The organism is Sphingomonas sp. SORGH_AS_0950 (genome assembly GCF_030818415.1).
In the GTDB taxonomy this organism is placed as follows: domain Bacteria; phylum Pseudomonadota; class Alphaproteobacteria; order Sphingomonadales; family Sphingomonadaceae; genus Sphingomonas.
This window is the reverse complement of record NZ_JAUTAE010000001.1, coordinates 2,141,348-2,197,606: the sequence shown is the minus strand read 5'-3', so window position 1 is coordinate 2,197,606 and position 56,259 is coordinate 2,141,348. Positions and strand designations below refer to the sequence as shown.

54 protein-coding genes, 2 tRNA genes, 1 pseudogene and 1 riboswitch (2 of these 58 only partly in view) are annotated in these 56,259 nt (G+C 67.4%); of the genes and pseudogenes, 27 read left to right on the top strand and 30 right to left on the bottom strand.

Translation table 11 applies throughout. The features are described 5' to 3' along the window. The 3 genes from QE385_RS09595 to QE385_RS09585 all read right to left on the bottom strand — a co-directional run. Positions 1–783, bottom strand: the start of a protein-coding gene (locus QE385_RS09595) for a transglycosylase domain-containing protein (protein WP_307101264.1). 1,329 nt of this gene lie to the left of the window's left edge; only the first 783 of its 2,112 coding nucleotides appear in the window; its start codon is at positions 781–783; its stop codon lies beyond the left edge, outside the window. Between the two features lie 73 nt (positions 784–856). Beyond that, positions 857–2,149 carry a dicarboxylate/amino acid:cation symporter gene (locus tag QE385_RS09590; RefSeq protein ID WP_307101262.1) on the bottom strand — a complete coding sequence of 431 codons (1,293 nt, stop codon included), beginning with the start codon at positions 2,147–2,149 and terminating at the stop codon, positions 857–859. Positions 2,150–2,250: 101 nt separating this feature from the next. Beyond that, a tRNA-Thr gene (locus QE385_RS09585) sits at positions 2,251–2,325 on the bottom strand. Positions 2,326–2,410: 85 nt separating this feature from the next. Here QE385_RS09585 and QE385_RS09580 point away from each other — a divergent pair. Beyond that, entirely contained in the window at positions 2,411–2,569 is a 159-nt protein-coding gene (locus tag QE385_RS09580; RefSeq protein WP_307101260.1) for a hypothetical protein, read from the top strand. Between the two features lie 82 nt (positions 2,570–2,651). Here QE385_RS09580 and QE385_RS09575 read toward each other — a convergent pair whose 3' ends face one another. The 9 genes from QE385_RS09575 to QE385_RS09535 form a co-directional block, all read right to left on the bottom strand. After that, on the bottom strand, positions 2,652–3,419 hold the full coding sequence (locus QE385_RS09575) for an outer membrane protein (RefSeq protein WP_307101258.1): 768 nt from the start codon (positions 3,417–3,419) through the stop codon (positions 2,652–2,654). 245 nt (positions 3,420–3,664) lie between these two features. After that, positions 3,665–4,255: a DUF333 domain-containing protein gene (locus QE385_RS09570; protein WP_307101256.1), complete on the bottom strand. Its 591-nt coding sequence runs from the start codon at positions 4,253–4,255 to the stop codon at positions 3,665–3,667. Between the two features lie 186 nt (positions 4,256–4,441). Then, complete coding sequence (locus QE385_RS09565; RefSeq protein ID WP_307101255.1) at positions 4,442–6,892, bottom strand: TonB-dependent receptor; 2,451 nt, start codon at positions 6,890–6,892, stop codon at positions 4,442–4,444. After that, on the bottom strand, positions 6,889–7,845 hold the full coding sequence (locus tag QE385_RS09560; RefSeq protein WP_307101253.1) for a FecR family protein: 957 nt from the start codon (positions 7,843–7,845) through the stop codon (positions 6,889–6,891). The genes QE385_RS09565 and QE385_RS09560 overlap by 4 nt, the downstream gene beginning before the upstream one ends. A 37-nt stretch (positions 7,846–7,882) precedes the next feature. Beyond that, complete coding sequence (locus QE385_RS09555; RefSeq protein WP_307101251.1) at positions 7,883–8,533, bottom strand: RNA polymerase sigma factor; 651 nt, start codon at positions 8,531–8,533, stop codon at positions 7,883–7,885. 16 nt (positions 8,534–8,549) lie between these two features. Beyond that, positions 8,550–8,945, bottom strand: coding sequence for a DUF333 domain-containing protein (locus QE385_RS09550; RefSeq protein ID WP_307101249.1), 396 nt, complete (start codon positions 8,943–8,945; stop codon positions 8,550–8,552). Between the two features lie 303 nt (positions 8,946–9,248). Next, positions 9,249–10,175: a VacJ family lipoprotein gene (locus QE385_RS09545; RefSeq protein WP_307101247.1), complete on the bottom strand. Its 927-nt coding sequence runs from the start codon at positions 10,173–10,175 to the stop codon at positions 9,249–9,251. Beyond that, positions 10,172–10,294, bottom strand: coding sequence for a hypothetical protein (locus tag QE385_RS09540; protein WP_307101245.1), 123 nt, complete (start codon positions 10,292–10,294; stop codon positions 10,172–10,174). The genes QE385_RS09545 and QE385_RS09540 overlap by 4 nt, the downstream gene beginning before the upstream one ends. A 437-nt stretch (positions 10,295–10,731) precedes the next feature. Next, positions 10,732–10,807: transfer RNA gene (locus QE385_RS09535), tRNA-Thr, on the bottom strand. A gap of 144 nt (positions 10,808–10,951) precedes the next feature. Between QE385_RS09535 and QE385_RS09530 the strand changes: the two genes are divergently transcribed. Further along, positions 10,952–11,758, top strand: a complete 807-nt coding sequence (locus tag QE385_RS09530; protein ID WP_307101242.1) for a hypothetical protein — start codon at positions 10,952–10,954, stop codon at positions 11,756–11,758. A 92-nt stretch (positions 11,759–11,850) separates the two neighbouring features. Further along, the gene (locus QE385_RS09525; RefSeq protein ID WP_307101240.1) at positions 11,851–16,452 is read left to right on the top strand and encodes an NAD-glutamate dehydrogenase domain-containing protein; all 4,602 of its coding nucleotides are present in this window, start codon (positions 11,851–11,853) and stop codon (positions 16,450–16,452) included. A gap of 353 nt (positions 16,453–16,805) precedes the next feature. Here the strand turns inward: QE385_RS09525 and QE385_RS09520 are convergent, their stop codons facing one another. Next, positions 16,806–18,596, bottom strand: coding sequence for an aminopeptidase P family protein (locus tag QE385_RS09520; protein WP_307101239.1), 1,791 nt, complete (start codon positions 18,594–18,596; stop codon positions 16,806–16,808). 136 nt (positions 18,597–18,732) lie between these two features. Between QE385_RS09520 and QE385_RS09515 the strand changes: the two genes are divergently transcribed. From QE385_RS09515 to QE385_RS09490, 6 genes are all read left to right on the top strand, one after another. Continuing rightward, positions 18,733–19,833, top strand: a complete 1,101-nt coding sequence (locus QE385_RS09515) for a glycoside hydrolase family 43 protein (RefSeq protein ID WP_307101237.1) — start codon at positions 18,733–18,735, stop codon at positions 19,831–19,833. A 211-nt stretch (positions 19,834–20,044) separates the two neighbouring features. Continuing rightward, positions 20,045–22,114 carry a S9 family peptidase gene (locus QE385_RS09510; protein ID WP_307101236.1) on the top strand — a complete coding sequence of 690 codons (2,070 nt, stop codon included), beginning with the start codon at positions 20,045–20,047 and terminating at the stop codon, positions 22,112–22,114. After that, entirely contained in the window at positions 22,090–22,695 is a 606-nt protein-coding gene (locus QE385_RS09505; RefSeq protein WP_307101233.1) for a DedA family protein, read from the top strand. Before QE385_RS09510 ends, QE385_RS09505 begins: the two co-directional genes overlap by 25 nt. Then, positions 22,692–23,084 (top strand): thioesterase family protein, encoded by a 393-nt coding sequence (locus QE385_RS09500; protein WP_307101231.1) that lies wholly within the window; start codon positions 22,692–22,694, stop codon positions 23,082–23,084. The genes QE385_RS09505 and QE385_RS09500 overlap by 4 nt, the downstream gene beginning before the upstream one ends. Positions 23,085–23,134: 50 nt before the next feature. Next, positions 23,135–23,632 carry a methylated-DNA--[protein]-cysteine S-methyltransferase gene (locus tag QE385_RS09495; RefSeq protein ID WP_307101229.1) on the top strand — a complete coding sequence of 166 codons (498 nt, stop codon included), beginning with the start codon at positions 23,135–23,137 and terminating at the stop codon, positions 23,630–23,632. Between the two features lie 120 nt (positions 23,633–23,752). Continuing rightward, complete coding sequence (locus tag QE385_RS09490) at positions 23,753–24,085, top strand: chorismate mutase (protein WP_307101227.1); 333 nt, start codon at positions 23,753–23,755, stop codon at positions 24,083–24,085. Between the two features lie 249 nt (positions 24,086–24,334). On the opposite strand, the gene QE385_RS09485 is transcribed toward QE385_RS09490, so the two are convergent. Further along, the gene (locus QE385_RS09485) at positions 24,335–24,739 is read right to left on the bottom strand and encodes an OsmC family protein (RefSeq protein WP_307101225.1); all 405 of its coding nucleotides are present in this window, start codon (positions 24,737–24,739) and stop codon (positions 24,335–24,337) included. A 4-nt stretch (positions 24,740–24,743) separates the two neighbouring features. Continuing rightward, complete coding sequence (gene ppc / locus QE385_RS09480; protein ID WP_307101223.1) at positions 24,744–27,419, bottom strand: phosphoenolpyruvate carboxylase; 2,676 nt, start codon at positions 27,417–27,419, stop codon at positions 24,744–24,746. Between the two features lie 272 nt (positions 27,420–27,691). On the opposite strand from ppc, the gene QE385_RS09475 reads away from it, so the two are divergent. Both QE385_RS09475 and QE385_RS09470 read left to right on the top strand, forming a co-directional pair. Further along, on the top strand, positions 27,692–28,156 hold the full coding sequence (locus QE385_RS09475) for a hypothetical protein (protein ID WP_307101222.1): 465 nt from the start codon (positions 27,692–27,694) through the stop codon (positions 28,154–28,156). A gap of 10 nt (positions 28,157–28,166) precedes the next feature. Next, the gene (locus QE385_RS09470; protein ID WP_307101219.1) at positions 28,167–28,784 is read left to right on the top strand and encodes a DUF1826 domain-containing protein; all 618 of its coding nucleotides are present in this window, start codon (positions 28,167–28,169) and stop codon (positions 28,782–28,784) included. Positions 28,785–28,829: 45 nt separating this feature from the next. Here the strand turns inward: QE385_RS09470 and QE385_RS09465 are convergent, their stop codons facing one another. Continuing rightward, positions 28,830–29,240, bottom strand: a complete 411-nt coding sequence (locus QE385_RS09465; RefSeq protein WP_307101217.1) for a hypothetical protein — start codon at positions 29,238–29,240, stop codon at positions 28,830–28,832. Between QE385_RS09465 and QE385_RS19850 the strand changes: the two genes are divergently transcribed. Further along, complete coding sequence (locus tag QE385_RS19850) at positions 29,133–29,384, top strand: GlyGly-CTERM sorting domain-containing protein (RefSeq protein WP_373424715.1); 252 nt, start codon at positions 29,133–29,135, stop codon at positions 29,382–29,384. The two genes, QE385_RS09465 and QE385_RS19850, sit on opposite strands and share 108 nt — an antisense overlap. Here QE385_RS19850 and QE385_RS09460 read toward each other — a convergent pair. Beyond that, the gene (locus QE385_RS09460; RefSeq protein ID WP_261270221.1) at positions 29,295–29,861 is read right to left on the bottom strand and encodes an HNH endonuclease; all 567 of its coding nucleotides are present in this window, start codon (positions 29,859–29,861) and stop codon (positions 29,295–29,297) included. The two genes, QE385_RS19850 and QE385_RS09460, sit on opposite strands and share 90 nt — an antisense overlap. Before the next feature lie 110 nt (positions 29,862–29,971). Here QE385_RS09460 and gluQRS point away from each other — a divergent pair. From gluQRS to thiC, 8 genes and pseudogenes are all read left to right on the top strand, one after another. Continuing rightward, positions 29,972–30,839: pseudogene (gene gluQRS / locus QE385_RS09455) on the top strand (tRNA glutamyl-Q(34) synthetase GluQRS). Between the two features lie 10 nt (positions 30,840–30,849). After that, complete coding sequence (locus QE385_RS09450; protein ID WP_307101213.1) at positions 30,850–31,077, top strand: twin transmembrane helix small protein; 228 nt, start codon at positions 30,850–30,852, stop codon at positions 31,075–31,077. 4 nt (positions 31,078–31,081) lie between these two features. After that, positions 31,082–31,645: a cob(I)yrinic acid a,c-diamide adenosyltransferase gene (locus tag QE385_RS09445; RefSeq protein WP_307101211.1), complete on the top strand. Its 564-nt coding sequence runs from the start codon at positions 31,082–31,084 to the stop codon at positions 31,643–31,645. Positions 31,646–31,685: 40 nt separating this feature from the next. Continuing rightward, positions 31,686–32,957 carry an ergothioneine biosynthesis protein EgtB gene (gene egtB, locus QE385_RS09440; protein WP_307101209.1) on the top strand — a complete coding sequence of 424 codons (1,272 nt, stop codon included), beginning with the start codon at positions 31,686–31,688 and terminating at the stop codon, positions 32,955–32,957. 2 nt (positions 32,958–32,959) lie between these two features. After that, the gene (egtD, locus tag QE385_RS09435; protein ID WP_307101207.1) at positions 32,960–33,937 is read left to right on the top strand and encodes an L-histidine N(alpha)-methyltransferase; all 978 of its coding nucleotides are present in this window, start codon (positions 32,960–32,962) and stop codon (positions 33,935–33,937) included. Positions 33,938–34,137: 200 nt separating this feature from the next. Further along, on the top strand, positions 34,138–35,094 hold the full coding sequence (locus QE385_RS09430) for a ferritin-like domain-containing protein (RefSeq protein WP_307104659.1): 957 nt from the start codon (positions 34,138–34,140) through the stop codon (positions 35,092–35,094). 38 nt (positions 35,095–35,132) lie between these two features. Beyond that, entirely contained in the window at positions 35,133–36,149 is a 1,017-nt protein-coding gene (locus tag QE385_RS09425) for a ferritin-like domain-containing protein (RefSeq protein WP_307101205.1), read from the top strand. 146 nt (positions 36,150–36,295) lie between these two features. After that, a riboswitch (TPP riboswitch) is annotated at positions 36,296–36,386 on the top strand. 45 nt (positions 36,387–36,431) lie between these two features. Continuing rightward, entirely contained in the window at positions 36,432–38,279 is a 1,848-nt protein-coding gene (gene thiC, locus QE385_RS09420) for a phosphomethylpyrimidine synthase ThiC (RefSeq protein ID WP_307101203.1), read from the top strand. Between the two features lie 131 nt (positions 38,280–38,410). Here thiC and QE385_RS09415 read toward each other — a convergent pair whose 3' ends face one another. The 3 genes from QE385_RS09415 to ung form a co-directional block, all read right to left on the bottom strand. Continuing rightward, a complete protein-coding gene (locus QE385_RS09415) occupies positions 38,411–39,463 on the bottom strand; it encodes a restriction endonuclease (protein WP_307101202.1) in 1,053 nt (350 codons plus the stop codon). 96 nt (positions 39,464–39,559) lie between these two features. Further along, positions 39,560–39,868: an alkylphosphonate utilization protein gene (locus tag QE385_RS09410; RefSeq protein WP_307101200.1), complete on the bottom strand. Its 309-nt coding sequence runs from the start codon at positions 39,866–39,868 to the stop codon at positions 39,560–39,562. A 78-nt stretch (positions 39,869–39,946) separates the two neighbouring features. Beyond that, complete coding sequence (gene ung / locus QE385_RS09405; RefSeq protein ID WP_307101198.1) at positions 39,947–40,642, bottom strand: uracil-DNA glycosylase; 696 nt, start codon at positions 40,640–40,642, stop codon at positions 39,947–39,949. A gap of 115 nt (positions 40,643–40,757) precedes the next feature. Here ung and QE385_RS09400 point away from each other — a divergent pair, with 115 nt between their 5' ends. Next, positions 40,758–41,138, top strand: coding sequence for a hypothetical protein (locus tag QE385_RS09400; RefSeq protein ID WP_307101196.1), 381 nt, complete (start codon positions 40,758–40,760; stop codon positions 41,136–41,138). A gap of 24 nt (positions 41,139–41,162) precedes the next feature. Here the strand turns inward: QE385_RS09400 and QE385_RS09395 are convergent, their stop codons facing one another. Next, positions 41,163–41,606: a DUF1810 domain-containing protein gene (locus QE385_RS09395; protein WP_307101194.1), complete on the bottom strand. Its 444-nt coding sequence runs from the start codon at positions 41,604–41,606 to the stop codon at positions 41,163–41,165. A gap of 71 nt (positions 41,607–41,677) precedes the next feature. Between QE385_RS09395 and QE385_RS09390 the strand changes: the two genes are divergently transcribed. Continuing rightward, positions 41,678–42,190 (top strand): hypothetical protein, encoded by a 513-nt coding sequence (locus QE385_RS09390; RefSeq protein ID WP_307101193.1) that lies wholly within the window; start codon positions 41,678–41,680, stop codon positions 42,188–42,190. 41 nt (positions 42,191–42,231) lie between these two features. Here QE385_RS09390 and QE385_RS09385 read toward each other — a convergent pair whose 3' ends face one another. From QE385_RS09385 to recQ, 5 genes are all read right to left on the bottom strand, one after another. Then, positions 42,232–43,128: a MipA/OmpV family protein gene (locus tag QE385_RS09385; RefSeq protein WP_307101191.1), complete on the bottom strand. Its 897-nt coding sequence runs from the start codon at positions 43,126–43,128 to the stop codon at positions 42,232–42,234. 71 nt (positions 43,129–43,199) lie between these two features. Beyond that, a complete protein-coding gene (locus tag QE385_RS09380; RefSeq protein WP_373424652.1) occupies positions 43,200–43,619 on the bottom strand; it encodes a DUF2141 domain-containing protein in 420 nt (139 codons plus the stop codon). Beyond that, the gene (locus tag QE385_RS09375; RefSeq protein WP_373424714.1) at positions 43,543–44,325 is read right to left on the bottom strand and encodes a sterol desaturase family protein; all 783 of its coding nucleotides are present in this window, start codon (positions 44,323–44,325) and stop codon (positions 43,543–43,545) included. The genes QE385_RS09380 and QE385_RS09375 overlap by 77 nt, the downstream gene beginning before the upstream one ends. A 697-nt stretch (positions 44,326–45,022) precedes the next feature. Then, a complete protein-coding gene (locus QE385_RS09370; RefSeq protein ID WP_307101185.1) occupies positions 45,023–45,547 on the bottom strand; it encodes a GNAT family N-acetyltransferase in 525 nt (174 codons plus the stop codon). Positions 45,548–45,560: 13 nt separating this feature from the next. Further along, positions 45,561–47,330 (bottom strand): DNA helicase RecQ, encoded by a 1,770-nt coding sequence (gene recQ, locus QE385_RS09365; RefSeq protein ID WP_307104657.1) that lies wholly within the window; start codon positions 47,328–47,330, stop codon positions 45,561–45,563. A 154-nt stretch (positions 47,331–47,484) separates the two neighbouring features. On the opposite strand from recQ, the gene QE385_RS09360 reads away from it, so the two are divergent. From QE385_RS09360 to QE385_RS09350, 3 genes are all read left to right on the top strand, one after another. Continuing rightward, positions 47,485–47,769, top strand: coding sequence for a CsbD family protein (locus tag QE385_RS09360; protein WP_307101183.1), 285 nt, complete (start codon positions 47,485–47,487; stop codon positions 47,767–47,769). 427 nt (positions 47,770–48,196) lie between these two features. Then, on the top strand, positions 48,197–48,778 hold the full coding sequence (locus QE385_RS09355; protein ID WP_307101180.1) for a TIGR00730 family Rossman fold protein: 582 nt from the start codon (positions 48,197–48,199) through the stop codon (positions 48,776–48,778). Then, positions 48,775–49,725 carry a phytoene/squalene synthase family protein gene (locus QE385_RS09350; RefSeq protein WP_307101178.1) on the top strand — a complete coding sequence of 317 codons (951 nt, stop codon included), beginning with the start codon at positions 48,775–48,777 and terminating at the stop codon, positions 49,723–49,725. The genes QE385_RS09355 and QE385_RS09350 overlap by 4 nt, the downstream gene beginning before the upstream one ends. Positions 49,726–49,779: 54 nt before the next feature. Here the strand turns inward: QE385_RS09350 and QE385_RS09345 are convergent, their stop codons facing one another. Beyond that, positions 49,780–50,010: a hypothetical protein gene (locus tag QE385_RS09345; RefSeq protein ID WP_307101176.1), complete on the bottom strand. Its 231-nt coding sequence runs from the start codon at positions 50,008–50,010 to the stop codon at positions 49,780–49,782. A gap of 122 nt (positions 50,011–50,132) precedes the next feature. Between QE385_RS09345 and QE385_RS09340 the strand changes: the two genes are divergently transcribed. Continuing rightward, complete coding sequence (locus QE385_RS09340; RefSeq protein ID WP_307101174.1) at positions 50,133–52,100, top strand: S9 family peptidase; 1,968 nt, start codon at positions 50,133–50,135, stop codon at positions 52,098–52,100. Positions 52,101–52,350: 250 nt separating this feature from the next. After that, on the top strand, positions 52,351–54,180 hold the full coding sequence (locus tag QE385_RS09335; RefSeq protein ID WP_307101172.1) for an ABC transporter ATP-binding protein/permease: 1,830 nt from the start codon (positions 52,351–52,353) through the stop codon (positions 54,178–54,180). Positions 54,181–54,208: 28 nt separating this feature from the next. Here the strand turns inward: QE385_RS09335 and QE385_RS09330 are convergent, their stop codons facing one another. The 3 genes from QE385_RS09330 to QE385_RS09320 all read right to left on the bottom strand — a co-directional run. Further along, complete coding sequence (locus tag QE385_RS09330; RefSeq protein ID WP_307101170.1) at positions 54,209–54,484, bottom strand: hypothetical protein; 276 nt, start codon at positions 54,482–54,484, stop codon at positions 54,209–54,211. Continuing rightward, positions 54,481–55,107, bottom strand: coding sequence for a hypothetical protein (locus QE385_RS09325; protein ID WP_307101169.1), 627 nt, complete (start codon positions 55,105–55,107; stop codon positions 54,481–54,483). Before QE385_RS09325 ends, QE385_RS09330 begins: the two co-directional genes overlap by 4 nt. 161 nt (positions 55,108–55,268) lie before the next feature. After that, on the bottom strand, positions 55,269–56,259 hold the 3' portion of the coding sequence (locus QE385_RS09320; protein ID WP_307101167.1) for a phytoene desaturase. The gene runs 485 nt beyond the window's last position; the window shows 991 of its 1,476 coding nt (coding positions 486–1,476); its start codon lies beyond the right edge, outside the window; its stop codon occupies positions 55,269–55,271.

Sequence of the window (56,259 nt, the reverse complement as noted above, 5' to 3'; positions counted from 1 at the left end):
CAGATTGGTGGTGGGGGCCAGGCGCGAGGGCGCCTTGACCAGCCCGGCCAGCATCGCCGCCTGGCCGATGTTCAGCCGGTCCGGCGTTCGCCCGAAATAATGTTTCGAGGCGGCGGTGATGCCGTACACATTGTCGCCGAAATAGACGTTGGACAGATAGCGCGACAGGATCTCGTCCTTGGTCAGCCACGCCTCCAGCCAGAAGGCGATCATCGCCTCGCGGATCTTGCGGCCCGCCGTCCGGTCGGAATCGAGAAAGGCGTTCTTGGCCAACTGCTGCGTGATGGTCGATCCGCCCTCGCGCACGCCGCCCGATCCGACATTGTGCCACATCGCGCGCAGGATGCCGCGCGGGTCGATGCCCCAGTGCGAGTAGAAGCGCCGGTCCTCGATCGCCATGAACGCCTCGCGCACATGGGCGGGCAGCTTGGCCGCGTCGACGGGCGCGCCGATGATCGCGCCGCGCCGTGCGATCGGGGTGCCGTCATCGGCGGTCAGCGTGATCGACGGCGGCGTCGGCGGCTGGAGCGAGCGCGACAGCGGCGCGGTGACCGCCAGCCAGATGATCGCCAGCACCAGCAGGATGATGCCCACCCCCGTACCGCGCACGATCCACCGGCCCCAGTGGATGCGGCGGCGCTGGCGTTCGGCGGGCGCCTCGTCCTCGTCGGTGCCGAAGGACCAGCTCTGGGTCTCGGCATCGTAGAGCGGATAGTTGGGCCCCACCGGCTCATAGGGGCGATTGATGGGCGTACGGTCGGGATTGAAAGGGTCGGGGCGCATCACAGGGTTCCGGCGGTCTGCCACTCGCGTGTATTACTTTGCCAGAACACCGCGCGCAAGCTCATGGCGCAGTTTACCCCGTTTGCGGCACCTCCGGCAAGCGGTCTGCGGGGGGCGTCTGTTCGATCAGCCCGGCACGATGCGCGACGATCGTCGGGACCAGCGCCTGGCCCGCCACGTTGATCGCGGTCCGCCCCATGTCGAGGATCGGGTCGATCGCCAGCAGCAGCCCCGCGCCCTCCAGCGGCAGGCCCAGAGTCGACAGGGTCAGGGTCAGCATCACGACCGCGCCGGTCAGCCCGGCGGTCGCCGCCGAACCCAGCACCGAGACGAGCACGATCAGCACATAATCGCCGACATGCAGCGGCAGGCCGTAATATTGCGCGACGAACAGTGCCGATATGGCGGGATAGATGGCCGCACAGCCGTCCATCTTGGTCGTCGCGGCAAAGGGCACCGCAAAGGCCGAATAGGCGCGCGGCACGCCCAGCCGCCGCTCCACCGCATCCTCGGTCACGGGCAGGGTGGCGATCGACGAGCGCGAGACGAAGCCCAGCTGGATCGCGGGCCAGGCGGCGGCGAAGAATCGCTTCGGCGACAGCCCGTTGGCCAGCAGCAGCAGCGGATAGACGACGAACAGGACAAGGCCGAGCCCGATATAGACCGCCAGCGCGAAGCTGCCGAGCGCCGAGAGCGACTGCCAGCCATAGCGGACGATGGCATTGCCCAGCAGCGCGCCCGACCCGATCGGGGTCAGCCGGATTACCCAGGACAGGATGCGCCGGAAGATGGCGAGCGCCGAGGCGTTGAACGACAGCAAGCTCTCGCCCTTGTCGCCGACCCGCACCGCCGCGACGCCGATCGCGACCGCCATGACGATGATCTGGAGGATGTTGAACGACAGCCCGGTCTTGAGCGCGCCGCCATCGCCCGCGCTGGTCGAGGCGGACAGGCCCAGGATGTTGGACGGGATCAGCCCGCGCAGGAAGTCGAGCCACGAGCCCGCCGTGTCGGGCCGCACCGCGCTGCCCGCCGCGACTCCGGCGTGCAGGCCGGGTTGCAGGACGGTGCCCAGCGTCAGCCCGATGGTGACCGCGATCAGCGCGGTGATCGCGAACCAGATGAAGGTGGCGGCGACCAGCCGCGCGGCATTGTTCAGGTCACGTAGCGCCGCGATCGAGGCGACGATGGCGGTGAACACCAGCGGGACGACCAGCACCTTGAGCAGCTGGACGAAGCTCTCGCCGATGATCCGCAACGCCTCGGCCAGTCCGGCGACATTCTGCGCGCGCGCGAACAGCCCGAGCAGCAGCCCGACGGCCATGCCGACGAAGACCTGAGCCCCAAAGGAAAAACGAAATTTCATTGGGCCATAGCTAGCGAAGCCGCGAAACGATCCCAACCAAGTTTTGTGATGGGTCCGGAAAGCTGGGGGATCGCCCCGGCCCGGTCACGGGCGGGGGAAAATGGTGCTGCCGGTGAGGATTGAACTCACGACCTCAGCCTTACCAAGGATGCGCTCTACCACTGAGCTACGGCAGCACTCGCGTTTCACCGCGGGAAGCGCGCCTAGAGACGATCCGGCGGGCGTTGTCAAGCGGCCGTTTGCCGGAATATGCATTTTGTCATGACAAAAGACGAACGCGCGGAACGGCTGGCGGCGCAGCTGCGGGAAAATCTGAAACGTCGCAAGGCCCAGGCCAGGGGGCTGGACACCCCCGCCCCCGCCCCCGCCCCCGCCGCCCCGCCGCGCGACACGCCGCCGGAGGAGCGGGGCACCGACTGACGGGGCGCGGATCCGCCATGCAAAAAAAGGCGCCGTCCCGGCCGGAGCAGGGACGGCGCCTTCGCATCGGGTCGGCGTGCGATCAGAACTTCTGGCGCAGGCCGATCATGAGCGAGGTCGACGAGCTCTTCAGCTTATAGTCGGTGGTCGAGCGGCTGAGATCCTGATCGAGCGTCACGCCCTTCATCCGCAGGCCCGACGTCTTCGCATAGCGGCCGAGCACTTCGATCGACGTCATCGGCGCCACGTCATAGCTGACGCCCGCGTCCAGATGCCAGCGGAAGCCCCAGTCGGTGCCGACGATGTCCGCGCTGGGCTTCAGCGTGCCGGGATTGGCGCTGCGCGCTTCGCGATAGGCCGAATATTTGACGCGCGAGGCGCCGATGCCGCCGCCGACGAACGGCTTGAGGGGGCCGTCCTGGATCAGGTCGACATAAGCCGAGACGCCCAGGTCGAACGACTTGGCACGGCCGCCTGCGACATAATTCTTGTCGCCCAGGGCCTTGGGATTGACGCTGGCGGTGTCGTAACCCGCCGTGCCTTCCAGGCGGAACCCGCCAAAGTCGTAACCCAGGCCCAGTTCGCCGGTGAAGCCGGAATTGTTGTCGATATTCTTGGGCAGCGTCGGCGCCGTCTTCGACACGGTCTGGCCCTTGGCCAGCACCCGGTTGGTCTTGACGTCCGAGTCGACCTGCACGCCGGCGCGGGCGACGGCATAGGGGCCGGGTTCGGACTGCTGCGCGGCCGCGGGGGCAACGGCTGCGATGGTGGCAATCATGCTGACGGCCAGGGCCGTCGAATACCGGTACGCACCGAGACGAGCGGCCGCGAACGTGCTAACCAGGGTCATGGAAAATCGTCCTTCGAAATGAATCTTGTTTCGAGTGGGCTGCACCAGTCTGCGTCCCCCTACACTCGCAAGACGACACCATTTCCAATATGCCTTGGGTCCCCGGAAAATTTTTTTGAAAAACTTGGCGGGAGAATTTTCTGCTTGGTCGTTGCTGTCTCGGAACGGCCCATGACGCAACGAAAACGGCCGCGCGTCGAAACGCGCGGCCGCTATTCACAAAGGCTCCTGGCGAGCCTGACCGATTACTGCTCGCGATACAGGCGCCATTCTTCCACGACGCGTCCGTTCGGCAGATGGCAATAGCCCGTCGTGCCGCCCGGTCCCTCGCGCATTTCCAGGCGTCCCTTCTGCTTCAGGCAGTAACCCGATGCCGGATTGGCGAGACCGATGCGATCGCGGCGGGCCGGGGCGGGCTTGCCCTCGTCGCGGCGGTACAGCGCCCAGGCATCGACCGTCTTGCCATTGGGCAGGCGGCACAGCCCCACATCGCCCTGCGGCGTGTGGCGGTCGATGTTGGTGCCGCCGATCTTGTCGCAATAGACCGATGCGGGATTGGCCATGGACGCGTCGTTACGCGGCTTCGGGGCCGGGGGACGCTTCTGGCTTTCGCGGAACAGCTTCCACTCTTCCACAGTCCGGCCGTTGGGCAACCGGCAATAGCCGATCTCGCCCGATGGCGTCTTGCGCGAGAATGAGGTTCCCTTGATCGAGACGCAATATTCCGAGGCGGGATTGGCGATGCCTTGCCTATTGGCCTGCGCCTGGGCGGGAGTCGCAAGCATGGCCGCGCCCGCGGACACCAGGCTGGTCATCAGAAATACTTTGAGCTTCATATATTTGTCCTTCCCAACGAGGCCAGGAATTTTCCCGTCATGGAGATTGTCATTCCGAAGACGGGTTATTCCTTCCTTCGTATTGCCGGTAGCTGAATGAACCGCTCGCCGGTATTCGACGGTCGGCGTTCGAGGCCGGGCAATGGGGATGACGGAGCGGTACGGCCGATACCGTAAAAACAATCGTCAGAAAGCGGCGTCCAGCCCGATGCGGAAGGTCCGGGGGCGCAGCGGTGTGACCTGTCCCTTGCCTGTGAAGAAGGGGGTTCCCAGCGCGAAGCGGTTGCCGCGCGTATCGGTCAGGTTCGTCACGCCCGCCGTCAGGCCGAAGCGATCCCATCCCAGCCGGGCGGTGAGGCCGCTGTCGAGGAAATTGCCCTGCTCCTCACCCAGTTCCGGTCCGACCCCGAGCCGCGAGGTGCCCACATAGCGGGCCCAGCCATCGACCTTCAGCCGCGTGCGATCGGATAGCGCGGCATCATAGGACAGCCCGATGCGCGCGGTGACGTTGGCGATGTTCGGGATGGGCCCCAGCCGCGCCGTCACGCCCCCGCCAGCGCCCCCGCCAGCGCCCCCGCCAGCGCCCCCGCCAGCGCCCGCGCCTGCGCTCACCACGTCGTCGGTCGTGGACGATTTCGGGGTGCGTTCGTTGATGCTGCTGTCGTTGAGCGAGAGCGCGGCGTCGACCCGCAGCCCCTTCGCCACCCGCGCGGAGGCGGTCGTCTCCACCGTCCAGATGTCGCCATTGCCCACATTGGCGGTGGACAAAAGGCCGCCCGCATCGACGAAGTCGGCCTGGATATTGCGCCAGTCGGTATGCGCGACCGTGAGGGAGAAGGCGAATGGACTTCGCCCGGCGTGACCCAGGCGATAGCCCGCCTCGATCGTCGCGACATGATCGCTGTTGAAGCGGCGGACATAGCCGTCGAAGATCGTCAACCCGCCGGGCCGAAACCCCTGCTGATAGCGCAGGAACATCGCGGCATCGGCCCCCACGTCCAGCAGGGCCGAGGCGGAGGGCAGCAGGGACAGCTTCCGTCGCGAGGCCAGCGTCGCCCCTACCTCGGGCCCGCTCTGCACCAGCGTGTCCTCGGCCGCCCCCGTCAGCACCGATCGGTTCACGCGCAAGCCGCCCGTCACCAAAAGGCTCTTCGTCCATCGCGCGCTCGCCTCGCCATAGGCGGTGGCGTCCTGCGCCGCGTTCGACACGCCGGGAAGCTGCTGGCGGTCGCCGAGCGACAGGAAGGCGCGCGACAGCCGCGAGCGATTGTCGGTATAGCTCAGGCCCAGCAGCCAGCCCGATCCGTCGGCATGCGTGACCCAGCCGCGCGTCTCGTTGGCGAACATGCGCGTCCGGTTGGTCTGGAGGAAGACCGTCGGATCGTCGCCCGCCACCGTCGCGTCGTAACGTTCGGTCAGGTCATGTGCGGTGATGCCGGTCGAGGAGCTGAACCGCACCTCTCCGATCCGGCCGTTCAGCACGAACTGGCCCTGACGGAAGTCGCTTCCGAACCCCTCGACGACCCTGGTGTTGCGCGTCAGGGGCACGCCGTTCCAATCCGCATATTGGCTGTCGGCCCCGCGGATACGCTGGCCGATCCCGATCAGTTCGGCGCTCCAATGGTCGGCGATCTTCAGGTGCACGGTGCCGCGCCCGCCCGCGATGCGCGTGGTGTTGACATTGTGGCGACGGAGCAGCGGCTTGTCGATGTAACCGCCTTCCTCGACCGCCGTGGCGACCAGCCTGATGCCCAGCCGATCCGTCACGACCGGCAGGTTGAGCACCCCCTGCGCGTCATATCCCGGCGCGCCATGCTTGGTGGCGGAGGCCCCCACCGCGACCGATCCGCCGGTGCGGTCCAGCTCGACGGGATTGGGAACCAGCCGGATCAGGCCGCCGAGCGAACCGGCACCGTACAGCGTGCCCTGCGGCCCCGCCAGCACCTCGACCGCCGCCAGATCGGCCAGCCGAAGATCGGGGTCGGGGGAATTATAGCCCAGGCGCAGGTCGCCGAAATACTGGCCGACGGTCGCCTGGGTCGGGCCGGTGAAGCTGGAATCGGCGATGCCGCGTATGAACAGCTTGTTGCGCCCGGCCCCCAGATAGGTCGACGCCAGGGTCGACAGGCGAGAGGTCAGCCGCTCCGTCCCTCCGGCGCCGCCGAATTCCAGATCCCGCCCGGAGATCCGCATGATCTGTCCCGCGACATGATCGAGGGGCAGGTCGCGCTTGCTGGCCACCACGACGATATCGGGCGTGGGCGGGGCGGGAGGCGCGGGTGCCGGGGCGGGCGGCCGGGGTCTGGGCGGGGGCGTGCGGCGCGCCGCTGCGCGGCCCGGCACCAGCCGGAAGATCGCGGCATCGATCGGCTCGACCGCGCCGCCGCAGCGCGCGGCGATCAGGCGCAGCGCGGCGAGCACGGTCATCCGTCCGCGCAGCGCGGGCACCGGCTTTCCCCATAGCCGCGCGTCGGTCACCACGACGCTGACGCCGCCCAGCCGCCCCAGCGCCAGCACCTGGCTGCTGACGCTGCCGGCGGGCAGATCGATCGCCAGCGTCGGCGCGGCGGCGGCGGCAGACGTCGCGGTCGCGGTCGTCAACAGCCCGACCGCGACCCACCCGGCGGCCGGCCTCACCGATCGCCGCCCAGCACCCAGGTCTGGCCGTCCGTCCGGACATTCACCGCCAGCAGGCGACCCAGCAGCGCCGGATCGTCGTTCAGCGAGCGGAGATCGACCGTGCCGCTGAACAGCCGATCGGCGACGGAGGCGTCGGCGCGCACGGCATGGCCCATCTGACGGCTGAGATCGCGGGCGACGTCGGACAGGGATGCGCCGTCGAAGGTCACCCGCCCTTCGCGCCAGCCCCCGACATCCTCGGCGCGCTCGCGACGGAAGGAGCGGCCGCCCGTCACCACCACCGCCTGACCGGGATCGAGCCGAAGCCCCGCGCCCTTCGGATCGATCATCACCGCGCCCTCCGCCACCGCGACGCGCGTCCGCTGCGGATCGCGCTTCACGTCGAAGACGGTGCCCAGATCGACCATCGTCGTCTCCCCGGCGGTCACCCGGAAGGGATGCGCCGCGTCATGCCGGACCCGGAACAGCATCTCGCCACGATCCGCGACCGCCACCCGTGCGTTTGCGCGGTCCAGCGTCACGCGCGAGCCGCCCGCCATGATGATCTGGCTGCCATCGGCCAGCGCGATCGCGCGCTGCTCGCCGGGGCGGGTTTCCACCGCATAGGGTTGCGACCGGCCGTTCCAGACCGAGGTGCCGACGACCACGGCCAGCATCGCGGCGACGGCCCCGCCGCCCCAGCGCCAATAGCCACGCCGCGCCGCGCCGGCATCATTGGCGGCGACCGGCACGGGCTGGACGGGCGTGGCTGGGGCGGGGGCCGTGTGGACGGGCAGGGCCGCGACGCGGTCTCGTGCCTCGGCGATGGCCACCGTCGCATCGTCATACCGGTCCGGGTTCCGCGGATCGGCTTCCAGCCATGCGGTCAGCCCGTCCCAATCGTCGAAATCGGGATCGGCGACACGGATGGCCCAATCCAGTGCATGGTCCTCGACCTTCCTGCCGGTCATCGTGCCTTGTCCTCGATCGCGATGGCGTGGGAGATGCTCATCGCAGGTCTTCCTTCAATTCGATCAATGCGCGCGTGGCGATCCGCAGATCCGCCTCCACCGTGCTGAGGCTGACGCCGAGTTCGGTCGCGATCTGTCGTTGCGACACGCCGTCTATCCGGGCGCGGCGGAAGATCGTTTCCCGACGCGCGCCCAGCTTTGCGAGCACCGCCGCCACCCTGGTCACTTCCTGCTGCGCGCCGATCACCCGCTCGCCCGCCGGTTCGCCCGAGGTTTCGCCGTCGCTGCTCAGGTCGTACCAGTCCTGGTCGCGGCGCTCCGCCTGGCGGCGCGCCCGATAGCGGTCGATCATCAACGTATCGGCGGCGCGAAACAGATAGGACATGGGATTGGCGATCGGTCCCGGCGAAAGTGTTGAAATCTTTAGCCAAAGATCATTCACCAGGTCTTCGGCGGAATCGCCCGCACCGCGCGCGACCAGGAACCGGACAAGTTTGTCGCGGTTGGCCAGATAGACTGCTTCGAGCCCGCTTGATGACATCGACACCGACATGATGGGAGTGAATCGTATCGAACTCCTTAGTGACGGATCGTTGAAAAAGGAATTCGCGGCCGTCACCCGCCGCGGAGGCATGCGGGCGGGCGGCGGGGCGTGATCCCCTGCATGGCAAAAGTCCTGCCGCAGCATCGCGGCCCCATGGCGGTTACCGGCCACGGTACAGCGCCCATTCCTCGACCACCGCGCCGCTCGGCAAATGGCAATAACCCGTCTGGCCGTCCGGCGCGTCCACCGTCTCCAGCGTGCCGCCCAGCTCCTCGCAATAGGCGCTGGCGGGGTTGGACATGACCGCGATGCCTGGCCGTGGCCGGGGGAAATGCTGCTCGTCGATGGCGGGGCGATTTGGCTGGCGGCAATAGGGCGTGCCGTCGACAAGGATGCTGACCCCGCCGGTGCGGAGGCACGCCCCGGTCTCGGGCGCCTGTACGCTCACCTGCGGAAAGGCTTCCGCGCTGGTCAGGATCAGCGCCGGTACGCCCGCGCATATCAGCAATCCCGTCGCGACATAGGCCAGTCGATCCATCACATACCCGTCCTTCATCCGCCTGCCCCTGATCCGCGCGCGGGCTTTTCACGCTGCCTTCACTCAGCAGACGGAGCGAAAGGGGCATTGCCTTTGAATCGCGACGGCGAGGTCCGTCACCCGTTCCAGGTCCAACCCTGTCCATGCGCGGTGTTCGGGATCAGCGTGGCCGAGAGGAGGAGAGAGGTCAGGCAAAGAGCGATCAGTCGCATCGGTCGTCCTATGATCCAGCCGCCCGGAACGGGGCGGCATGCCGGGTGGGACAGGAGCGGGGCGGGGGCTCCGCGATCCTGCGCTTCGAAGGCAGCGGGGCAGGGGCGATCATCCCGCATGGCTGGCCTTCCGGCGCGGGCAGGCAGGGAGGGGCGCGGACGGATCGACCTGGCCATAGGGCGTTTCCTCCACCACGGCGTCCGGGTCGCCCAGCCCCTTCAATCGCCGCACCCGCGCCTCGCGCTGGTCGAGATAGCGATCCCGTCTGGCAGCATAGGGATCGGGCTGTTCGCTGATCTCGCGCAACTCTTCATCCATCTCGACGCGGCGATCGAGCGTCCGCACGACGTTGCTGATGACGATATAGGCGCGGTTGCGGAACGGCCCCCCGATCGCGACCGGCGAAGCGATGCCGTCGACCGCACCGCCGACGAGATCGCGCAAGGTGGTCGGCCCGAGCAGGGGCAGGAACAGGAAGGGTCCCTGTTTGACGCCATAAAAGCCCAGCGTGTCCGAAAAGCCGTTGGGGCGGCGCGGAAGACGGAAGGGGCACCGGCGCGCCATGTCGACGACCCCCGCCAGCCCGATCGTCGAGTTGATCGCGAAGCGGCCCACCGTCTCCGCCGCCTTGCCGAACTTGAACTGAAGGAGGAAGTTCACGAAGGCGACCGGCTCGCGCAGATTGGCGAAGAAGTTGCGCAGCCCGGTGCGGACTGGCCGTGGCGCGGCCTGCTCATAGACATGGGCGGCGGGCTCCAGGATGGCGTCGTCCACCTTCTCGGACAGTGCGAAGGCGGCGGCGTTCACCGCGCGCAGCGGATCGCTCGCGCGGTGCCGGCTCGCGGTCACCACGATCTCCTCCGCCTCGCCGGCGTCGCTGTCGGTTGCGGGAGCGGCGGCGGCTTCGGGCGGGGTGAAGGCATGGACATCCTCGATCGCGATCGAGGCCGCCTCGAAATCCGGCGGCAGGGACACCGATCGCTGCACGGGCAGCGACGGGGTCGCCAGTATCGCGACCAGCGACAATGCGATCAACGGCCCTCTCCCTGGCTATGGACACCCGGACCGGCATGGGCGCCGCCCACCGGGATGGCGCTCGCGGAGCCCGACACGCAAAGGGCGCCGGTCGCCAGCGTCAGGGCAGGAAGCGTCATGGGTCAGGTCCTTCGCATCGACGAAGCGCACGATCACCTCCGTCATCACAGGGACGGAGTCGGCACCGGACCACCTTATATCCGAACGATCGTATACGGCTGGTTTCGGTCAGTGGGCGAAAGGGGCATGGTCGCTTCGCGTTACGGGACGACGTGGCGCGAGTGGGCGGCCGTGATGACGGCGATGCTCCGCAACTTCCCTATGCCCGCTGAGGCAAGAGCGGGGAAATCTTCCGGCCTGCGTCAAGGCCTGGCAGGCCTGCCCGCAATCGCGGAGCCGAGCGTCGGGACTGCAAAGGCTCCCCATCCATCAATCGAGCGGTCAGACCGAAATGTTTGCGTCAAGCCACATGACAAGAGGCAGGGCAACACCAGCGGGCTACGATCGGCACGAGGCTGTTGCCCAAGCGATTGCTTTTTCAATGTTTTTTGGGGGATGGTGCCGCTTACAGGACTCGAACCTGTGACCCCCGCATTACGAATGCGATGCTCTACCAGCTGAGCTAAAGCGGCCCTTCATCGGTCGAACCGGCTGGTGTCCGGTCGAGGTGGCGGCGCTTAACAGGTCTGTTGGGGGCTGGCAAGCGGCTTTGGCATCTTTACATGTCGTTAACGATAACGGCGCCATGACTGGACCGGATAGCGAGGATGACAGTCATGACCACCGGGCCGGATCTGAACGAGGCTCTCCCCGTCGACGCGAGCGGGGTGGGAGAGGCTGACGACGTGCTGTTCGCGCTGGGCGGCGTGGAGCGGCGGTTGCATGCGCGCGCCTATCACCATTGGGCCTCGCTGCTGGGCGAAGCGCCCTATCCGCCGATCGCCGCGCTCGATCCCGAGGCGATCGCCGATTTCGCGGGCAATTCGGTGCTGCTGGATTTTCGGGGGCGGTCGGGCGATCCGGCGATCGCCTATATCGGCCAGGCCCTGCGCGGGGAGGGCGATCTGGACGGGCGGCCCGGAACGCTTGCCGATCTGCCGCAGGGGTCGCTCCTGGCGCGGATGGTCGGGCATTATGGCCAGATCCTGAGCGACAAGGCGCCTGCCGGGTTCGAGGCGGAGTTCGTCAACGCGCGCGGCCGCACCACGCTGTACCGTGCGATCCTGCTGCCCTATTCGTCCGATGGCCGGACGATCGACTTCATCCACGGCGTCGTCAGCTGGAAGGAACTGGCCGATCCGTTGTTGCAGGCGACGCTCGATTCCGCGCTGCTCGATTCGATGGCGCAGATGGAGCCGCCCGCGACGGGCGGGACATTGTGGGACGAGGCGCCCAAGCCGCCTCTGCGTCGCGCGCGCGCCGATCCCGCGCCGCTCGGCCATGTCTTGTTCGACACCGGCGCGGCGGTCGGAAGCCCGGTCGTCGTGGTCGGGCGGGTGACGCAGGGCGGCCGCATCGCCGTCCTGGGATCGGTCGTCGATGACGAGCGGCTGGCCGACAGGGTATTGCGCGCGTCGCAATGAAAATTGCGCTGCGGCGCAACATCTTTTCTCTGTCGGCAAAGGGTTGAGCGGCGCGAAGCCCAAGCCTAGGACTTGCACCCATGGCACCGAATATGTCGCATCCGATGGCCGACGCGATTGCCGCACGGCTGACCCAGGGCGCCCTTCCGGCGGAATTGCAGGGGTTCGGCCCCGCGGAGGTGGCTGCCGCGGCGGCCTTCGTCGCGGGGGTGGCCCAGCAGCGGTCGCCGGGAGAGCCGTCGATCGCGCTGGAGCCGATGTCGGGCGACGACACGCACCGCCGGATGCGGCTGGCCATCGTCAATGACGACATGCCCTTCCTGGTCGATTCGATCGCGGCGATGGTCGGCGCGGACGGAATCGCGATCGACCGGGTGATCCACCCCGTCCTGCCCGTGACCCGCGATGCCGAGGGACAGCTTCAGGCGATCGGCACCGGCGGCCGGTCCGAATCCTTCATCTATCTGGAAATGGAACGCGCCGATGCGCGCGACCGGCGCGGGCTGGTCGACGATCTGCGCGCCGTGCTGGCCGATGTCCGCGCCGCCGTGGCCGACTGGTCGGGGTTGCAGGACGCGCTGGCCGCCGATGCGACCACGCTGGGCGAAAAGAATGGCGAGGGAGCCGCGCTGCTGCTGTGGTTCCTGGGCGGCAAGCTGACGCTGCTGGGCCATGAGAAATGGTTCGAGGATGGCCGCGACGCACCCGCGCTGGGCGTGGCGCGGACGCCGCACAAGGTGCCGCTGCTCGCCGACACCTCGCGTCAGCGGGCGCTGGACTATTTCGCACAAGGTGGGGCGGCGCCATTGCTGCTCAAGTCCAACGCGATCTCGACCGTGCATCGCTCGGTACCGCTCGACCTGGTGCTGGTGCCGGTGATGGAGGAGGGCCGCGTCGTCGGCCTGTCGATCCATGCGGGTCTGTGGACCAGCGCCGCGCTCGCCAGCCCGCCGCATGAGGTGCCGGTGCTGCGCACGCGGCTCGCCGCGCTCCAGGCCAAGTTCGGCTTTGACCCGCGCGGCCATACCGGCAAGGCGCTGACCCATGCGCTGACCGCGTTGCCGCATGATCTGGTCACCGCCTTCCCGGCCGAGGCGCTGGAGACGTTGGCCCTGACCGCCATGTCGCTGGCCGATCGCCCGCGCCCCGAGTTGGTGCTGATCCGGTCGGTGTTGCAGCGCCATCTGTTCGCCTTTGTCTGGCTGCCGCGCGACGAACTGACCACTGCGCGGCGTGTCGCGATCGGCGACATGCTGGGTGAGGCGGCGAACGGCTCGCTGCTCAACTGGTCGATCGCGCTGGAGGACGGCGTCGTCGCGTTGATCCGCTATACGATCGACCTGCGCCAGGACGGCCGCCTGCCCGACACGGCGGCGCTGTCCGAGCGGCTGCGCAAGATGGTGCGCGGCTGGATGCCCGATGTCGAGGCGGCGCTGGCCGAGCAGGTGCCCGCGCCCCGTGCGGCGCGGCTGGCCTTGCGCTGGGCCAATGGCTTCCCGACCAATTACCGCAATGTCAGTGACGCGGCCGAAGCCGCCGCCGACATTCTGCGCCTGTCGTCGCTGGAGAATGAGGGGAGCCGCTCGGTGCGCCTGTTCCCGGTCCAGCCGGGGCAGGACCGCCAGCTGAAGATCTATAAGCTGAACGGCGCGCTGCCTTTGTCGGACGCGGTCCCGGTGCTGGAGAATTTCGGCTTCCGCGTGATCGGCGAGCTGCCGACGCGGCTGCGCGACGATGCCGATCCCTTCGTCCACGACTTCATCGTCGAGACCGAGGCGACCACCGAGCCCAAGGGCGCGGCGGTGCTGGAGGGGGCGATCGCCGCCGTGCTGGAGGGCAAGGCGGAGAATGACGCGTTCAACCGGCTGATCGTCGATGTCGGCCTCAGCCCGCAGGCGGTGGTGCTGTTCCGCGCCTGGTTCCGATACTTGCGCCAGGCTGGGCTGCCTTATGGGCTGACTACCGTGGTCGACGCGCTGCGCCGGGCACCCAAGCTGGCGACCGCGCTGATCGAGCGGTTTAGCGCCGCGCATGATCCCAAGGCGCAGGGCGATATCGCCGCCGCCGATGCCGCGATCGCGGCGGGGCTGGATGCCGTGTCGGCGATCGACGACGACCGTATCCTGCGCAGCTTCCGCGACATGATCGCGGCGACCCTGCGCACCAACGCCTTTGCAGAGGCGGGCAAGGAAGCGCTGGCGTTCAAGCTGGACAGCCACAGGATTCCGGGGCTCCCGGCGCCGCTACCCTGGCGCGAGGTGTGGGTCTATAGCCCCCGTGTCGAGGGCATCCATCTGCGTGCCGGACCCGTCGCGCGCGGCGGGCTTCGCTGGTCGGATCGCCGCGACGATTTCCGCACCGAGATTCTGGGGCTGATGAAGGCGCAGCGGGTGAAGAACGCGGTCATCGTGCCCACGGGCGCGAAGGGCGGTTTCTACCCCAAGCAGCTGCCTTCGCCCGTCACCGACCGTGACGGCTGGGCGGCCGAGGGCAAGGAAAGCTACCGCGTGTTCATCCGCGCGCTGCTGTCGATCACCGACAATATCGTCGAGGGCGCGGTGGTGCACCCGGCGGGCGTGCGCGTGCTGGACGGCGAGGATCCCTATTTCGTCGTTGCCGCCGACAAGGGCACCGCGACCTTCTCCGACGTGGCCAATGCGCTGGCGCTGGAGCGCGGCTTCTGGCTGGGCGACGCCTTCGCCTCCGGGGGCAGCCAGGGTTATGACCACAAGGCGATGGGCATCACCGCCAAGGGCGCCTGGGTCTCGGTCCAGCGCCACTTCGCCGAGCGGGGCGTGGATGTGCAGACCCAGCCCATCCGCGTCGTCGGCTGCGGCGACATGTCGGGCGACGTGTTCGGCAACGGGATGCTGTTGTCCAAGGCGATCAAGCTGGTCGCGGCGTTCGACCATCGCCACATCTTCCTCGATCCGAATCCCGACCCCGCGACGAGCTGGGACGAACGCGCGCGGATGTTCGCGCTGCCCCGGTCGAGCTGGGCGGATTATGATACCGGCCTGATCTCGGCGGGCGGCGGCGTCTTCCCGCGTTCGGCCAAGACCATCCCGCTGTCGGACGAAGTGCGCGAGGCGCTGGGCATCACCGCCACGTCGCTCGAACCGGCGGCGCTGATCTCGGCGATCCTCAAGGCCCCGGCCGACCTGCTTTGGTTCGGCGGCATCGGGACCTACATCAAGGCGGCGGCGGAGAATAACGTCCAGGTCGGCGATCCGGCCAACGATCGGCTGCGCGTCGATGCCGAGGATCTTCGCGTCACCGCCATCGGCGAGGGCGCCAATCTGGGCGTGACGCAAGCCGCGCGCATCGCCTTTGCCGAGCGGGGAGGGCGGATCAACACCGACTTCATCGACAATTCGGCGGGCGTCGACTGTTCGGATAACGAGGTCAACATCAAGATCGCGCTCAACCGCGAGATGATCGAGGGCCGTCTGGCGGAGGACGACCGCAACACGCTGCTGGCGTCGATGACCGATGACGTGGCGCATATCGTGCTGGAGGATAACCGGCTCCAGACGCTCGGCCTGTCGATCGCCGAGGCGGACGGGGCGGGCGCGATGCCCAGCTATGTCCGCGTTATCGAGATCTTCGAGAGCGCCGGACGGCTCGACCGCGCGGTCGAGGGGCTGGGCAGCAACGACGTGTTGCTGCGACGCGGGCAGGACGGGATTCCGCTGACCCGGCCCGAACTGGCGGTGCTGCTGGCGACGGCCAAGCTGACCCTGCAGGACGCGATCGAGACCAGCCCGCTGGCGCTGGACGACGAACTGCGCCCCGATCTGCATGCGGCCTTCCCGCCCGCGATGCGGGAAGCGTTCGGCGAGGCGATCGACCAGCATCGCCTGCGCGGCGAGATCGTCGCGACCAAACTTGCCAACCGCATCGTCAACCGGCTGGGCATCCTCCACCCCTTCGAACTGGCGGAGGAGGAAGGCGCGGCGATGGCCGACATCGCGGCGATGTTCGTCGTGGTCGAGCGGCTGTTCGACTTGGGCGGGCTGTGGACCGCGATCGAGACGGCGGCGATGCCCGAAGCCGCCCGCATCGCGCTGTTCGACGAGGTGGCGCGGGCGACCCGCTCGCAGATCGCCGACCTGCTGCGTGCCATGCCCGCCGGGACCGCACCGGGCGCGGCGCTGGAGCGGTTGCAGCCGGGGATCGAGCGGCTGGCGGCCGAAACGCCCGCGCTGCTGCGCGACGAGGCCAAGGCGCAGAGCGCACGGGTCGTCGCCGTGCTCGAAGAGGCGGGGGCTCCGGCCGAACTCGCGGCGCGGGTGGTGCGGGTGTCCGAACTCGACGGTGCGGTGGGGCTGGCTGATCTGGGCCAGCGTCTGTCGCTGGACGAGACGCGGTTGACCCATGCCTTTACCCGTCTGGGCCAGGCGCTGGGCCTCGACTGGGCACAGGGTCAGGCGGCGCGGATCAACCCCAGCGATCCGTGGGAACGCCTGCTGATCGCAGGGCTGGCGCGCGATTTCCAGCAGCAGCGGCTCGACTTCCTCGGTCGTGCGGGCGCGACCGACCCGGAAGCGGCGGTCGAAGCCTGGCTGGAGCGCAACGCCGCGCGTGTGGGTCAGTTCAAGGCGGTGATCGACCGGGCCCGCCTGGCGGCACAGCCCAACGCCGCGATGCTGGCCCAGATCGCGGGCCAGGCGCGGGTGCTGCTGGGGCGGTAAGGGGAAAGGGAACACTGTTCCCCGGCGAAGGCCGGGGCCCAGTTCCTTTGCCGTGTGAGGCGCGCAAGACGCCGCGTGGGAGGCCTCTCCCGCGCGGTGTTTTTGTTCACGCGAAGCCGCGAAGCCGCGAAGAAGGTTGGTTCGCGCGGAGGCGCGGAGACGCGGAGAAGAAGTTTTATTCGCGCAGAGGCGCAGAGGGCGCAGAGAGGACATGACGCGCGCAGCGCCCTCTATTCGTCAGCGTCAGAGATAAAAGGGCCGCTGGCGCGGCGGGCGAGACACCTCCGCGTCTCCGCGCCTCCGCGCGAACCAACCTTCTTTCTCTTCGCGCCTTCGCGCCTTCGCGTGAAAAATCAGATTGCCGCACACTTCTCCAGCAACCAGTCGCGATCCGCGCCCTCCAGCTCGGCCGCCAGAACCTCCGCCACCCGCGCATGATACGCGTTGAGCCAATCCCGCTCCTCCGCCGTCAGCAGGTCCGCCACGATCAGCGTCCGCTCGATCGGGCACAGGGTCAGCGTCTCGAACCCCAGCATGTCCCGGTCTGCGCCCGCAATCTCACGCGGTTCGACCAGCACCAGATTCTCGATGCGGATGCCATACTCGCCCGCCTTGTAATAACCCGGCTCATTGGACAGCATCATGCCCGCGCGCAGCGGCTCCATCGCGGCGCCGCCGGGATAGTTGGGTGCGGCGATACGCTGCGGCCCCTCATGCACCGACAGGTATGCGCCGACGCCGTGGCCGGTGCCATGCGCATAATCCAGGCCGACCTCCCAGAGCGGCCGCCGCGCCAGCGAGTCGAGGTGCCCGCCCAGCGTCCCGTCCGGAAACACCGCCGTCGCCAGCCCGATATGCCCCTTCAGCACGCGGGTGAAGCGGTCGCGCATCTCGTCCGTGGGCGCACCGATCGGCATGACGCGGGTGATGTCGGTGGTGCCGTCCTGATACTGCCCGCCGGAGTCGATCAGGAAGAGCTGGCCCGGCTCGATCGCTACGTTGGACTCCTCGGTGACGTGATAATGCGGACTCGCACCATGCGCGCCGGTCGCCGAGATGGTCGAGAAGCTGGTGTCCTTGAGCAGCCCCGTCGCCTCGCGGAACGCCAGCAGCCGGGCGGCGGCGGACAGCTCCGTCTGCCCGCCCTTGGGGCATTCGCTCTCGACCCAGCGCAGGAAGCGCACCATCGCCGCGCCGTCCCGGACCGAGGCGGCCCGGTGCCCGGCCACCTCGGCGGTGTTCTTGATCGCCTTGGTCAGCACGACGGGATCGCGAAGCGCCAGCACCTTGGCCCCGCCCGCCTCCAGCGCTTGCGCGATGGCAGCGACCGCGCGCTCGGGATCGGCGACCACGCGCTTGCCCGCAAAGCCGGTCAGATAGCCCTCGAACGCCGCGCGGTCGTGCAGCCGCACCGCATTGTCCAGATGCGCGCGGACCTCGGGTGTGATCTTGTCCGGCGCGACGAACAGGTCGGTCTCGCCATCCGCATGGACGATCGCATAGGACAAGGCGACCGGCGTATGCGCGACGTCCGTGCCGCGCACGTTGAGCGTCCAGGCGATCGAGTCCAGCGCCGACAGCACCACCGCATCGGCGCGCTGCTCGGCCAGCCATTCGCCGATCCGCGCGCGCTTGGCCGCCGCGCTCTCGCCCGCCACCGCATCGTCCTGCACCGTCATCACGGCGGGCGAAGGGGCGGGGCGGTCGGTCCAGATCGCGTCGATCGGATTGGCGCCGACCGCGACCAGTTCCGCGTCGCGGTCGGCCAGCGCGGCGGTCATGTCGGCGACCTGCTGGCGGGTGTGCAGCCACGGGTCGTAGCCGATCCGCTGCCCCGCCGCCGTCTCGCGGCCCAGCCAGCCCGCCACGCTGTCCTGCGGCACGGGGATATAGGCATAGTCGTCGCCCGACACCTGCTCGCGCACCTGGAGCGTATAGCGCCCGTCGGTGAAGATCGCCGCCTTGTCCGCCAGCACCACCGCGCTGCCCGCCGAACCGCCGAACCCGGTCAGCCAGCCCAGCCGCTGCGCATAGTCGCCGACATATTCGCTCATATGCTCGTCGGTCAGCGGGACGACGAAACCGTCAAGGCCAAGGGATGCCAGTTCGGCACGAAGGGCGGCAAGACGGGCAGAGTGGGACATGGGAAGCGGCCTGACAGAAATGGGAAACGGGGCCGGTCTAGCCCTCCGCCCGTACAGCGTCGAGCCTCTCGGGGGCTTGAGGAATTTGTCAGACGATATACGATCTACCGCGAATGGCATTTGGGAGGATCGGATGATGATCGACCGGCGGGGCATCCTGGTGGGGGCGGGCGCGGCGGCGCTGATCGGGGGCGGTGGCGCGCGGGCGGCCGGGCTGGACGCCTTCCGCCCCGGAGAGGTGTGGAACGACACGAAGGGGGTGGCGATCAACGCCCATGGCGGCGGGCTGTTGCGGCACGGCGGACGCTGGTGGTGGCATGGCGAGCACAAGACCGAGGGCGAAGGCGGCAATACCGCGCTGGTCGGCGTCCATGCCTATAGCTCGACCGATCTGGTGAACTGGCGCGACGAAGGGGTTGCGCTGTCCGTGTCCGACGATCCCGCCAGCCCGATCGCGCGGGGCTGTATCCTGGAACGGCCCAAGGTCGTCTATAATCCGCGCACCCGCAAATTCGTGATGTGGTTCCATCTGGAACTCAAGGGGCGGGGATATGGCGCCGCGCAGGCGGGCGTCGCCTTGGCCGACCGGCCGCAGGGGCCGTTCCGCTTCCTGCACGCTGGCCGGGTCAATCCCGGCATCTGGCCCGCCAACGCGACGGCCGAGGACAAGGCGCCCGGCACGATCCTGGCGCGCGACTTTCCCGGCGGGCAGATGGCGCGCGACATGACCGTCTTCGTCGACGGCGGCACCGCGTGGCACATCTATGCCTCGGAAGAGAATGCGACGCTGCAGATCGCGCGGCTGGCGCCCGACTGGACCCGGCATGACGGCTATTATGTCCGCGCGCTGCCCGATGGCGGGAACGAGGCACCCGCGCTCTTCAAGGCGAAGGGGCGCTATTACATGTTCGCCTCGGGCCTGACCGGGTGGAGGCCCAATCCGGGGCGGGTCTATGTCGCGAACGCGGTGACGGGGCCGTGGCGCTCGCTGGGCAATCCGGTGCGTGGTAGCGAGGTGGACCGGAAGACGACCTTCCACTCGCAATCGACCTTCGTCCTGCCGCTGCCGCCCGAGCGGCCGGGGGGCGAGCCGCGCTTCATCTTCATGGCGGATCGCTGGCGGCCGGAAAATGCGATCGACGGGCGCTATATCTGGCTGCCGGTGGAATGGGAGGGCGAGACACCCGTACTGCACTGGCGCGATCGTTGGACGCTGGCGGACGGGTGGAAGGGTTAAACGTCGCACCCAAAAATCCCAACAGCCGTTCAGCCTGAGCGAAGTCGAAGGCCAAGGGATTCCCTTCGTGGCTCATCGCGGACCGTGCGCTTCGACTTCGCTCAGCGTGAACGGCTGTTGGGGAGGCACGTGGCGAGGGGATGGTGGGGCATGAGAAATAGCGGACCCGCCGCCTCTTCCGGCAGACCCCAACCCTAGCTACATCCGGGGGATGACCGAACCCGTTGCGCTGACTCCGCCCGTTGCCGAAACCCGTGCCCACAGCTTCACCGCGCATGGCATCACCATCGAAGATCCCTATGCCTGGCTGAAGGACCCCGCCTACCCGGAGGTCACCGACAAGGACGTCCTGTCCTATGTCGAGGCGGAGAACGCCTATTTCGAGGCCGTCATGGCCCCGCGCCAGCCGCTGATCGACCGGCTGTACGAAGAGATGAAGGGGCGGATCAAGGAGGACGAATCCTCCGTGCCGCAAAAGGACGGCGACTGGCTCTACTGGACCGCGTTCGAGACGGGCGGGCAATATCGCAAATGGTGGCGCAAGCCGGTCGCGGGCGGTCCCGACGAGCTGCTGCTCGACGAACCGGCGCTGGCCGAGGGCAAGGAATATTTCCGGCTGGGCGCCTTCTCGATCAGCAACAATGGCCGCTACCTCGCCTATGCGATCGACGACAATGGCTCCGAGCGGTTCGAGGTGCGGATCAAGGACCTGACCACCGGCGAACACCTGGCGGAAGTCATTCCCGGCATGTTGTCGGAGATCGTCTGGACCAAGGACGATAGCGGCTTCCTCTACGGCGTGGCCAATGCCCAGTGGCGGACCGACAATGCGCGCTTCCACAAGCTGGGCACCGATGTCGCCGAAGATGTCGAGCTGTTCCATGAGGATGACGAGGGCTACCGCGTCGCCGTCGCCGAGACCTCCGCGCGCAACTGGATCGTGATCGCGACCGGCGACCATGTCACCAGCGAGGTGCGGCTGGTCCCGTCCGACAATGTCTTTGCGGAACCGATCCTGGTCGCGCCCCGCAAGGAAGGCCGCGAATATGATGTGGACGAGCATGACGGCACGCTGTTCATCCACACCAACGATGTGGACCCGCAATTCCGCCTCTGCACCGCCTCGATCGAGGCACCCGGCGACTGGCACGAGCTGATCGCGCCCAACCCGCATTTCTACATGACCGGGGTCGAGTGCTATAAGGACTTCTTCGTGGTCGAGGGGCGCGAGGACGGTTTGGACCGGATCGCCATCCACCGCTACGACGCGCCGACCGTACCGCAGCGGATCGAATTCCCCGAGGCGAGCTACACGGCGGGTCTGGGCGACAATCCCGAGTACGACGTGTCGGTGCTGCGCCTGGGCTATGAATCGATGGTCACGCCGGGCACCGTCTATGATTATGACGTGGCGACCGGCGGGCTGACCGTGCTGAAGGTCCAGGAAATCCCCTCGGGCTATGACGCGGACAAGTACCGGACCGAGCGGCTGAAGATTGCCGCGCGCGACGGGACGATGGTGCCGGTGTCGATCGTCTATCCGAAGGATTTCCCGCGCGACGGGTCGGGCAAGCTGTTCCTTTATGCCTATGGCGCCTACGGCTATGCCATTCCGCCGGGCTTCTCCACGGGCCGCATGAGCCTGCTCGATCGCGGCTTCGCCTATGCCATCGCGCATATTCGCGGCGGCGACGATCTGGGCCAGCAATGGTATCTGGACGGCAAGCTGGAGAAGCGCACCAACACCTTCCACGATTTCGTCGACGTGGCGAAGGGGCTGATCGCGGGCGGTTGGACCAGCCAGGGGCAGATCGCGATTGCGGGCCGCTCGGCGGGCGGCGAGCTGATGGGTGCGGTGGTCAATTCGGACCCCGAACTCTGGGGCGCGGTGATCGCCGACGTGCCGTTCGTCGACGTCCTCAACACGATGATGGATGCCGAGCTGCCGCTGACGCCGGGCGAATGGCCCGAATGGGGCAATCCGATCGAGGACAAGGCGGCGTTCGAGCTGATCCGCAGCTACAGCCCCTATGACAATGTCCGGGCCCAGGCCTATCCGCCGATGTTCATCTCGGGCGGGCTGAACGATCCGCGCGTCACCTATTGGGAGCCCGCGAAGTGGGCCGCCCGGCTGCGCGCGACCAAGACCGACGACCATCTGCTGCTGCTCAAGACCAATATGGGCGCCGGGCATGGCGGCAAGTCCGGCCGGTTCGAGTCCCTGCGCGAAGGCGCGGAGGAACATGCCTTCATCCTGTGGCAGATGGGAGTGGAGTCCTGAGCATCGAGGCGATCGTCGCGCGCTACGGCGTGGCGGCGATCGCATTGGGTGCGGGGCTGGAGGGGGAGACGGCGGTCGTCACCGGCGGCATCCTGGCGCATCAGGGGCTGGTCGGCTGGCCTGCCGCGCTGATCGCCGCGGCGATCGGATCGTTCGTCGCCGACCAGATCTTCTTCACCATCGGCCGCCGGTCGCGCGACGGGCGCTGGGTGGCCAAGCTGCGCAAGCGACGGGTCTATGCGCGCGTGACGCGGATGATGGAACGCTATCCGGTCGGCTTCATCTTCGCCTTCCGCTTCCTCTATGGCCTGCGCACGATCAGCCCGGTCGCGATCGGGACCAGCCAGGTGTCGACCCGGCTGTTCGTCGCGGTCAACGCCGCATCCGCCGCATGCTGGGCTTCGATCTTCGTCGGCATCGGTTATCTGTTCGGCGAGGCGTTCCAGGAACTGGCGGCGCGCTATCGCCCCAGTCTGCGCCATATCCTGATGGCGGCGGCGCTGGTCATGGTCGCCGCCGCGATCGGCTGGGGCGTCCGCGCGCTGTGGCAGAGATACAGGGAGCCGAACGAACAGGCATGAGCCGCTTTTCGATCCAGATCACCGCAGGCCCCGACCATATCGACGAGCTGGGCCATGTGAACAACGCCGTCTGGGTCCAGTGGATTCAGGCGATCGCCACCGCCCATTGGGAAGCGGTCGCGCCGCCCGAACATGTCGCGGCGCATGTCTGGGTCGTGACGCGGCACGAGATCGACTATCGCGGCAATGTCGTGGCGGGGGAGACGGTGACGGCGGAAACCTGGGTCCCCAACCCGCCCAAGGGCGCGCGGTTCGACCGGCATGTCCGTTTTCTGGATGCCGAGGGGCAGGTAAAGGTGGAGGCGGTGACGACCTGGGCGCTGCTCGACCGCGCCACCGGCCGGCTGCTGCGCGTCACGGCCGAGATCGCCGCGCCCTTCATGGTTTGACCGCAAGAAGCGGGACGCGCGGGGCGCGGGGATCGGCTAGGGTCGGCCCCATGTTGAGCGAATGCACCATGGCCTCGCCGGTCGGCGAACTGACCCTTGTCGCCAGCGAGCGCGGCCTGCGCGCCGTCCTGTGGGCCGAGGAGAGGGCGGGGCGGGTCCGGTTGCCCGAACGGTGCGACGATCCCGCCCATGCCGTGCTGGCCGAGGCGGTGCGCCAGTTGCGCGACTATTTCGAGGGACGGCGCCGCACCTTCGACCTGCCGCTCGATCCCGAGGGCACGGACTTCCAGAAAGCGGTGTGGACCGGCCTGAACGCCATCCCTTACGGCGAGACGCGCAGCTACGCCGCGCTGGCCGCCGCGATCGGGCGGCCGGGAGCCTCGCGCGCGGTGGGGGCGGCGAATGGCCGCAATCCGCTGTCGATCGTAACCCCCTGCCACCGGGTGATCGGCGCGAACGGCACGTTGACCGGCTTTGCGGGCGGGCTGGTGGTCAAGCAATGGCTGCTGGCGCACGAACGCGGCGAGCGGCAACGCGCGCTCGCCTGAGCGATCCACGACGGCCGCACCCGCCAGCGCGGCCGATCGAAGGGCTGCGGGCTTGGCCGGTCGAAGCCTGGGGGCGTATCCGTCCGCCAGCTTCCACCGGGAGAATCGGATATGCGATCGATGCTCTGGCCCGTAGCGGCCGCCCTGCTGACCGCCGCGAGCCCCGCGCCGACGCCGTGCTGCCGCAATCTGGGCGAGGTGCGGACCAATATCGACCGGATCGACGACCAGATCCTGCGCCTGATGGCCGAGCGGTCGCGCTATGTCGCGCAGGCCGGGCGGTTCAAGACCTCCGCCGCGACGGTGCGCGATGAGGCGCGAATCCGCCAGATCCTGGCGCGCATCCGCGAAAAGGCCGCGCGGCAGGGGGTGAACCCCGATGTGGCGGAGGCGACCTTCCGCGCGATGGTCGAGGGCTTCACCGCCGAGGAGGCGCGGCAGGTCGGGCGCTGAATTCCTTACCGGCGGATCGCCATTCAGCACTGCTTCTTCCCCTCTCCCCTGGACAGGGGAGAGGGTTAGCGAAGCTTGCCAGCCTGCTGGCTAGCGCAGCTTGGGTGAGGGGTTGAGCGAGCCCGAAGGCTCGCGCGCTACGCGCATGCACCCCTCACCCAGCTCGGACTAAGCCTTTGCTCGCAAAGACCAAGTCTGCGCAACCCTCTCCCCTCTGCGATGGGCGAGGGAAGCCAAGGCATCGGGCCGTCAGTCCTCGTCCCACAGGATGCGGATCGGCGCGTCGATGCCCAGCACCGCATGGACCGGGCAGGCCGCCGCCGCCGCTTCCAGCCGCTTACGCTGGGCCGGGTCATAGCGGCCCGGCACGCGCACCGTCACGGCCAGGGTCGTGATCCGGCGCGGGGCGTTGCCCATCTCCTTGGTGACGGTCGCCGTCGCGCCCGCCAATTCCAGCCCGGCGACGCGCCCCGCCATCGCCATGATGCTCAGCACGCAACCGCCCAGCGACACCGACAAAAGGTCGCTCGGCGAAAAGCCTTCGCCGCTGCCGCCCAGTTCCGGCGAGGCGTTGGTGACCAGCACCGCGCCGGAGTCGGGATGCTCGGTCCGGCAGCGCAGGCCGCCTTCGTAGCGGACCACGCAATCGGTCATGCTCTTACCCGCTGTTGCGCAGCGCGGTGGCGATGCCGTTGATCGACAGCAATATGCCCTCGCCGATGCGCGGATCGTCCTCGCCCGCGCGGTGGCGCTTCATCAGCTCGATCTGGAGCAGGTTCAGCGGCTCGATATAGGGCAGGCGCAGGCGGATCGACGCCTCCAGCGCGGGATTGTCCGACAGCAGCCGCGTCTGACCCGTCACGGTCAGCAGCCCGTCGCGCGCGCGGTGCCAGCCGTCATGGATGCGCCCGAAGATCGAATCCCGCAAGGCTTCGTCCTCGACCAGCCCGGAATAGCGGCGCGCGATGCCGATGTCCGACTTGGCGAGCACCATCTCCATATTCGCCAGCGTCGCGGCGAAGAACGGCCAGTTCTTCGCCATGTCGGCCAGCAGCGCCTTGTCCTCGAAATTGGCGATGGCGGTGCCGACGCCGAACCAGCCGGGCAGCATGACGCGCGCCTGCGCCCAGCTGAACACCCAGGGAATGGCGCGCAGGTCCTCGATCGCGTCGGACTTCTTGCGGCTGGCCGGGCGGCTGCCGATCTTCAGGCCCGCAATCTCGGCGATCGGGGTCATCTGGCGGAAGAAGGTGCGGAACCCCTCGGTCCCGTAGACGAGGCCGCGATAGGTGGTGAAGGCGGTCGCCGACAATTGCTCCATCGCGGCGGTGAAGCGCGCATTCTCGGCCGGGGAGAGATGTTCGGGCTCCAGGCTGGCGAGCAGGGTGGCCGATGCCATGGCCTCGAGATTGGTCAGCGCGGAGTCGCGCGTGCCATATTTGCCCGCGATCACCTCTCCCTGTTCGGTGATGCGGATACGGCCCTGCACCGTGCCGTGCGGTTGCGCGCGGATCGCGGCAAAGGCGCTGCCGCCGCCGCGCCCGACCGCGCCGCCGCGCCCATGGAACAGCTGCATCTGCACCCCCGCCGCGTCGAACACCGGGCGGAACGCGCTCGACGCCTTGGACAGCGACCAGGTGGAGGTCAGGTAACCGCCGTCCTTGTTCGAGTCCGAATAGCCGATCATCACCTCCTGATGCCCGCGCGCGCGGACGATGGCGGCGATCTCGGGCAGCGCGAAATAGGCGCGCATGATCTCGGGCCCTGCCTCCAGGTCCTCGATCGTCTCGAACAGGGGCACCGCCATGATCGCGGCGGTGGCGGGCTCGCCGGGGCGGTAGAGGCCGAACTCCTTCAGCATCAGGTTGATCTCGAGCAGGTCTGACACCGACTTGCCCATCGAGACGATATAGTTGGTGATGCACTTGGGGCCGTACCGGGCATGCGCATCGGCGGCGGCCTGGACGATCGCCAGTTCGGAGCGCGTCTCGTCCGAATACTCGGCATAATGGCTGAACAGCGGCCGGGCATTGGCTAGTTCGCGGCGGAGCAGCGCGACGCGCGCCTCTTCGTCCAGCGCGAGATAATCCGCCTCGACCCCTGCGACCTTCAGCAGCTCGGCCACGACCCGTTCGTGCACCGCCGAATTCTGCCGCAGGTCGAGCGTGGCGAGGTGGAAGCCGAACGTCTCGACCGCGCGGATCAGCCGCCCGAGCGCGCCGCCGCTCGCCAACGCGCCGTCGCCGCGCGCCGCCAGCCCGCGCGCGATCGCGACCAGATCGGTGCGCAGCGCTTTGGGATCGGGATAGGGTTCGCCGGTCAGGCGGCCGGGGCGCGGCGCGGGCTTGCCGGTCAGCGCCTGATGCGTCGCGGCGAGCCGCGCATAGATGCCCGACAGCGCGCGGCGATAGGGTTCGTCCGAGCGGCTGAGCGCCTCGTCGCCGCTCGCCTCGGCCAGCGCCAGCACCGCCTCGTCCACCTCGGCATGGCCGGTCGAGATCGACAGCTCGGCCCCCAGCGCGTGGATCGCGTCGCAATAATGGCCCAGCACCGCCTCGGCCGCGCGCGCCAGCGCGGTGGTCAGCGATTCGGCGGTGACGAAGGGATTGCCGTCGCGGTCGCCGCCGATCCACGACCCGGTGCGAAGGAAAGCGGGGACGCGCGTGCCGAATGCCTTGTCCCAGCGCTGATAGAGCGCGGGCAGCACCGGCAGGAAGACGTCGCGCAGATAGGACAGCGCGGTCTCCACCTCGTCGGTGACATAGAGCCGCTCGCGACGCAGCACGCGGGTTTGCCACAGGAGCGCGATCTGGCGCCCGATCGCGGCCTCGACATCGTCGCCGTCCGGGGTGACGTCGCGTCCGGCATCGCGCATCGCCAGCAGCTCGGCGATGCGGTTGCGGTGGTCGATCATGCTCTTGCGCCGCACCTCGGTCGGGTGCGCGGTCAGGACGGGGACGACCAGCGAACGGCCGAGCAGCTCCATCGCGGCGTCGCGGTCGATGCCCTTGTCGGCCAGCGTCGCCAGCACCTCGGCAATGTCGGTGCCGGGCTCGCGCGCGATGCCCTGCCGGTCCTCGGCCAGATTGGCGAGCATCGAGAACAGCATGAAGCCGCGCACGAAATCCAGCGTCTCGTCGAGCGCGAGGCGTTCCAGCTGGAGGTCGACCGAGCCGTCCTCCCCCAGTCCCCGGTATCGATCGACCGAGGCGCGGCGAATCGCCTCGGTCGCCTCGAACAGCGCATCGCCGCCATAGCGACGGATCACGTCGCCCAGTTGCGCGCCCAGGAAACGGATATCGGGATTGTTCGCGATGGGAGGCAGTTTCGTCATGCGCGCATTGCTGCAACGCAATAGGGCGGGCGTCAACCGATTGCGGACCGCAATTTTGGTATAATATCCTGTGTCATCGGACTGCAAAATTGCGTGCTGGCATGCGGTGGGGCGCGTCGCTTGTCGAAGTGTCCGCCGCAGCAAGATTTCCTTACAGACCAGCGATGATATGTAATATCATAAAGGGCAAAAGCGGGCCGGGATGCTGGTTGGTCGACGCGCTCCCGCGTGGTCGCGAACGGCATCCCGACCATTGGAGAAAGGCAGGAACGATGTTCACCGAAGAGCTGGTCCACACGGCGCTACAGACCTGGTGCGACAATGTGGTGGCGGTCGGCCGGGTTCATGCCGAGGGCGGCGACGTCGGGGCCTTCGCGTCCCGGATCCTGAGCGACAATTACGATTACGACCATGGCAAGGTGCTGTTCAAGCCGACGCTGACCTTCGGCGCGAAGACCTATCGCCCGACCAAGGAGGGGGCGCTCGCCTATTTCATCGGCGGCAATGCGGACTTTCCCGACGACAAGGGGTTCAAGCTGAAGCCCTGGGTGAAGGTCTGGTACAGCAAGCTCGACTATATCCTGCACGGCGACCTGGCGATCGTGCAGTGCAACGTGCACTTCATCGGCGAGGATGACAGCCATATCTTCGTGAACAAGAGCTTCGTGTTCAAGCAATGCGAGGATGGGAGGGTGCGGATCATCCTTCACCAGTCGTCGCTGCCCTATCAGCCGTAACGCCGGGGCGATGACCGCGATCGGCATGGCGCGGCGGGTCGCCATCGGTGGCGATAGCGCGCTGCTCGATCATATCGCGCGGCCCGATACGGCTCTGGCCATCTGGTGGCGTCGCTTGCCCCCGCCGCTCCGGGCGGCGCTGGACGCGCTCGACCTGGACGGTGTCGACAGCCTGTCGGTCGAGACCGATCTCGGCGGGTCGGTGGACGCCGCCTTGCGCGCGGCGGGATATGCGCGGGCGGTGCGCGAGATGCTGGGGGTGGACATCGACCGTCTCGTCCGGCGTCTCGCCGCGCTGACCGGCGAGGATCGCCTGCGCGTCCGGCTCGCGGTCGGCCAGGGCGGGACCGGCCACCAGTTCCACGCCGACCGCTCCCCCATCGCGCTGCGATGCACCTATATCGGCCCCGGCCTCCAATGGTGCTGCGCCGAGGGGCCCGACGCGATCTGCGAGGTGCCGACCGGGGCGGTGGGCGTGTTCAAGGGGCGGATGCTGCTCGACCCGCCCAGGGTCCTCCACCGTGCGCCGCCCGGTGGCGGTCGCCGCCTCGTGCTGGCGATCGATCCGGTGCATGACGGCGAGCGGGACCGATCGGGGCCGTTCCTCCCCAGCGCCGATCCCTGTTGACGCGGAAGCGGCGCGGCGGACGAGCGGGCGCCGCCGCCCTGCGGCTCAGTTCATATTCCCCGGCGCGCCGCTGGTCGCACCCGTCGCGACCGGGTTGGTCGGGGTTGCGGGGCGCTCGGTGCGCGACGCCTCGCGTTCCTCGGAGGTGACGGTGCCGTCGCGGTTCAGGTCCATCCGGTCGAAGCGCGCCAGCATCCCCTCGAAAAACTCGCTTTCGGTGATCTCGCCGTCCTTGTTGCGATCCAGCTCCCACAAGCGCGAACGGCTCGCGGGCATTTCGTCGGCGGTGATGATGTCGTTGCCGTCGCGGTCGAGTTCGCGGAAGCGGCGCGCCATCATGCTGCCGAAATCGACGCGGGACGTGACCGAGGGAGGGACGAAGCCCGCCTTGGCGGCGGCGCGATCGGCTTCGGCGCGATTCTCTTCCTTCTTGCCGCAGGCCGTCGTCGCCAGCATCGCCACCATCCCGAGGCCTATCGCCCATTCCCGCATCGCCGACTCCCAGGTTCGTTACGCTTCCAGCTCAACGTCCCAGTACAGCCAGTCGTGCCATGTTTCATGCAGATAATTGGGCGGGAAGCTGCGCCCATGTTCCTGTAAATGCCAGTTTGTCGGGCGGATCGGCTCGATATGCAGCGGCATTCCGGCCTGGCGCGGGGTGCGCCCGCCCTTCTTCAGATTGCACGGCGCGCAGGCGGTGACGACATTCTCCCAGGTCGTCCGGCCCCCTTGGGCGCGCGGGATGACATGGTCGAAGGTCAGGTCGCGATGCGACCCGCAATATTGGCAGGAGAAGCGGTCGCGCAGGAACAGGTTGAAGCGGGTGAAGGCCGGAAATTGCGACGGCTTCACGAATTGCTTGAGCGCGATGACCGAGGGCAGCTTGACCTTGGCGGTCGGGCTGCGCACCTCGCGCTCATAATGGGCGACGATATCCACCCGGTCGAGGAACACGGCCTTCACCGCGGTCTGCCAGGGCCAGACCGACAGCGGATAATAGGACAGCGGCGTATAGTCCGCATTCAGCACAAGTGCCGGACAACTGTCCGGGTGTCGGATCAGGTCGGGATGAAACACAGCTCCTCCCTTCGTGGTACGCCGACGCTATTCGCGCAGGCGCGTGACATGGCTATGACACTGGACGCTATGAGAACATGGGATGGGAAACGCGGTCAAGGGGGCGGGCGATGAGCGGAGCCCACCCGCCCGCCACCCGCCCCGTCACGCGGTTCGCGCCCAGCCCGACCGGGCGGCTGCATCTGGGCCATGCGCTGTCGGCGGTGCGCGCGCACGATCTGGCGCGCGCGGGCGGCGGGCGCTTCCTGCTGCGCATCGAGGATATCGACGGCACGCGCAGCCGACCCGAACATGTCGACACGATCCTGCGCGACCTGGAATGGCTGGGGCTGGAATGGGACGATCTATCCTTCCAGTCGGAGCGGCTGGACCTGTATGCGGCGGCGCAGGCGCGCCTGGCCGATCTGCTCTATCCCTGTTTCTGCACCCGTGCCGAGATCGCCGCCAGCCTGTCGGCGCCGCATGGGGCCGTGGCGGTCTATCCGGGGACGTGCCGCCATCTGCCCCCCGAGGTGCGCGCCGCGCGGATGGCGATGCCGCATGGCTGGCGTCTCGACATGGCGCGCGCCGCCGGACGCACGGGGCCGCTGAGCTGGCAGGACGACCGCGCGGGCATCGTCGCCGGCGATCCGCTGGCGCATGGCGACGTGATCCTGGCGCGCAAGGATGCGCCCGCCAGCTATCATCTGGCGGTGACGGTCGACGATGCCGCGCAGGGCGTCACCCATTGTGGTGCGCGGGGTCGACCTGTTCGACGCCACCCATGTCCACCGGCTGCTCCAGGCGCTGCTCGGCCTGCCGACGCCGCTCTATCATCATCATCCGCTGATCCTGGGCGCCGATGGCCAGCGGCTCGCCAAGCGCCACGGCGCGCCTGCGCTGGCCGCGATGCGCGAGGGCGGCGAGGATGGTCGCGCGCTGGCGGACGCGCTGCGCCGCAATATGCTTCCCGCTGGATTTCGGCTGGGGGAGGCGTAAGCTCCGCGCCATGACCACATTTCTCGTGATCCTGCTGATCGCGGCGATGCTCGCCACCCTGGTCGCGCTGGTGCGCGGCATCATCACCTTTTTGCAGGAAGCCACGGCGGAGGCGAAGGGCGAGGGGCCGACCGCGTCGCAGCTGAAATCCAACCGGATGATGCAGCAGCGCATCTTCTTCCAGGCGCTGGCGATCACCATCGTCGTGCTGCTGCTGTTCCTGGCGGGGCGGACCTGATCCGATGGTCAAGCTGACGAAGATCTACACCCGCACCGGCGATGCGGGCACGACCGGGCTGGTCGACGGGTCGCGCCGGTCCAAGGCGGATGCGCGGCTGATCGCGATCGGCGAGGTGGACGAGGCGAACAGCGCGATCGGCGTCGCGTTGCTGAGCATGGAGGGACCGCTCGCCGAGCAGCTGACGCGGATCCAGAACGACTTGTTCGACCTGGGCGCCGATCTCGCCACGCCCGACCATGTCGAGGGGGCGCTGCGCATCCTGCCCGAACAAGTCGCGCGGCTGGAGGACGAGATCGACGCGATGAACGCGCAGCTGGCACCGCTGACCAGCTTCATCCTGCCCGGCGGCACGCCGGCGGCGGCGCACCTGCATCTGGCGCGCGCGATCACCCGGCGGGCCGAGCGGGCGGGCGTCGCGCTTTCGGAGCATGAGGCGACCAATCCGTCCGCCCTCGCCTACCTCAACCGCCTGTCGGACTGGCTGTTCGTCGCGGCACGGGTGGTGAACAAAAACGGCGCATCGGACGTTCTTTGGGTTCCAGGAGGGGTGCGGGCGAGACGGTAACGGGCCGGTCGCTGTTCCCCGCAATCCGGGGAGCAGCCGAATGCCGACCTTCGTACCGTCGTCCGCGACGGCGCCGACGCCTGCCGACGAACTGGCATCCCGCTATCGCGCCGTCCGCGCGCTGACCCTGTCGCTGGCCGAGCCGCTGTCCGACGCCGACGCGACCGTGCAGTCGATGCCCGACGCCTCGCCCGCCAAGTGGCACATGGCGCACACGACCTGGTTCTTCGAGACGTTCGTGCTGCGCGACCATGTGCCGGACTATCGGCTGCACGATCCGCGCTTTCCCTTCCTGTTCAACAGCTATTACGAGGCGGAGGGCAAACGCCACGCGCGCCATCGTCGCGGGATGATCACCCGCCCGACGCTGGACGAGGTGCGGGCGTACCGCGCGCATGTCGATGCCGCGCTGCTGGCGGCGCTGCCCGACCTGCCCGACGCGGCGCGCGAGCTGGTCGCGCTGGGATGCCATCACGAGGAGCAGCATCAGGAGCTGTTCGTCACCGACATCCTGCACCTCTTCTCCGAAAACCCGCTGGAGCCCGCGCTCTATCCGCCCGAGCCCAAGGCCCCCGTCGCGATGCCCGGCCCGATCGGCTGGATCGAGGGGCAGGCGGGCGTGGTCCGGATCGGCCATGACGGACAGGGCTTCGCCTTCGACTGCGAGGGGCCGCGCCACGACGTTCTGCTCCATCGCCATGCCATCGCCGATCGCTCGGTCACCAATGCCGAATGGATGCAGTTCATCGCCGATGGCGGTTACCACGATCCCCGGCTCTGGCTGTCGGACGGCTGGGCCTGGGTGAAGGGAGAGGGGATCGCCGCACCGCTTTATTGGGAAGAGCGCGACGGCGGCTGGACCCGTTTCGGGCTGGACGGCCGCCGCGCGGTCGATCCCGCCGCCCCGGTGACGCATGTCAGCTTCTACGAGGCGGATGCCTTTGCCAGCTGGGCGGGCGCGCGGCTGCCGACCGAGATGGAGTGGGAAGCCGCCGCCGCCGCGCATGATCCGGCGGGGGGCAATCAGATGGAGGCGGGCGGCGCGGTCGAGCCGCGTCCCGCGACCCATGGCCCCGCCTTTTTCGGCGATGTCTGGGAATGGACCGGCAGCGCCTATCGTCCCTATCCCGGCTTTCGCGCCGTCGAGGGGGCGGTCGGCGAATATAATGGCAAGTTCATGAACGGGCAGTTCGTCCTGCGCGGCGGCAGCTGCGCGACGCCGCGCGGCCATGCCCGCGCCTCCTATCGCAACTTCTTCTACCCCCATCAGCGCTGGCAGTTCACCGGCGTCCGTCTGGCAAAGGACCTGTAATCATGCTGAAGCCCGAGATCGAGGATGGTCAGATGTCGCTGACCGATCCCGCCTTCCGCGCCGATGTCCTTGCCGGACTGGAGCGCCGCCCCCGCGCCATCCCCGCCCGCTGGTTCTATGACCGCAAGGGGTCCGAGCTGTTCGAGGCGATCACCGACCTGCCCGAATATTATCCCACCCGCGCCGAGACCGCGATCCTGAAGACCATCTGCCCCGACCTCGTCGCGCATGTCGGCAAGGGGCGCGCGGTGGTCGAGTTCGGATCGGGCTCCTCGACCAAGACGCCGGTGCTGCTGCGCTGCGTCGAACCGTCGGCCTATGTGCCGATCGACATTTCGGGCGACTTCCTGCGCGAATCCGCGCGCAATCTGCAACAGGCCTTTCCCGACCTGCCCATCCATCCGCTGGAGGGGGATTTCATGCACCCGCTGACGCTACCCGCGATGGTGGCGGAGGCGCCGAAGCTGGGCTTCTTCCCCGGCTCGACCATCGGCAACATGACGCCCGCCATGGCGACCGACCTGCTGCGCGCGATGCGCGGTTCGCTGGGTGAGGGGGCGATGCTGCTGATCGGGATGGACCGCGCCAAGTCCAGCGAGATCCTGGTCCCCGCCTATGACGATGCGCAGGGCGTGACGGCGGCGTTCAACCGCAACCTGCTCGACCGGATCAACCGCGAGCTGGACGGCACCATCCCAGTCGAGGCGTTCCGCCACCGCGCGGTGTGGAACGACGATCGCTCGCGAATCGAGATGCACCTGGCCGCGACCCGCGATGTCGCCTTCACTATCGAGGGCCGCCCCTTCGCCATGGCCGCGGGCGAGACGATCCACACCGAGAACAGCCACAAATACGGCCCCCGCGACGCCAAGATCCTGCTGCGCGCGGGCGGCTGGACTCCGGTCGCGCAATGGAGCGATCCGGACGACATGTTCGCGGTCTATCTCGCCGAGGCGCAATCGGTTCGTCTTGCTCCCTGAACGTTTCGCCGTATCGAATCGCGGTCTAACCGGACAGGTGAAAAGAGTTGCGTCTTTTCTGGGGGTCGTAACGTTTCGCTTTTCGGTCGGGCGTTGGGCTTTACCCTGAAAAGTCTTCCCGCTTGACCCTCTTGCAAGTCTATCTGCTGGCAAAGAACCGACAGATAGACTTGCGAGGGTTCCATACCGGGAGGAGCATGATGACCGAAAGCGCACACCTGCTCGACGCATTTGACGCACGGGCCCAGCGCCGCGATCAACGACGCGAGTTCTTCAAGACGGCGATGGGCGCCGCCGCCGCCGGCGTCGCGGCCTTTACCCTGACCAGCAAGGCGGGGGCCCAGTCGACAGTCACCGACGCGGATATCCTGAACTTCGCGTTGAACCTCGAATATCTCGAAGCGCAATTCTATGCCTTTGCCGCCAATGGCACCGGCCTCGCCTCCAGCCAGTTGACCGGCACGGGCACGCAGGGCGCGGTTACCGGCGGCAAGAAGGTGACGTTCACCGACCCGATCGTCGAGCAATATGCCCGCGAGATCGCGGCCGACGAAGCCGCGCATGTCGCGTTCCTGCGCACCGCGCTGGGCAGTTCGGCGGTGGCGCAGCCCGCGATCAATATCTCGGGCGACGCGAACGGCGCGTTCACCGCGGCCGCGCGCGCGTCGGGCGTGATCGACTCCAACGCGACCTTCGACCCTTACGCCTCGGACGAGAATTTCCTGCTCGGCGCCTATATCTTCGAGGATGTCGGCGTGACCGCCTATAAGGGGGCCTCACCGCTGATCAGCAACAAGACCTTTCTCCAGGCGGCTGCCGGAATCCTAGCGGTCGAGGCCTATCATGCCGCGATCGTCCGCACGACGCTCTATGCCAAGGGAATTCAGACCCCGGCGCTGATCACCGCGGCGGGCAAGATCTCGGACGCGCGCGACAGCCTGGACGGGACCACCGACCTGGATCAGGGCATCGCCGCGACCACGGTCGGCGGACAGCAGGTGTCCAACATCGTGCCGCTCGACTCCAACGGGATCGCGTTCAGCCGCACGCCGCAGCAGGTGCTGAATATCGTCTATCTCAACAAGGCGTCGGCCACGCTGGGCGGATTCTTCCCCGCCGGCGTCAACGGCACCCTGCGCGCGAGCGCGGCCAACTGATCTCCCCCTTTTTCCTCGTTCCGAGAGGATTTTTCATCATGAGCGAAGAACGCTTCATTCTCGATGTGATCGAAGAGGCTTCGGCCAAGCGCCGGTCCGACCGGCGCCGTTTCATGCGCATGGCCGCCGGGGCCGGTGCGGTGGGTGGGCTGGCCATGCTGGGCGCGTGCGGCAGCGACGATAACGACGTCATCGTCCTGCCGACGCCCACCCCGACCGCGACGGCGGGTTCGGTCACCGATGCCGATGTCCTGAACTTCGCGCTTCAGCTGGAATATCTGGAAGCGCAATTCTACAGCTATGCCGCCTTCGGCGCGGGCCTGTCCTCCTCGCTTCAGGCGGGGACGGGGACGCAAGGCTCGGTGGCGACCAGCACCAGCGGACAGCCGCGACAGGTCGCGTTTCAGGACCCATTGGTGGCGCAATATGCTCGCGAGATCGCCTATGACGAGATCGCGCACGTCACCTTCCTGCGCAACGCACTGGGCTCCAGCGCGGTGGCGCAGCCCGCGATCAACCTGTCGGGCGATGCCAATGGCGCCTTCACGGCGGCGGCGCGCGCGGCCGGGGTGATCGGATCGACCGGAACCTTCGACCCCTATGCCTCGGACGAGAATTTCCTGCTCGCCGCCTATATCTTCGAGGATGTCGGCGTCACCGCCTATATGGGCGGGGTCACGCTGCTCTCCAACAAGACCTTTGTCGAGGCGGCGGCGGGCATCCACGCGGCCGAGGCCTATCATGCGGGCCTGGTCCGCTCGGTCATCTATCGCAAGGGGCTGAGCAACGGAACGCTGATCACCGCGGCGAACCAGATTTCGGACGCGCGTGACAGCCTGGACGGCTCGACCGACCTCGATCAGGGCATCACCGTCACCGCCAACGGCGTCACGTCGGCGAATATCGTGCCCGCCGATTCCAACGCCGTCGCCTTTGTCCGCACGCCGCAGCAGGTGCTGAACGTCGTCTATCTCAACAAGGCGGCGGTGACCGGCGGCGGCTTCTTCCCGAGCGGCCTGAACGGCAATGTACGGACCAGCGCGGCCAGCGGCTGACGTATTCTGTCCCACGAGGGGTGATCGCCCCGGTCGGCCGCCAGCCCCTGGCCGACCGGGGCTTTTTCATGCGTCCGCCCGGCCGCACGGGGCATTTCGGCGGAAAGCCCTTCTGCTGGGCGCGATTTGCGCTTATGCAGGGCCCATCCCCGGGGGAGCGCTGACCTGCGCTTGAGAGGGGGGCAAGAGCCCCCGACCCGCTGAACCTGATCCGGCTGACACCGGCGTAGGGAGGGAGCGGCCCCGTCTCTCATGGTCCGTTTCCTCCGCATGGAGTGGACTATGGCAGATATCCCCGCAAAGGCTGAAATTGGCGTCACCACCGGCCCCATTCGTGGGTCGAAGAAGATTCATGTCGGCCCGCTGGGCGTCGCGATGCGCGAAATCCATCTCGACCCGTCTTCGGGCGAGCCGCCCTTGCGCGTCTATGACACCAGCGGCCCGTACACCGATCCGAACGCCCGCATCGACATCATGGCGGGCCTGCCGCAGATCCGCCGCGACTGGATCGAGGCGCGCGGCGATGTCGAGGCCTATGACGGTCGCGAGATCCGCCCCGAGGACAATGGCCAGCTCGGCCCCGACCGTTCGGGCGGCGTGCCGCAATTCCCGCGCACCGGGCTGAACCGCCCGCTACGCGCCAAGCCCGGCGTGAACGTCAGCCAGATGCACTATGCCCGGCGTGGTATCATCACGCCCGAGATGGAATATGTCGCGACCCGCGAGAATCTGGGCCGCGAGATGCTGCGCGAATATGTCCGCGACGGCGAGAGCTTCGGCGCTGCCATCCCCGATTACGTGACCCCCGAATTCGTCCGCGACGAAGTGGCGCGCGGCCGGGCGATCATCCCCAACAATATCAACCACCCCGAATCCGAGCCGATGGCGATCGGCCGCAACTTCCTGGTCAAGATCAACGCCAATATCGGCAATTCGGCGGTCGCCTCCAACGTGGCGTCCGAAGTCGACAAGCTGGTCTGGTCGATCCGCTGGGGCGCGGACACGGTCATGGACCTGTCGACCGGCCGCAACATCCACGACACGCGCGAATGGATCATCCGCAACTCGCCCGTGCCGATCGGCACCGTCCCCATCTATCAGGCGCTGGAAAAGGTCGGCGGCATCGCCGAGGAGCTGACCTGGGAAATCTTCCGCGACACGCTGATCGAACAGGCCGAGCAGGGCGTCGATTATTTCACCATCCATGCGGGCGTGCGCCTGCCCTATATCCCGCTGACCGCCAAGCGCGTCACCGGCATCGTGTCGCGCGGCGGCTCGATCATGGCGAAATGGTGCCTGGCGCATCACAAGGAGTCGTTCCTCTACGAACGCTTCGACGAGATCACCGAGATCATGAAGGCCTATGACATCGCCTATTCGCTGGGCGACGGCCTGCGCCCCGGCGCGATCGCCGACGCCAATGACGAGGCGCAGTTCGCCGAGCTCTACACACTGGGCGAGCTGACCAAGCGGGCTTGGGAACAGGACGTGCAGGTCATGATCGAGGGCCCCGGCCATGTGCCGATGCACAAGATCAAGCAGAATATGGACAAGCAGCTGGAGGCGTGCGGCGAGGCGCCCTTCTATACCCTCGGGCCGCTGACGACGGACATCGCGCCGGGTTACGACCATATCACCAGCGGCATCGGCGCGGCGATGATCGGTTGGTACGGCACGGCGATGCTCTGCTACGTCACGCCCAAGGAGCATCTGGGCCTGCCCGACCGCGACGACGTGAAGGTCGGGGTCGTGACCTACAAGCTGGCCGCCCACGCCGCCGACCTGGCCAAGGGGCACCCGGCCGCCAAGATGCGCGACGACGCCCTGAGCCGCGCCCGCTTCGAGTTCCGCTGGCGCGACCAGTTCAACCTGTCGCTCGACCCGGACACGGCGGAATCCTACCACGACCAGACGCTCCCGGCGGAGGGCGCCAAGACCGCGCATTTCTGTTCGATGTGCGGCCCGAAATTCTGCTCGATGAAGATCACGCAGGAGGTTCGGGAATTCGCGGCCAAGCAGAACGCGCCGGTCGAAACCTTTGTCGCGGCGGAGGACGCCGAGGCGGGGATGCAGCAAATGAGCGAGAAATTCCGCGAGAAGGGCGGGGAGGTTTACCTTCCGGCGGAGTAATGAAAAAGGAGCCGCCCCCGACGATGGGGCGGCCTCTACATGCGTGAATTCGCCCGAATTTTTATGGCAGCTAAGCAATTAATCGCTTGATGGCTCGATGCTAATGGGAGGCGATAATATGAGAATACATGTCAAAAGGGTGGTTTTACATCAGATCGGTACGGTGGGCACATTGTTGCACTCTGAAAAAAACCATGTTTTTCTTTGTATTTACTCCACATTAGCGCATCATCAAAATTCCGAATTTTCGGCGCGCGCACGTTCCACCAATCAGGATCTTCTTCCGTTGATGTGGAGGGATGCGTACGGTAAATTTTATAGTAAAGCGGCTCTTTGAATTCCAAATAGTATGCATCGTCATCAACGTCAAAATAATCGGAATTTGGCAGGGTGATTTGTAAGCGAACTTCCCAGTTTATAATTTGCCCATCAATATTTTCTCGAAGCTGGCTTTTAACAGAGAGCTTATCGAGATCAGGAGTTTTGTGTGCGGGGATGAGATAGTCTGCCCAGCATGTGTAAAAACACCCGTTTGGTGTATCGTGCCATATCGCTCGCACGCGTATACTTTCTTCGGAGCCTACCGCCACATTATCAAGTTCGCCAATGATTGTTTCTAAAAATTGCAAGCTGGGGGGAGCGATGCCAGATCGACTTTCCACGAACAGAAAATGCCCATCGAAGTGGGCAGTCCATCTCTGTTCACGCTCGGTGAAAAATATTTTCCATTGATCGGGTCGTGGATTGTAAAATGCGTTTTGCGCGAGAGAATAATTTTGATGTGTTAGGAGGCGATTTTCGATATCGAAGCCATCCCACACAAGTGTGTCAATATGTCTAGTTTGCTGAATTTCTTGTAATTTTCGCGTTAATTCGGACGATGGTTGCGTAGAAGTTGCGAGTAAAAATCCAGAAGCATTAGAGCGATGACATCGATCTATGATGTCAATAACGTCAGATACGCCAACTGAACGCTTAGAATGCGCGAAATGTTTGCAATCAACGAGCCAGATTTTTTCGTTCGAAAAAAGCGGACCCTTTTGAATTTCTGTTGCTATCAGATCTCGTCCGCTGTCAGGGCCAACCCCGGTCCAATTGGGCTTCAGCCCCGAGCGTAGTAATATGTCGCGAATAAGTTGCTCGAAGCGAATACCATCTTTGGGTAGATTGGTGAAATCGAGCATGAGCTGCCTCTCGCTGGTAGGGGGAATGGTGTGAGCAAGTGACTCATTCCCCGAAGCAGTGATACCAACGTTATTTAGCTCGTAACATCACTTTCATCACCGCTTCCGCACAAACTCCGCACGCAGGACCAACCCCTTGATCCCGTCGAACTTGCAGTCGATTTCCTGCGCGTCGCCGGTCAGGCGGATCGACTTGATCAGCGTGCCGCGCTTCAGCGTCTGGCCTGCGCCCTTGACGGTCAGGTCCTTGATCAGCGTCACCTGATCCCCGTCGCTCAGCACATTGCCGACCGAGTCGCGCACCACGACCGCATCGTCATCGGCCGTCCCGGCCTTCGCCGCCGCATCGGCTGCGCTGATCCATTCGCCGGTCGCTTCGTCATAGACATAGTCGTCGTCGGCCATCGCCCTTGTCCTTATCTGATCGGTGGAATGGCGGGCCCTATGCGCGCTTGGCGGAAATGATGCCAGTGCGATTACAGATCAGTCCAGCGGCGGCAGCGCCCAGTCGATCGGCTCGCGGCCATGCTCGACCAGAAAGGCGTTGGCGCGCGAAAAGGGCTTCGATCCGAAGAAGCCGCCGCGTGCCGACAGGGGCGAGGGGTGGACCGAGGTCAGGACGCAATGCCGCCCGCCACCCATCTCGCGGACGAAGCCCGCCTTTTTCTGGGCATAGGCGCCCCACAGGATGAAGACGACCGGCTCGGGCTTGGCGGCGACGGCGCGGATCACCGCGTCGGTGAACCGCTCCCACCCGCGCCCCTGGTGCGAGGCGGCCTGGCCCATCCGCACGGTCAGCACCGAGTTGAGCAGCAACACCCCCTGTCGCGCCCAATGGTCGAGCAGCCCGTGGGAGGGCGGCGCGATGCCCAGGTCGGTCGCCATCTCCTTGTAAATGTTGACCAGGCTGGGCGGCGGGCGGACGCCCGGCTGGACCGAGAAGGCCAGGCCATGCGCCTGACCCTCGCCATGATAGGGGTCCTGCCCCAGGATCACGACGCGCACCTCAGGCAACGGGGTCAGGTCGAGCGCGCGGAACCAGTCCTTGGGCCGGGGAAAGACCCGCTGGCCGCTGGCGCGCTCGTCGGCGAGGAAGGTCTTGAGCGCCTTCATATAGGGTTCGTCGAACTCGCCACGTAAGGGCAGCAGCCAGCTCTCGTGCAGGTGAATGTCGCTCATGGTCCCGTCATGCAGAAGCTGTCTTGGCCGCGCAACCGGGATCGCCGATAGTCGTTATGCAAGCGATACGGTCGCGCGCCCGCGGCCGCTGCGTTCGATTTGGAGGAGGAAGATCATGAAGCGTTCCACCATCGCCCTCGCCGTTCTGGCCGCCGCGCTCCCGCTGGCCGCCTGCGGGTCCTCGACCGAAGCCGGCAACACCAGCAGCGCGGCCGTGACCAGCAATGGCAGCGAGATGAGTGCGGACGCGCTGGGCGCCAAGATCCGTGCGCTTCCCGAGGGGCAGCGGCGCGGCGTCCTGTTCCGGGCGATCCGCGATGCCGGGCCGTCGGGGGCGAGCTGCCAGTCGGTCACCGCGATGAAGGAGGCCGCCCCGGTCAACGGCAATCCGAGCTGGAACGCGGTGTGCGACGGCACCGCGCAATGGACGATCGTGATGACCGCCGACCAGTCGGCCAGCGTCACCGGCCCCGGCCCGGTCACGATTAAGAGCTGAGCCATCCGAAAGGGCCGCCCGGCGTCACCCCGCCGGGCGGTTCAGCCGTTCGAGCGTGGCGGGGTCCGGCTGCCCTCCGAAGAACCGCTCCAGCCCATGGCGGAACGGGGCCGGATTGTCCGCCACCGCCGCGAACAGGGTCAGCGAGGATCGCAGCTTGATGGTATCGATACCGCCGAATATCGCCTCCGCCGATCCGGGCGCGGCCACCGCCGCCGCCACGGCCTCGTACAGCCGGGCCCCGAGCAGCGGATGCGCCAGATAGGCCCGCGCCTCCCCCGCGTCCGCGATGGCGTAGAAGCGCGCGGTCTCGCTGCGGCCCAGTCCGGCGATCTGGGGAAAGACGAACCACATCCAGTGGCTTCGCTTTCGCCCGGCACGCAGTTCGGCCAGGGCGATGTCATGCTGGGTCCGCTGGGCCTCGACAAAGCGATCGAGCGCGGCATCATGGGGGGCAGGGGGCGTCATGCCCCGGCAACCGGTCGCGGCGTCGATGCGTTCCCGCGACTGCAAAAGAAGAATGTTTTCAGGAGAGTATGATGCGCCGTCTTGCCCTGATCGCCCCCCTCGCGCTGCTGGCGCTCGCGGCTTGCGGCAGCAAGGACGGGGATGCGGACTCCGACGTGGCGCCGGGCAATTTCACCCCGCCGGGCACCGCGCGGCCGACGCCGATCCCGGGCGTGGCGCAGGTCAATCCGCTGACCGCCTATATCGGCCATTATCCGGGGGACGCGGTCGACGGGGTGAGCTTCTTCGACCGGACCGAGGTGGCGAGCGCGCTGCACGATGCGGTGGGCGACCAGTCGCTGGTCCGGCGGATCATGTCGCGCGGCGCGGTGACGGTGCCGATCTTCGCGCAGGGCAAGTCCGGCATCGCCGCGCATGGCTGCACCCCGCATGACTGCGCCGACAACAACTGGACGGTGGCGCTGGATACCAGGACGGGCAAGGCGCAGGTCTGCTACCATGACCGCGAGACGATGGGCGACCGCAGCCAATGGTATATGGGCGGCGCGCCGGTCACGCGCCCGGACGAATGCCCGCAGGAATGAGGGGGGGGCGGGTCGGTCGCTCCCGCCCCGCCCCGCTCGCGTCAGAAGGTGTAGGCCAGCCCCAGCGCGCCCAGCCACTGGCTGCGCGAACCGACCTGCGACACGATCGGGCTGTCGGCGAAATTGCCCAGCTCCCGGCCATAGGTCAGCCCGCCGACGACCTTCCAGCCCTTCAGCAGATTGCCGGTGATCGAATAGGTGACGAGGCCGCCGATCGACCAGTCCTTCCACCCGCTGCGCGCGTTATAGACGGGCAGGCCGCTCGCCGCGCTCTGGTCGGGCGTGATCGAGAAATAGCGGCGGGCATAGCCGCGTCCGGCATGTTCGGCGGTGGCGAACAACCCGACCGCCGCCTTGGTCGACAGCGGGGTGAAATAATTGACCGAAGGCTGCCAGATGCCGCTGTCATGCACGCCGGTCACGTCGTGGCGATAGCTGAGAGAGACGGACAGCCGGTCATAGGGGCTGGTGATGACGCCGATCTTGCCGATGCCGACATAGCCGCCCAGCTCGACCGCCGCGCCGATCTTGCCCAGCGCGCGGACGCGGGGATTGTCGATTCCCGAGCTGGTGGTCCGGTCCAGATTGACCACGCCGATCGGCCCGGCCTGAATGTCCCAGTCGCGATTGGCCTTGTCGCCGATCAGGTCGACCGACAGGCGGTTGCCGATATAGGTGATGGTATGCCCGTCGATATAGGCGAGCGCGGCGGGCGCGGGGCTGAAGGAATAATCCTTCGACCCCTCATAATCGGGCAGATAGGCCGCGCCCAGACCGATGGTGATCGTGTTCTTGCCGAGCTGCCCCGCCATTTCGGCCGCCGCCGGGCTGGTGGCCGGTGCATTGTCCTGGGCTTGGGCAGGCATCGAGAGGGAGGCGGCGCCCAGGGCGATCAGCGGGGCGGCACCCCGTAGGATGGAGCGCGAGAAAAGGCGCAAGACGGAAAACTCCCTGAATCGGTTATCCGAAATGCAACGCTACGGTAACGATTTCGCTCCGGCGCTGTGTGTCAGAATATGTACCGCATCCTGATCTGTTGTGTTTCGGCAACAGAATCGAGCGCGAAACGGGCCGCGGTGAAACGCGGCGGGCCGAACCGGATCGCCGGATTGCGCGAAAAGCCGAAGCCTTCGCGCGGGATGCCCGCCAGCGTGTCCAGCTTGGCATTGTCATTCTCGTCATGGATGACGGCGGCGGCGTAATTGCCATGGGGCAGGCCGTCGAGATGGATGGCGCGCTGGCCCGCAGGCACCGATCGGGTCATCGCCCGCGCATCATCGACACAGGCGGGGAAATTGTCGGGGTCGGCGGTCAGGCACAGGCGGATCGAACCCTTGGCCGAGCGCAGCTGGTCAATCGCGATGTCCAGCCGACTGACCGGCGCGGCGCCGATCAGCGGCAGCGCGGCCAGCATCAGCGCCAGCGACACGGCGCGCGGCCTGCGCATGGGCGCGCTCAAAATCGCCAAGGCCGCGGTCGGTGCCGCAGAGCCGGTCCCAGAAACGGAAATAGAGTCCATAGTTGCACCCATATTGCTCATGATGCCGTTGATGGTGGCTTGCGGTAATGAGCCACCCCCCCAGGTGCCCCCGCCACATGAAGCGCGGGAAGATTTCCCAGCCCATATGGTTGGTGACGCCCATAACGGTCATGATCGTCAGCACCAAGCCGAGTGCGGCGACGTGAATCGGAATAAGAAAAACGAGTAGCGGAATTACCACAGCGCCGGTCACCGCCTCGATCGGGTGGAACGCCATCGCCGCCCATGCGGTGGGCGGGCGGCTGGCATGGTGGACGGCATGCGCGGCCTTGAAGACCGCCGGGCGGTGCATCCAGCGATGCGTCCAGTAGAACCAGGTGTCGTGCGCGACCAGATAGAGCAGGATCGAGACCGGCCAGTACCAGAGCGGCCAGGCATGGATGTCGGCATAGATTTGCGTCCATCCGCGATTCTGCCATCCCCAGGCGACGACCCCGGCGGGCACGCCATAGATGGCGGCGGAGGCGAGGCTCCATCCGATCTCGCGCCGGATCTGCGGGTCGAGCCCGGTATAGAGGTTCGGATGCCGCGCCCGCGTCGCCAGCGCGAACGCGCCCGAGGCGAGCAGATAGCGGACGCCGACGATCAGCGTCATGGCGATGGCGGACAGGATCAGGGCAAGCGTCACGGCGGACAGTGTAACCCATTGGGGGCGGGGCTTGAACCGCGATCGTCCGATCCTTGGCCTTTTGTTCGCGCGGAGGCGCGGAGGCGCAGAGAGGTTTGGGTGGGCACGGGCGTCAGGCGCCGGTTCGCCCGTCGCCCCTGCCGCACCGTCGGTGAAGAGAGGCGGCCTTCGGCCGGGCACTCCCTTTCCACGCCCCCGCGCGAACCCCAGCCCCATCCGCGAGCACATTCCCATGCACTTCGACTTCGCTCAGTGCGAACGGAGGGCGGGTCCGCATCTCCACGCCTTCGCGCGAACCCCCGCGCCCGTTCAGGCTGAGCGAAGTCGAAGCCCACGCCCCGCCCCATCCGCGAGCGCATTCCCGTGCACTTCGACTTCGCTCAGTGCGAACGGAGGGCGGGTCCGCGTCTCCACGCCTCGGCACGAACCCCCGGCCCGCTCAGGCTGAGCGAAGTCGAAGCCCACGCCCCACCCTATCCGCGAGCGTATTCCCGTGCACTTCGACTTCGCTCAGTGCGAACGGAGGGCGGGTCTGCATCTCCGCGCCTTCGCGCGAACCCCCGCGCCCGTTCAGGCTGAGCGAAGTCGAAGCCCATGCCCCGCCCCATCCGCGAGCGCATTCCCATGCGCTTCGACTCCGCTCCCCGCGAACGGAGGGCCGGGTTTACCCCCGGTGGAAAATCCGGATCGGCCGGTCGTGATACACCCCCTCGACCGGCGCGGCGTAACCCAGCTTCTCCGCGAGTCGGATCGACGCCGCGTTGCCCGGATCGATGATGCAGCAGGTCCGCCCGATGCCCCGCGCGTCCGCCCAGTCGAGCACCGCGCGCATCGCCTCGCCCGCATAGCCCCGGCCATGGGCCTTCGGAACCAGCGTCCACCCCGCCTCCGGCACCGTCAGTTCGGGCCGGATCTCACGGCGCGATTCCAGCAGGCCCATATCGCCGAGCACATCGCCCGTCGCTCGGTCGCATACCACCCAGGCGCCATAGCCGAATGCTGTCCACTGCCCGATCGAGCGCAGCAGCCGTATCCACACATCCTCTGGATGACGGGGCTTGCCGCCGATCCTCTCATACACCGCCGGTTCGGCCCACATTGCCGACAGCGCGCCGAGATCGTCGGGATGATGACCGCGCAAGGTCAGTCGCTCGGTGGTCAGGGTCGGGGCAGGGCTGGTGTAGGTCATAACGGGGGCGATATTAACCGGCGTCGCGGATCACCGCCAGAAAGGCTTCGCCATAGGCGTCCAGCTTGCGCGCGCCGATGCCCGACAGCAGCGACAGCGCCGCGCGGCTGGTCGGGCGCTGCGCCGCCATGTCGCGTAGCACCGAATCGTGGAAGATGACGTAAGGCGGCACCCCCGCCTCCTGCGCCAGTTCACGCCGCTTGGCGCGCAGCGCCTCGAACAGTGGATTGTCCGCCGGGTTGGCGGCAACCGGCGCGGCACGACGGCCCTTGCGCTCGCGCTTGGGCGGCACGACCAGCGACAGCCGCGCCTCGCCCTTGATCAGCGCGCGCGCGGCGGGGCCGAACTCCAGCCCGCCATGATGATTGGTGCGCAGCGCATCGCGCAGCAGCAGCGCGCGGTGGACCGGCTTGAGCAGCGCCACCTCGTCGCCGTCGACGATATTCCACACCGACAGCGCCTCATGCCCGTTCATCAGGCTGCGCTCGGTCGACTGGCCGGTCAGCACCTGTTCGATATAGCCCGCGCCGAACATCTGGCCGGTGCGGAACACCGCGGACAGGAATTTCTGCGCCACCGTCGTGGCATCGACCGCATCGGGCGAGCCCAGGCAATTGTCGCAATTGCCGCAATCCTCGGCCAGATCCTCGCCGAAATGGCGCAGCAGGATGCGGCGGCGGCATCCGCCCGTCTCGACCAGCGCTCCCAGTGCCGCCAGCCGCGCGCGCTCGCCGGGCTGGCGTTCGGGCTCCACCTCGGCGATGCGCTGGCGCGCACGGGCGAAGTCCTCCGCGCCCCAGAAGAGATGCGCGACCGACGGATCGCCGTCGCGGCCCGCGCGCCCGGTCTCCTGATAATAGGCCTCGATCGACTTGGGCAGCCCGGCATGCGCGACGAAGCGCACATCGGGCTTGTCGATCCCCATGCCGAAGGCGACGGTGGCGCAGATCACCATATCCTCGCTCGCCACGAAATCGGCCTGGTTCTTGGCGCGGATCGCGGGGTCCAGCCCGGCATGATAGGCGCGCACCGGCCGCCCGGTGCGGGCCAGCGCCTCGGCCAGCTTCTCGGTCGCGGCGCGCGTCTGGGCATAGACGATGCCGGGGCCGGGCGTGTCGGCGACCACCCGCGCGATCTGCAGGTTCACATTGGCCTTGGGACTGATCGCATAGCGGATATTGGGCCGATCGAAGCCCGAGACGATCATCCCCTCGACCGGGATGCCCAGCTGCTTGGCGATATCGGCGCGGGTATGCGCGTCGGCGGTCGCGGTCAGCGCGAGCCGGGGCACATCGGGGAACGCATCCATCAACGGCTCGAGCAGCCGGTAATCGGGGCGGAAGTCGTGGCCCCATTCGCTGACGCAATGCGCCTCGTCGATCGCGAACAGGCTGAGCGGCGCGGAGGCCAGCAGCTCGCGGAAATGCCCCGATGACGCGCGTTCGGGGGCGACATAGAGCAGGTCGAGCTGGCCGTCGCGGAAGCGCGCGACCGTCTCGGCGCGATTCTGGTCGACGCTGGTCAGCGTGGCGGCGCGGATGCCGACCGCCTCGGCCGCGCGCAACTGGTCGTGCATCAGCGCGATCAGCGGGCTGACCACGACGCAGCATCCGTCCATCATCACGGCGGGCAGCTGGTAGCAGAGCGACTTGCCCGCGCCGGTCGGCATCACCGCCAGCGTCCGCTGGCGATTCAGGACACGGTCGACCACCTGTTCCTGGACACCCCGGAACTGGCTGTACCCGAAAACTTCGTGGAGCTTGGCAAGGGGGTCGGCGACCATCGCCGTGCATGTAGCGACGCCGGGCGGATGGGGAAAGGGCGCGACGACGCGTGCGGGTCGATCCCGGCTCTCCATCGCGGCCGTTTCGGAAACATCGGCGGCCTCGCGGGTTTGATGCCCCAATCATTCCTGCCCCATGAAAGGAGATCTTTCGATGAACACCGACACGATCAACGGCACAGCCACCAATTTCGGCGGTCAGGTCAAGGAAGGCCTGGGCGGCGTGCTGGGCGACAAGACCATGCAGGCCGAAGGCAAGGGCGAACAGCTGGGCGGCAAGGCCCAGAAGGCTTTCGGCGACGCCAAGACCAGCGTCGACCAGGCGGTGCGTCCGCTGTTCGATCAGGTCCGCGACTTCGTCCGTGAGCGTCCGCTGGCCTCGGCCGCGCTGGGCGGCGTGGTCGGCATCGCGCTGCTCAACACGCTGCGCGGCAAGTAAGCGCCAAGGGCGGATCGACGGTCACCGATGCCTGTCCTTCCCTCGCCCCTCGCAGAGGGGAGAGGGGAGAGGGGAGAGGGGAGAGGGTTGCGCAGACTTGGCCTTTGCGAAAGCAAAGGCTTAGTCGGAGCTGGGTGAGGGGTGCATGCGCGTAGCGCGCGAGCCTTTGGGCTCGCTCAACCCCTCACTCAAGCTGCGCTAGCCAGCAGGCTGGCAAGCTTCGCTAACCCTCTCCCCTGTCCAGGGGAGAGGGCAAGAAGAAGCAATGCTGAATGTCGATCCGATCCAGTCCCATGGATGTGACGGGCGATGCGGGGTGACCGCGTCGCCCGTTTCTTCATGCGGTACGGGTGGTGGGCGGGCAGGGACAGGCGGTTCGCCGTAACCCGCTTGCCCCGTCCCGCCCCATCGCCTAGCGCTCGTCACCATGAAGCGATTGGCCATTTATTGCGGGTCGGCGACCCCCAGCGATCCCCTCTATATCGAAATGGCGCGGAGCGTCGGGCGCGGGCTGGCGGAGCGGGGGATCGGCGTCGTCTATGGCGGCGGACGGCTGGGCCTGATGGGCGCGGTCGCCGATGCGGCGCTGGCGGCCGGGGGCGAGGTGATCGGCATCATCCCGCAGGCGCTGGTCGATGCCGAGGTCGCGCATCGCGGCCTGACCGAGCTGCACGTCGTGCCTGGCATGCACGAGCGCAAGAAGGCGTTCACCGACCTGTCCGACGGCTTCATCACCATCGCGGGCGGCACCGGCACGATGGACGAGCTGTGGGAAGCGCTCAGCTGGGCGCAGCTGGGCTATCATGCCGATCCGGTCGGGCTGCTCAACACGGGCGGCTATTATGATCATCTCGTCGCCTTCTGGGACAAGATGGGCGAGGTCGGGTTCCTCCGGCCGCAGCACCGCGAGCTGCTGATCGTCGATACCACGCTCGACGGGTTGCTGGCCAAGATGACCGCGCATGTCCCGACCCAGCCGATCGTGCGCATGAACGCGGACGATCTGTGAACCACGCCGCCGACCCCGACGAGCGTGCAAGGCTGGTCGCGGCGGCGCGCGAATCGATCGCGAAGGGCTCGAAGAGTTTCGCGGCGGCCAGCCTGTTGTTCGATCCCGCGACGCGTGAGCGCGCCTGGCTGCTCTATGCCTGGTGCCGCCGCTGCGACGACATCGCCGACGGGCAGGATCACGGCCATGGCATGACCCGCGTGGCCGATGCGCCCGCGCGGCTGGCCGAGCTGACCGACAAGACCGAGGCGGCGCTGGCGGGGCGGGTCGTGGGCGATCCGGCGTTCGACGCGTTGCGTGTCGTGGCGGCGGAGACGGGGATGCCGCATCGCTGGCCGCGCGACCTGATCGCGGGCTTCGCGCTGGATGCCGAGGACTGGCGGCCCGACAGCGACGACGACCTCTATCGCTATTGCTATCATGTCGCGGGCGTCGTCGGCTGCATGATGGCGGTGACGATGGGCGTGGCACCCGATGACGAGGCGGTGCTCGACCGGGCCTGCGATCTGGGGATGGCGTTCCAGCTCGCCAATATCGCGCGCGACATCGCCGAGGATGCGGGCGCGGGGCGGCATTACCTGCCGCGCCAGTGGCTGGCCTATAAGAGCATCGCGCCCGACGCGATCATGGCGCCCTCGCACCGGCCGGGGCTGAGCGCGCTGGCCCGCCGCCTGACCGACCAGGCGGCGCGGTTCGAGGCGAGCGCGCGGATGGGGACGCCCGCGCTCTCCTATCGCTCGGCCTGGGCGGTGCTGTCGGCGGCGGCGATCTATGGCGCGATCGGGCGCAAGGTCGCCCGGCGCGGGAGGCGGGCCTGGGACAGCCGTGTCGGCACTAGCAAGGTGGAGAAGTTGCGCTTCATGGCCACCGCCAGCGTGCAGGCGGCGCGCCGGGGCAGCATGACGATCGTCCCACGCGACCCGACTTTATGGACCCGGCCGCGCTGATCCACTCCCTGCGCTGATTTCATATCCCGCTCAGGCTGAACGGCATTGGAGCCTTCACCCCCGCGACGGCTTGCGCTCGGCCTTCGCCATTTGCGCGCCGACCCGGCGGCAGTCCGCGCCGATGACGGGGAAGGGGACGTCGGTGTTGGCGGCGATCCGGTTGGCCAGATCGGCGCGGCACTGAGCCATGGTTTCATAGCGCGCGGGGACCATTCGGGCCTCGGTGCAATCGGTGCTGCCGTCGCCGCAGCCCAGGATCGCCATCACATAGAAAATCGGCTGCATATCACCGCCTCCACTTGGTCCTGAAAACGCCGGGCGGCGGCCAGCGGTTCCAAAATCGCGCTTGTCGGATGGCGACTGCGGTGTCATGCTTCACCAATACAGTCATTGGGTGGGAGCATGATATGGTGTTCAAGGCTTTGCTGGCGGCCGGGGCCGCGATGATGGTGGCGCAATCGGCGATGGCGGCGGACGTGCCGCTGATCGAGCGTGCCAAGCTGTTCGGCAATCCGACCAAGGTCGGCGGCCAGCTGTCCCCCGACGGCCAGTGGATCAGCTTCATCGCGCCGCGCGACGGGGTGCTCAACGTCTGGGTCGCGCCGATCGCCACGCCCGACCAGGCCAGGCCGCTGACCGCCGAGAAGGGCCGGCCGATCCGCCAGGCCTTCTGGTCGCCCGATTCCAAGTCGATCCTGTTCGTCAACGACAAGGGCGGCGACGAGAATTTCCTGCTCTACGGCGTCAATGTCGCGACCGGCGAGCAAAAGGCGCTGACCCCGTTCGAGAAGACGCGCGTCCAGATCGTCGGCACCAGCGAGACGATCAAGGACCGTATCCTGGTCGGCGTCAACAATCGCGATCCGCGCTGGCATGACGTGTACGAGCTGAACCTGACCACCGGCACGCTGACCAAGGTGATGCAGAATGACGGCTATGCCGGGTTCCTGGCCGACGACCAGCTGCACCTGCGCATGGCGGCCAAGGCGCGGCCCGATGGCGGTTCCGACTATTACCGGGTCAACGGCACCACCGTAGAGGCGAGCCCTGTCGTACAGTTCGGGCTGGACGATTCGCTGACCACCTCGCCGCTGGGCTTCACGGTGGACGGCAAGACGCTCTACTGGATGGACAGCCGGGGCCGGAACACCGCCGCGCTGATGGCGCAGGACATGGGCAGCGGCAAGATGGCCGTGATCGGCGAAAGCCCCAAGGCCGATGTCGGCGGCGGCCTGTTCAATCCCAGGACCGGCCGGGTCGAGGCCTATTCGGTCAATTATCTGAAGCGCGACTATGTCCCGGTCGGCGACGCGGTGAAGGCCGACCTCGCCTTTCTGAAGGCGCAGAACAAGGGCGAGTTCGCGATCGGGTCGCGCACCGATGCCGACGACAAATGGCTGGTGACCTTCGATCCGGTCACCGCGCCCGCCTCGACCTGGCTGTACGATCGCAAGGCGAAAAAGCTGACCCAACTCTATGTCAGCCGCCCCGAGCTGGCCGATGCGCCGCTGGTGCCGATGGAGGCGGTGGAGATCCCCGCGCGCGACGGCATGACGCTGGTGTCGTACCTGACCAGGCCCAAGGGCGTGACCGGGCCGGTGCCGATGGTGCTGTTCGTCCATGGCGGACCTTGGGCGCGCGACGGCTATGGCTATAATGGCTATCACCAGTGGCTCGCCAATCGCGGCTATGCGGTGCTGTCGGTCAATTATCGCGGCTCGACGGGCTTTGGTAAGAACTTCATCTCGGCGGGCGACCTGCAATGGGGCCGCAAGATGCATGACGACCTGATCGACGCGGTCGACTGGGCGGTCAAGCAGGGCGTGGCCGTGCCCGACAAGGTGGCGATCATGGGCGGCTCCTATGGCGGCTATGCGACGCTGGCGGGCCTGACCTTCACCCCGGACAAGTTCGCGTGCGGCGTCGACATCGTCGGCCCGTCGAACCTGTTCACGCTCCTGAAGACCATTCCGCCCTATTGGGAAGCGGGCAAGCAGCAATTCTACAAGCGGATGGGCGATCCCACGACCGAGGATGGCCGCGCGCTGCTGAAGGAACGCTCGCCGCTGACCTTTGTCGACCGGATCAAGAAGCCGCTGCTGATCGGGCAGGGCGCCAACGACCCGCGCGTCAATGTGGCGGAAAGCGACCAGATCGTCTCGGCGATGGCGGCGAAGAACATCCCCGTCACCTATGTCGTCTTCCCCGACGAAGGGCATGGCTTTGCGCGGCCCGCCAACAATATCGCCTTCAACGCGGTGGCGGAGAATTTCCTGGGCCCGTGCCTGGGCGGCCGCGCCGAGCCGATCGGGGATACGCTGAAGGCCTCGACCGCTGAGGTGAAGCATGGGGCGGAGTTCGTGAAGGGGTTGTAAGGGCGACCGGGGGCTCGGTGAGACCCCTTGCCCTCCCCCAACCCCTCCCGCCTGCGGGAGGGGAGTCTTGCAGGACATGCCGTTACCCGCGGACCTTGCTTCTCGGTAAAGTGCGAACGGGCGCCCCTGGCCGCTCCCCTCCCGCAGGCGGGAGGGGATGGGGGAGGCAACGCCGCTGGCTACACGTCCGCGATCTCCCCTCGACAGCCCCCATTGAACTTCGCCCCCGTTCCGCCGACATGGGGTCGACATGCCGCCACTCGACCTTACCGCCGGTGCGCCTGACCGGCCGCTGATCCCGACGCTTCGCCGTTTCCTGCCCTATCTCTGGCCTGCCGGAGCGCCCGCCCTGCGCGCGCGGATCGTCGGGGCGATGGCGCTGGTCGTGGTGTCCAAGCTGATCCAGGTGCTGGGTGCGGCCTATACGCTGAAATATGCGATCGACCGGATGGCGGGCGGGGACCGGAGCGCGACGATGCTCGTCGTCCTGCTGGTCGTCGGCTATGCGGCGGCGCGGTTCGGCACGACGCTGTTCGACAATCTGCGCAATGCGGTGTTCGAGACGGTGGGGCAGGACGCGACCCGGCGGCTGTCCGCCGATGTGTTCCGGCATCTCCACCGGCTGTCGCTGCGCTTCCATCTGGAGCGGCGGACGGGCGCGGTGACCAAGGTGGTCGAGCGCGGGACCAAGAGCATCGACACCATGCTCTATTTCCTGCTGTTCAACATCGCCCCGACGGTGCTGGAACTGGGGCTGGTGCTGACGATCTTCGGGCGCAGCTTCGGGCCGGTGCTGGTCGTCACCACGCTGGTGATGGTGGTCGGCTATATCGTCTTCACCCGCAAGGTGACCGACTGGCGCAATGCGCTGCGCACCCGGATGAACGACCTCGACACCGGCGCGGTCGCGCATGCGGTCGACTCGCTGTTGAACTTCGAGACGGTCAAATATTTCAACGCCGAGGAGCGTGAGGCGAAGCGGTACGAGAATGGCGTCGCGGCCTATGCGCGCGCCGCGACCAAGTCGGAGAACTCGCTGGCCTGGCTGAACGTCGGGCAGGCCGCGATCACCAGCCTGATGCTGGGCTTCGCCATGGCCTGGGTCGTGCGCGAATGGAGCCGGGGTGCGGCCTCGCCGGGCGACGTGGTGTTCGTCTCGACCCTGTTGTCGCAGCTGTTCCGCCCGCTCGACCTGCTCGGCATGGTCTATCGCACCATCCGCCAGGGGGTGATCGACATGGGCGCGATGTTCGACCTGATCGACACGCCCGCCGAGGTGGTCGACGCCCCCGGCGCGGCGCCGCTGGCCGTCACGGGCGGGCATGTCCGCTTCGACCGGGTGGTCTTCGGCTATGAACCCGACCGGCCCATCCTGAAGGGGCTGACGCTGGACATTCCGGCGGGGACCACCTGCGCGGTGGTGGGGCCGTCGGGGGCGGGCAAGTCGACGCTCGCGCGGCTGCTCTATCGCTTCTATGATGTGAACCAGGGCGCGATCACCATCGACGGGCAGGCGGTCGACGCCGTCACGCAGGATAGCTTGCGCGCCGCGATCGGGATCGTGCCGCAGGACACGGTGCTGTTCAACGACACGATCGGCTATAATATCGGCTATGGCCGAGAGGGCGCGGACCAGGCCGAGGTGGAGCGCGCGGCGAACGGCGCCGCCATCGCCGACTTCATCGAGCGGCAGCCCCAGGGCTATGCGACGCGGGTCGGCGAGCGCGGGTTGAAGCTGTCGGGCGGCGAGAAGCAGCGCGTGGCGATCGCGCGCACGCTGCTGAAGGATCCGCCCATCCTGATCCTGGACGAAGCGACCAGCGCGCTCGACAGCCGGACCGAGGCGGATATCCTGGCGACGCTCCAGGCGATCGAGCGTGGGCGCACGACCCTGGTCATCGCGCACCGGCTGTCGACCATCGTTCATGCCGACCAGATCGTCGTCCTCGACGGCGGTCGCGTGGCGGAGCGGGGCACGCATGGCGAATTGCTGGCCTGGGGCGGCCTCTATGCCGAGATGTGGGCCCGCCAGGCCGCCGAGGTCGAGCAGGCTGAGGAAGCCGACGCGCTGCTGGCGTGAACCGCCTCCCCGGTGCGGGGAGGGGGGATCAGAGACAGCTCAGCCGGACCTGCCGGGCGGGCTTGTCGAATATGATCGCGGAGCAGCGGTTCAGCTGGTCCGCACCGATCGACAGCCAGTCTCGCTTGGAGTCGTGCTTGCCCTTGCCGGTCACGACGACCTCGTCCGGATCGCCCGGCGCGTCGGCATCGGCGATGGTGGCGGTGCTGCCGAAATCGACGGTCCGCACGCCCAGTTGCGTCATCGCGAACGGACCGACCTGCACCGGCGTTTGCAACGTCATCGTCCGGATCGGGCGCGTCACGCCGAAGACGATCTCCTGCTCCGTCGGCGTGCCGACAATTGCCCGCCATAGGCGCGGGCCAGCCGCACCGCACCGCCCGCATTGGTGGTGCTGCGTGGATTGCGCGGGTTGAGGATGACCCGCATCGGCTCGCCCTCGATCGTGATGACCACATAGCGCGATCCCCAATTGCCGAACATGCCGCTGCCCCCGACCATCGGCAGGCTGATGACGCGCTCGCCTGGTTGCGGATCGCGCAGGCGGAAGCGGATGACCGGATCGGCCAGGCTGGCGGGGCCGAACACCCCGTCAAAGCCCTTGGCATAGGCCGGCTCGGCAAAGGCGATCCGCCGCTTGAAGGGCTCGCCGGGGCCCGACCGGATGCTGGCGACGGCGGAATGACCGTCGATCCTCACCGGCCCGACGCGAAAGCCGATCTCGATCATGCCGGGCTTCATCCCCGCCGCCTGGGCATAGCTTTGGGTGATGATCGGAATGCCGAGTGCGGCCGGATCGACCAGCACGGTGCGCGATATGCCGTTGACCGACAGCGTCTCGCGACCATCGGGGGCGATCACCCGTTCCGATGGCGACGGCGCGGCCGCCGTCAGGGCGGCCGATAGCAGGCAGGCAAGGCGGCGCATCGTGAACTCTCCCGGTGTCGTTGCGACATCGGTTCGATCTCGCGCAATCATGGCGGCCTTGTGACCGGATCGGCCTTTTCGGTGCGCGGGGCGTACCGCTATGAGACTGGGCCGCCGGTCCCTCCCCTCGGTCCGGGCGGAACGGAGGGGGAGGGGAGTCCTTACTTCCGCTCCAGCATCAGCGCCGCCGTCGCCTTGGCGCTGCCGACCACGCCGGGAATCCCTGCGCCCGGATGGGTGCCCGCACCGACGAAATACAGGTTCGGGATCGAATCGTCGCGATTATGGACCCGGAAATAGGCGCTCTGGGTCAGGATCGGCTCGAGCGAGAAGGCCGAGCCCATATGCGCGTTCAGGTCGGTGGCGAAGTCCGACGGCGCATAATGGAATTTGGTCACGATCCGTTCGTGGATGTCGGGGATCAGGCGGCGGCCCACCTCGTCCAGGATGCGCTTCTCCAGGATCGGCCCGACCTCGTCCCAGTTCATCGGGAACTTGCCCATGTGCGGCACCGGGGCCAGCGCATAGAAGGTCGAATGCCCCTCCGGCGCCAGGCTGGGATCGGTGACGGTCGGGTGGTGGAGATAGAGCGAGAAATCCTCCGACAGCACGCCGGTATCGTAGATGTCGGTCAGCAGGCCCTTATAGCGCGGACCGAACAGGATCATGTGGTGCGGGATGCCCGGCCATGCGCCCTTGATCCCGAAATGGACGACGAACAGCGACGGCGAGTAACGCTTGCGCTCCAGCGCATTGACCGTCCGCCGCGCCGAGCGATTGTCGGACAGCAGGTCGCGATAGCTGTGCATGATGTCGGCATTGGTCGCGACCGCATCCGCCTGGATGGTCAGGCCGCTCTTCGTTACCACGCCGGTCGCGCGATCGCCCAGCGTCTCGATCCGGGTGACGGGGTCGCCCAGCCGCAGCACGCCCCCGATCCGCTCGAACTGCGCAACCATGCCCGCCACCAGCCGGTTGGTGCCGCCGCGCGCGAACCAGACGCCGCCGTCGCGCTCCAGCTTGTGGATCAGCGCATAGATGGCGCTGGTCGTCATCGGATTGCCGCCGACCAGCAGCGTGTGGAAGGACAGCGCCTGGCGCAGCTTTTCCGACTGCACGAACTTCGACACCATCGTGTAGACCGAATTCCAC

What these genes read in the sequence shown, in the direction of transcription:
- QE385_RS09590 (WP_307101262.1), bottom strand. Translation starts at nt 2,149, where the DNA reads ATGAAATTTCGTTTTTCCTTTGGGGCTCAGGTCTTCGTCGGCATGGCC.
- QE385_RS09580 (WP_307101260.1), top strand. Translation starts at nt 2,411, where the DNA reads ATGACAAAAGACGAACGCGCGGAACGGCTGGCGGCGCAGCTGCGGGAA.
- QE385_RS09575 (WP_307101258.1), bottom strand. Translation starts at nt 3,419, where the DNA reads ATGACCCTGGTTAGCACGTTCGCGGCCGCTCGTCTCGGTGCGTACCGG.
- QE385_RS09570 (WP_307101256.1), bottom strand. Translation starts at nt 4,255, where the DNA reads ATGAAGCTCAAAGTATTTCTGATGACCAGCCTGGTGTCCGCGGGCGCG.
- QE385_RS09560 (WP_307101253.1), bottom strand. Translation starts at nt 7,845, where the DNA reads ATGACCGGCAGGAAGGTCGAGGACCATGCACTGGATTGGGCCATCCGT.
- QE385_RS09555 (WP_307101251.1), bottom strand. Translation starts at nt 8,533, where the DNA reads ATGCTGCGGCAGGACTTTTGCCATGCAGGGGATCACGCCCCGCCGCCC.
- QE385_RS09550 (WP_307101249.1), bottom strand. Translation starts at nt 8,945, where the DNA reads ATGAAGGACGGGTATGTGATGGATCGACTGGCCTATGTCGCGACGGGA.
- QE385_RS09540 (WP_307101245.1), bottom strand. Translation starts at nt 10,294, where the DNA reads ATGACGCTTCCTGCCCTGACGCTGGCGACCGGCGCCCTTTGCGTGTCG.
- QE385_RS09530 (WP_307101242.1), top strand. Translation starts at nt 10,952, where the DNA reads ATGACCACCGGGCCGGATCTGAACGAGGCTCTCCCCGTCGACGCGAGC.
- QE385_RS09525 (WP_307101240.1), top strand. Translation starts at nt 11,851, where the DNA reads ATGTCGCATCCGATGGCCGACGCGATTGCCGCACGGCTGACCCAGGGC.
- QE385_RS09520 (WP_307101239.1), bottom strand. Translation starts at nt 18,596, where the DNA reads ATGTCCCACTCTGCCCGTCTTGCCGCCCTTCGTGCCGAACTGGCATCC.
- QE385_RS09515 (WP_307101237.1), top strand. Translation starts at nt 18,733, where the DNA reads ATGATCGACCGGCGGGGCATCCTGGTGGGGGCGGGCGCGGCGGCGCTG.
- QE385_RS09510 (WP_307101236.1), top strand. Translation starts at nt 20,045, where the DNA reads ATGACCGAACCCGTTGCGCTGACTCCGCCCGTTGCCGAAACCCGTGCC.
- QE385_RS09500 (WP_307101231.1), top strand. Translation starts at nt 22,692, where the DNA reads ATGAGCCGCTTTTCGATCCAGATCACCGCAGGCCCCGACCATATCGAC.
- QE385_RS09495 (WP_307101229.1), top strand. Translation starts at nt 23,135, where the DNA reads ATGTTGAGCGAATGCACCATGGCCTCGCCGGTCGGCGAACTGACCCTT.
- QE385_RS09490 (WP_307101227.1), top strand. Translation starts at nt 23,753, where the DNA reads ATGCTCTGGCCCGTAGCGGCCGCCCTGCTGACCGCCGCGAGCCCCGCG.
- QE385_RS09485 (WP_307101225.1), bottom strand. Translation starts at nt 24,739, where the DNA reads ATGACCGATTGCGTGGTCCGCTACGAAGGCGGCCTGCGCTGCCGGACC.
- ppc (WP_307101223.1), bottom strand. Translation starts at nt 27,419, where the DNA reads ATGACGAAACTGCCTCCCATCGCGAACAATCCCGATATCCGTTTCCTG.
- QE385_RS09475 (WP_307101222.1), top strand. Translation starts at nt 27,692, where the DNA reads ATGTTCACCGAAGAGCTGGTCCACACGGCGCTACAGACCTGGTGCGAC.
- QE385_RS09470 (WP_307101219.1), top strand. Translation starts at nt 28,167, where the DNA reads ATGACCGCGATCGGCATGGCGCGGCGGGTCGCCATCGGTGGCGATAGC.
- QE385_RS09465 (WP_307101217.1), bottom strand. Translation starts at nt 29,240, where the DNA reads ATGCTGGCGACGACGGCCTGCGGCAAGAAGGAAGAGAATCGCGCCGAA.
- QE385_RS09450 (WP_307101213.1), top strand. Translation starts at nt 30,850, where the DNA reads ATGACCACATTTCTCGTGATCCTGCTGATCGCGGCGATGCTCGCCACC.
- QE385_RS09445 (WP_307101211.1), top strand. Translation starts at nt 31,082, where the DNA reads ATGGTCAAGCTGACGAAGATCTACACCCGCACCGGCGATGCGGGCACG.
- egtB (WP_307101209.1), top strand. Translation starts at nt 31,686, where the DNA reads ATGCCGACCTTCGTACCGTCGTCCGCGACGGCGCCGACGCCTGCCGAC.
- egtD (WP_307101207.1), top strand. Translation starts at nt 32,960, where the DNA reads ATGCTGAAGCCCGAGATCGAGGATGGTCAGATGTCGCTGACCGATCCC.
- QE385_RS09430 (WP_307104659.1), top strand. Translation starts at nt 34,138, where the DNA reads ATGACCGAAAGCGCACACCTGCTCGACGCATTTGACGCACGGGCCCAG.
- QE385_RS09425 (WP_307101205.1), top strand. Translation starts at nt 35,133, where the DNA reads ATGAGCGAAGAACGCTTCATTCTCGATGTGATCGAAGAGGCTTCGGCC.
- thiC (WP_307101203.1), top strand. Translation starts at nt 36,432, where the DNA reads ATGGCAGATATCCCCGCAAAGGCTGAAATTGGCGTCACCACCGGCCCC.
- QE385_RS09415 (WP_307101202.1), bottom strand. Translation starts at nt 39,463, where the DNA reads ATGCTCGATTTCACCAATCTACCCAAAGATGGTATTCGCTTCGAGCAA.
- QE385_RS09410 (WP_307101200.1), bottom strand. Translation starts at nt 39,868, where the DNA reads ATGGCCGACGACGACTATGTCTATGACGAAGCGACCGGCGAATGGATC.
- ung (WP_307101198.1), bottom strand. Translation starts at nt 40,642, where the DNA reads ATGAGCGACATTCACCTGCACGAGAGCTGGCTGCTGCCCTTACGTGGC.
- QE385_RS09400 (WP_307101196.1), top strand. Translation starts at nt 40,758, where the DNA reads ATGAAGCGTTCCACCATCGCCCTCGCCGTTCTGGCCGCCGCGCTCCCG.
- QE385_RS09395 (WP_307101194.1), bottom strand. Translation starts at nt 41,606, where the DNA reads ATGACGCCCCCTGCCCCCCATGATGCCGCGCTCGATCGCTTTGTCGAG.
- QE385_RS09390 (WP_307101193.1), top strand. Translation starts at nt 41,678, where the DNA reads ATGCGCCGTCTTGCCCTGATCGCCCCCCTCGCGCTGCTGGCGCTCGCG.
- QE385_RS09375 (WP_373424714.1), bottom strand. Translation starts at nt 44,325, where the DNA reads ATGACGCTGATCGTCGGCGTCCGCTATCTGCTCGCCTCGGGCGCGTTC.
- QE385_RS09370 (WP_307101185.1), bottom strand. Translation starts at nt 45,547, where the DNA reads ATGACCTACACCAGCCCTGCCCCGACCCTGACCACCGAGCGACTGACC.
- recQ (WP_307104657.1), bottom strand. Translation starts at nt 47,330, where the DNA reads ATGGTCGCCGACCCCCTTGCCAAGCTCCACGAAGTTTTCGGGTACAGC.
- QE385_RS09360 (WP_307101183.1), top strand. Translation starts at nt 47,485, where the DNA reads ATGAACACCGACACGATCAACGGCACAGCCACCAATTTCGGCGGTCAG.
- QE385_RS09355 (WP_307101180.1), top strand. Translation starts at nt 48,197, where the DNA reads ATGAAGCGATTGGCCATTTATTGCGGGTCGGCGACCCCCAGCGATCCC.
- QE385_RS09345 (WP_307101176.1), bottom strand. Translation starts at nt 50,010, where the DNA reads ATGCAGCCGATTTTCTATGTGATGGCGATCCTGGGCTGCGGCGACGGC.
- QE385_RS09340 (WP_307101174.1), top strand. Translation starts at nt 50,133, where the DNA reads ATGGTGTTCAAGGCTTTGCTGGCGGCCGGGGCCGCGATGATGGTGGCG.
- QE385_RS09335 (WP_307101172.1), top strand. Translation starts at nt 52,351, where the DNA reads ATGCCGCCACTCGACCTTACCGCCGGTGCGCCTGACCGGCCGCTGATC.
- QE385_RS09325 (WP_307101169.1), bottom strand. Translation starts at nt 55,107, where the DNA reads ATGCGCCGCCTTGCCTGCCTGCTATCGGCCGCCCTGACGGCGGCCGCG.